This is a genomic window from Arthrobacter sp. P1_C12_2 (genome assembly GCF_056406415.1).
Window position 1 is genome coordinate 1 of record NZ_JBFUAF010000024.1, and the last position, 57671, is coordinate 57671.

41 protein-coding genes and 5 pseudogenes are annotated in these 57671 nt (G+C 63.2%); 27 read left to right on the plus strand and 19 right to left on the minus strand.

The window, feature by feature from the left end; translation table 11 throughout:
* The 7 genes from AC1DZQ_RS20015 to AC1DZQ_RS20045 form a co-directional block, all read right to left on the minus strand.
* Nucleotides 1-454 (minus strand): sugar phosphate isomerase/epimerase family protein (locus AC1DZQ_RS20015; protein WP_476965145.1); only part of this gene is annotated, 454 nt, incomplete at its 3' end.
* 222 nt (nt 455-676) lie between these two features.
* On the minus strand, nt 677-1537 hold the full coding sequence (locus AC1DZQ_RS20020) for a sugar phosphate isomerase/epimerase family protein (protein WP_476965146.1): 861 nt from the start codon (nt 1535-1537) through the stop codon (nt 677-679).
* Between the two features lie 31 nt (nt 1538-1568).
* Nucleotides 1569-2597, minus strand: a complete 1029-nt coding sequence (locus tag AC1DZQ_RS20025) for a zinc-binding dehydrogenase (protein WP_476965147.1) — start codon at nt 2595-2597, stop codon at nt 1569-1571.
* Between the two features lie 21 nt (nt 2598-2618).
* Nucleotides 2619-3479, minus strand: coding sequence for a carbohydrate ABC transporter permease (locus AC1DZQ_RS20030; RefSeq protein WP_476965148.1), 861 nt, complete (start codon nt 3477-3479; stop codon nt 2619-2621).
* Complete coding sequence (locus AC1DZQ_RS20035) at nt 3479-4459, minus strand: carbohydrate ABC transporter permease (RefSeq protein ID WP_476965149.1); 981 nt, start codon at nt 4457-4459, stop codon at nt 3479-3481. Before AC1DZQ_RS20035 ends, AC1DZQ_RS20030 begins: the two co-directional genes overlap by 1 nt.
* Before the next feature lie 39 nt (nt 4460-4498).
* The gene (locus tag AC1DZQ_RS20040; protein ID WP_476965150.1) at nt 4499-5926 is read right to left on the minus strand and encodes an ABC transporter substrate-binding protein; all 1428 of its coding nucleotides are present in this window, start codon (nt 5924-5926) and stop codon (nt 4499-4501) included.
* A gap of 61 nt (nt 5927-5987) precedes the next feature.
* Nucleotides 5988-7121, minus strand: a complete 1134-nt coding sequence (locus tag AC1DZQ_RS20045) for a Gfo/Idh/MocA family protein (protein ID WP_476965151.1) — start codon at nt 7119-7121, stop codon at nt 5988-5990.
* A 250-nt stretch (nt 7122-7371) separates the two neighbouring features.
* Here AC1DZQ_RS20045 and AC1DZQ_RS20050 point away from each other — a divergent pair, with 250 nt between their 5' ends.
* Nucleotides 7372-8616, plus strand: coding sequence for an ROK family protein (locus AC1DZQ_RS20050; RefSeq protein ID WP_476965152.1), 1245 nt, complete (start codon nt 7372-7374; stop codon nt 8614-8616).
* 321 nt (nt 8617-8937) lie between these two features.
* Nucleotides 8938-9978, plus strand: a complete 1041-nt coding sequence (locus AC1DZQ_RS20055; RefSeq protein WP_476965153.1) for a helix-turn-helix domain-containing protein — start codon at nt 8938-8940, stop codon at nt 9976-9978.
* Nucleotides 9979-10284: 306 nt separating this feature from the next.
* On the opposite strand, the gene AC1DZQ_RS20060 is transcribed toward AC1DZQ_RS20055, so the two are convergent.
* The 4 genes from AC1DZQ_RS20060 to AC1DZQ_RS20075 form a co-directional block, all read right to left on the minus strand.
* The gene (locus tag AC1DZQ_RS20060) at nt 10285-11394 is read right to left on the minus strand and encodes a hypothetical protein (RefSeq protein ID WP_476965154.1); all 1110 of its coding nucleotides are present in this window, start codon (nt 11392-11394) and stop codon (nt 10285-10287) included.
* A gap of 297 nt (nt 11395-11691) precedes the next feature.
* Nucleotides 11692-12918, minus strand: coding sequence for a PucR family transcriptional regulator (locus AC1DZQ_RS20065; protein WP_476965155.1), 1227 nt, complete (start codon nt 12916-12918; stop codon nt 11692-11694).
* Nucleotides 12919-13651: 733 nt separating this feature from the next.
* Nucleotides 13652-15421 carry an FAD-dependent oxidoreductase gene (locus AC1DZQ_RS20070; protein WP_476965156.1) on the minus strand — a complete coding sequence of 590 codons (1770 nt, stop codon included), beginning with the start codon at nt 15419-15421 and terminating at the stop codon, nt 13652-13654.
* Nucleotides 15422-15445: 24 nt separating this feature from the next.
* Nucleotides 15446-15709, minus strand: a complete 264-nt coding sequence (locus tag AC1DZQ_RS20075) for a UBP-type zinc finger domain-containing protein (RefSeq protein ID WP_476965157.1) — start codon at nt 15707-15709, stop codon at nt 15446-15448.
* Between the two features lie 471 nt (nt 15710-16180).
* Here AC1DZQ_RS20075 and dnaK point away from each other — a divergent pair, with 471 nt between their 5' ends.
* Genes dnaK through trxA form a run of 6 tightly spaced genes read left to right on the plus strand, consistent with a single transcriptional unit; the run spans nt 16181 to nt 22933 of the window.
* The gene (gene dnaK / locus AC1DZQ_RS20080) at nt 16181-18079 is read left to right on the plus strand and encodes a molecular chaperone DnaK (protein WP_476965158.1); all 1899 of its coding nucleotides are present in this window, start codon (nt 16181-16183) and stop codon (nt 18077-18079) included.
* A gap of 8 nt (nt 18080-18087) precedes the next feature.
* The gene (locus tag AC1DZQ_RS20085; RefSeq protein ID WP_476965159.1) at nt 18088-18630 is read left to right on the plus strand and encodes a nucleotide exchange factor GrpE; all 543 of its coding nucleotides are present in this window, start codon (nt 18088-18090) and stop codon (nt 18628-18630) included.
* On the plus strand, nt 18623-19564 hold the full coding sequence (locus AC1DZQ_RS20090; RefSeq protein ID WP_476965160.1) for a DnaJ C-terminal domain-containing protein: 942 nt from the start codon (nt 18623-18625) through the stop codon (nt 19562-19564). The genes AC1DZQ_RS20085 and AC1DZQ_RS20090 overlap by 8 nt, the downstream gene beginning before the upstream one ends.
* On the plus strand, nt 19561-19875 hold the full coding sequence (locus AC1DZQ_RS20095) for a chaperone modulator CbpM (protein WP_079555685.1): 315 nt from the start codon (nt 19561-19563) through the stop codon (nt 19873-19875). The genes AC1DZQ_RS20090 and AC1DZQ_RS20095 overlap by 4 nt, the downstream gene beginning before the upstream one ends.
* Nucleotides 19872-22508 (plus strand): ATP-dependent chaperone ClpB, encoded by a 2637-nt coding sequence (gene clpB / locus AC1DZQ_RS20100; RefSeq protein WP_476965161.1) that lies wholly within the window; start codon nt 19872-19874, stop codon nt 22506-22508. Before AC1DZQ_RS20095 ends, clpB begins: the two co-directional genes overlap by 4 nt.
* Entirely contained in the window at nt 22505-22933 is a 429-nt protein-coding gene (gene trxA / locus AC1DZQ_RS20105) for a thioredoxin (RefSeq protein ID WP_476965162.1), read from the plus strand. The genes clpB and trxA overlap by 4 nt, the downstream gene beginning before the upstream one ends.
* Before the next feature lie 98 nt (nt 22934-23031).
* Here the strand turns inward: trxA and AC1DZQ_RS20110 are convergent, their stop codons facing one another.
* Nucleotides 23032-23994: a LysR family transcriptional regulator gene (locus AC1DZQ_RS20110; protein ID WP_476965163.1), complete on the minus strand. Its 963-nt coding sequence runs from the start codon at nt 23992-23994 to the stop codon at nt 23032-23034.
* 217 nt (nt 23995-24211) lie between these two features.
* Between AC1DZQ_RS20110 and AC1DZQ_RS20115 the strand changes: the two genes are divergently transcribed.
* The 5 genes from AC1DZQ_RS20115 (at nt 24212) to AC1DZQ_RS20135 (ending at nt 28845) form a co-directional block, all read left to right on the plus strand.
* Nucleotides 24212-24619, plus strand: a complete 408-nt coding sequence (locus tag AC1DZQ_RS20115) for a hypothetical protein (RefSeq protein WP_091254755.1) — start codon at nt 24212-24214, stop codon at nt 24617-24619.
* A gap of 18 nt (nt 24620-24637) precedes the next feature.
* Nucleotides 24638-25498: an alpha/beta fold hydrolase gene (locus AC1DZQ_RS20120; RefSeq protein ID WP_476965164.1), complete on the plus strand. Its 861-nt coding sequence runs from the start codon at nt 24638-24640 to the stop codon at nt 25496-25498.
* Between the two features lie 189 nt (nt 25499-25687).
* Nucleotides 25688-27169, plus strand: coding sequence for an NAD-dependent succinate-semialdehyde dehydrogenase (locus AC1DZQ_RS20125; RefSeq protein WP_476965165.1), 1482 nt, complete (start codon nt 25688-25690; stop codon nt 27167-27169).
* 375 nt (nt 27170-27544) lie between these two features.
* Nucleotides 27545-27691 (plus strand): hypothetical protein, encoded by a 147-nt coding sequence (locus AC1DZQ_RS20130; RefSeq protein ID WP_476965166.1) that lies wholly within the window; start codon nt 27545-27547, stop codon nt 27689-27691.
* 107 nt (nt 27692-27798) lie between these two features.
* The gene (locus AC1DZQ_RS20135) at nt 27799-28845 is read left to right on the plus strand and encodes an FUSC family protein (protein ID WP_476965190.1); all 1047 of its coding nucleotides are present in this window, start codon (nt 27799-27801) and stop codon (nt 28843-28845) included.
* A gap of 175 nt (nt 28846-29020) precedes the next feature.
* On the opposite strand, the gene AC1DZQ_RS20140 is transcribed toward AC1DZQ_RS20135, so the two are convergent.
* The 4 genes and pseudogenes from AC1DZQ_RS20140 to AC1DZQ_RS20155 form a co-directional block, all read right to left on the minus strand.
* On the minus strand, nt 29021-29923 hold the full coding sequence (locus tag AC1DZQ_RS20140) for an amidohydrolase family protein (protein ID WP_476965167.1): 903 nt from the start codon (nt 29921-29923) through the stop codon (nt 29021-29023).
* A 261-nt stretch (nt 29924-30184) separates the two neighbouring features.
* Nucleotides 30185-31372, minus strand: coding sequence for a low temperature requirement protein A (locus tag AC1DZQ_RS20145; RefSeq protein WP_476965168.1), 1188 nt, complete (start codon nt 31370-31372; stop codon nt 30185-30187).
* A 162-nt stretch (nt 31373-31534) separates the two neighbouring features.
* Nucleotides 31535-31705, minus strand: a pseudogene (locus AC1DZQ_RS20150) (IS256 family transposase); the annotation flags it as partial.
* 1 nt (nt 31706) lies between these two features.
* Nucleotides 31707-31931: pseudogene (locus AC1DZQ_RS20155) on the minus strand (transposase); the annotation flags it as partial.
* A gap of 744 nt (nt 31932-32675) precedes the next feature.
* On the opposite strand from AC1DZQ_RS20155, the gene AC1DZQ_RS20160 reads away from it, so the two are divergent.
* The 3 genes from AC1DZQ_RS20160 (at nt 32676) to AC1DZQ_RS20170 (ending at nt 41083) form a co-directional block, all read left to right on the plus strand.
* Nucleotides 32676-37727, plus strand: coding sequence for a hypothetical protein (locus AC1DZQ_RS20160; RefSeq protein ID WP_476965169.1), 5052 nt, complete (start codon nt 32676-32678; stop codon nt 37725-37727).
* A 1723-nt stretch (nt 37728-39450) separates the two neighbouring features.
* Entirely contained in the window at nt 39451-39603 is a 153-nt protein-coding gene (locus AC1DZQ_RS20165; protein WP_476965170.1) for a hypothetical protein, read from the plus strand.
* Between the two features lie 337 nt (nt 39604-39940).
* Nucleotides 39941-41083: an endonuclease/exonuclease/phosphatase family protein gene (locus tag AC1DZQ_RS20170; RefSeq protein ID WP_476965171.1), complete on the plus strand. Its 1143-nt coding sequence runs from the start codon at nt 39941-39943 to the stop codon at nt 41081-41083.
* 217 nt (nt 41084-41300) lie between these two features.
* Here AC1DZQ_RS20170 and AC1DZQ_RS20175 read toward each other — a convergent pair.
* Nucleotides 41301-41540, minus strand: a pseudogene (locus AC1DZQ_RS20175) (transposase); the annotation flags it as partial.
* Between the two features lie 143 nt (nt 41541-41683).
* Between AC1DZQ_RS20175 and AC1DZQ_RS20180 the strand changes: the two are divergent.
* From AC1DZQ_RS20180 to AC1DZQ_RS20205, 6 genes and pseudogenes are all read left to right on the plus strand, one after another.
* Nucleotides 41684-41908 (plus strand): annotated as a pseudogene (locus tag AC1DZQ_RS20180) (AAA family ATPase); the annotation flags it as partial.
* A 174-nt stretch (nt 41909-42082) separates the two neighbouring features.
* A complete protein-coding gene (locus tag AC1DZQ_RS20185) occupies nt 42083-42322 on the plus strand; it encodes a hypothetical protein (protein ID WP_476965172.1) in 240 nt (79 codons plus the stop codon).
* Nucleotides 42319-42687, plus strand: coding sequence for a hypothetical protein (locus tag AC1DZQ_RS20190; RefSeq protein WP_476965173.1), 369 nt, complete (start codon nt 42319-42321; stop codon nt 42685-42687). Before AC1DZQ_RS20185 ends, AC1DZQ_RS20190 begins: the two co-directional genes overlap by 4 nt.
* A 257-nt stretch (nt 42688-42944) precedes the next feature.
* Nucleotides 42945-43322 carry a trypco2 family protein gene (locus AC1DZQ_RS20195; RefSeq protein ID WP_476965174.1) on the plus strand — a complete coding sequence of 126 codons (378 nt, stop codon included), beginning with the start codon at nt 42945-42947 and terminating at the stop codon, nt 43320-43322.
* 34 nt (nt 43323-43356) lie between these two features.
* Complete coding sequence (locus AC1DZQ_RS20200) at nt 43357-48387, plus strand: P-loop domain-containing protein (RefSeq protein ID WP_476965175.1); 5031 nt, start codon at nt 43357-43359, stop codon at nt 48385-48387.
* 910 nt (nt 48388-49297) lie between these two features.
* Nucleotides 49298-49669 (plus strand): annotated as a pseudogene (locus AC1DZQ_RS20205) (IS630 family transposase); the annotation flags it as partial.
* Between the two features lie 1085 nt (nt 49670-50754).
* On the opposite strand, the gene AC1DZQ_RS20210 reads toward AC1DZQ_RS20205, so the two are convergent.
* Together AC1DZQ_RS20210 and AC1DZQ_RS20215 are read right to left on the minus strand one after the other, a co-directional pair.
* On the minus strand, nt 50755-51780 hold the full coding sequence (locus AC1DZQ_RS20210; protein WP_476965176.1) for a hypothetical protein: 1026 nt from the start codon (nt 51778-51780) through the stop codon (nt 50755-50757).
* A 153-nt stretch (nt 51781-51933) separates the two neighbouring features.
* Nucleotides 51934-52365 (minus strand): rhodanese-like domain-containing protein, encoded by a 432-nt coding sequence (locus AC1DZQ_RS20215; RefSeq protein WP_476965177.1) that lies wholly within the window; start codon nt 52363-52365, stop codon nt 51934-51936.
* Between the two features lie 250 nt (nt 52366-52615).
* On the opposite strand from AC1DZQ_RS20215, the gene AC1DZQ_RS20220 reads away from it, so the two are divergent.
* The 5 genes from AC1DZQ_RS20220 (at nt 52616) to AC1DZQ_RS20240 (ending at nt 57174) form a co-directional block, all read left to right on the plus strand.
* Complete coding sequence (locus AC1DZQ_RS20220; RefSeq protein WP_476965178.1) at nt 52616-52834, plus strand: type II toxin-antitoxin system death-on-curing family toxin; 219 nt, start codon at nt 52616-52618, stop codon at nt 52832-52834.
* 1080 nt (nt 52835-53914) lie between these two features.
* Entirely contained in the window at nt 53915-54040 is a 126-nt protein-coding gene (locus AC1DZQ_RS20225) for a hypothetical protein (RefSeq protein WP_476965179.1), read from the plus strand.
* A gap of 394 nt (nt 54041-54434) precedes the next feature.
* A complete protein-coding gene (locus AC1DZQ_RS20230) occupies nt 54435-54833 on the plus strand; it encodes a hypothetical protein (RefSeq protein WP_476965180.1) in 399 nt (132 codons plus the stop codon).
* 477 nt (nt 54834-55310) lie between these two features.
* Entirely contained in the window at nt 55311-55778 is a 468-nt protein-coding gene (locus tag AC1DZQ_RS20235) for a hypothetical protein (RefSeq protein ID WP_476965181.1), read from the plus strand.
* A gap of 103 nt (nt 55779-55881) precedes the next feature.
* Nucleotides 55882-57174, plus strand: a complete 1293-nt coding sequence (locus AC1DZQ_RS20240; protein ID WP_476965182.1) for an IS256 family transposase — start codon at nt 55882-55884, stop codon at nt 57172-57174.
* The last annotated feature ends 497 nt before the right edge of the window (nt 57175-57671 follow it).

Here is a 57671-nt window from a genome sequence, read left to right on the forward strand (position 1 = left end):
ACCTTCTCACCTTCTCCGGCACGGGCGGGAACATCGCGACGTACTGCCAGATGGAGGATCCGGTGAACCCGACCACGGTGTCCACGCCGAGGGCCTTGGCGAGCCGGGCGGTGTGTTTCATTTCCTCCGCGGCGCGGGTGCGGACGCCCTCCGGGTCGCCGTCGCCCCAGACCTTGGCCCCGACGATCGCCTCGTGCCGGAAGTCGATCGGGTCGTCGCACACGGCCTGGCCTTTGAGGTGGTTGGAGATGGCCCAGACCTTGAGGTTGTACTTCTGAAGCACGGCGAGCTTGGATTCGACGTAGCCGGGCTCGTCCCAGCGCCAGGCGTCCAGGTGGTCGCCGGAGACGGCGATTTCCAGGCCGTCGTAGCCCCAGCCGGAGGCCAGGCGCGCGACTTCCTCGAAGGGCAGGTCGGCCCACTGGCCGGTGAACAGGGTGTACGGGCGGGGCATGTCAGGCTCCTTGGCTTTACTGGATTGTCCGGTTTTGGTCGGATCGTCGGTTTCGGGTCGACTTGTCCGGATCACAGGTTCTCGGTCCGGCTATATATTGCAATGCGTGCTGCCTTTTTCGGATTCCGTTCTTGAGGTCCGGGGACTGCAGATCGGGTACGGCCGGGAAAATACCGGGTATTGCCGCTGCAGCCCCCGGATTATGTGGTGAGTCCGGGATTCTCAGATGGCTTGGGCTTTCTTCATGCAGTCCCTGACGTAGGCGTCGGACGCGCGAAGGTGTCCACCGATTTTTTCGAAGCTCCATCCCTGCGTTCCGTGGCATTTGAGGCTGGCGACGCCTTCATACCCGACACGGCGCAGCGTTTCCAGCATTACGGAGTGATCCAGTGTTCCGTCTGGGCGGGGGAGTTGCTGGTCGGCGGGACCGAAGTTCAGCCCGTCTGTGCCGTGGCGGTAGGCGCGGTCGATGTCCCAGATGTAGTAATAGAAGAGCCGTTTGCGTTCGGCGAGGAACGTGATCGCTTCGCTGATCGTGTCCTGCATCACCCACAGGTGCGGGGGAGCGATGCAGACGCCGAGGTAGGGGTCGTCGATGTCGCGGATGAGCCGTTTCATCTGGGCGAGGGTGTCAACGCCTTCGTCCCAGCGCTGGTCTTCGTTGGCACCGGATTCGAAATCGGCGGCGAAAGGTACGGTGAGATGGTTTTCGACCGCGATCCGGACTCCGCGGCGCGCGCCTGCTTCGACGATGGGTGGCAGGAAGGTAGAGACGAAGTCCGGATAGTTGGCTTCGCAGTCGAAGATGAGGGTGTCGATTCCGAGGTCAGCGGCGAAATCAACGCGTTCAAGGATCTCGTCCTGGGTCTTTCCGTAGACGGTGAGGCCGCAGGGTTTGATCCCGTATTTGTCCAGCACCCCAAGGATCTTGCCGGGGTCATCTCCCGGGTTGACGTGGTGGGCCAGCGGTGCGGCGGAGGACCAGAGGTTGACTTCTTTGAAGCCGATATCGGCAAGGTCGCGGATCGAGTCTTCGAAGCCGTGGTCGTGGTAGGGGACGAGTTCGGCGGCGTATCTGAACATGGGTTCTCTCCTTCGGAGGGTCTGACGGGGTTTACCAGACGAAGACGGCTTTTTCGGTTTCGCGTTGGTCGAAGGCGCGGAAGGCTTCCTCAGCCTGATCGATGGAAAAGTCGTGGCTAATGAGCTTTTCGACCGGAATTTTCTGGTCGATGACCAGGCGCACGATTTCTTCCCAATCGCTGATGGGGAAGTACCAGCCGCCCACGACGGTGAGCAGTTTTCTGAGCATCTGGTCGCTGGGATTGATCTGCGTGGCCCGCGACTCACCGACGAAAGCGACGGCGCCGAGCTTGGCGGCGGCGTCCAGGGCAGAGTTCTGCCCGGCGGGGTTGCCGGAACAATCGATGCAGACGTCCGCTCCGCGGCCTTGGGTGAGGTCCCGGATCTGCTGGACGGCGTCGGCTGTTGTGCTGTTGATGACGGCGTCCGCGCCGAGCGAGCTGGCCTGTTCGAGCCGATGGTCGATGACGTCGACGGCGATGACACGGGCGCCGAAGGCCTTGCCGATGAGTACCGCGGCCGATCCCATTGGTCCCATGCCGAAGACGGCTACGGTTTTTCCGCCGGCCACGCCGAGCTGCTTCTGCACGTGGTACTGGCTGCCGACCATGTCCGTCATGACCGCGCCGGCGCGGAAGCTGAGTTCGTCTGGGAGCTGAAGACAGTTGCGTTCGGGGAGCACGAAGTAGTCGGCGTCACCGCCGTGGACGTCGAAACCGAAACACTTCCACTCGTCACACAGCATCATATAGCCGCTGAGGCAGTACTCGCAGAATCCGCAGCCCAGGGCAAGGTAGCCGGCGACACGGTCGCCTTCTTTGACGTGGGTCACGGCGTTCCCTACCTTGACGACTTCGCCGGCTGCCTCGTGCCCGGGTATCACCGAACCGTGGCCGGCGCCTTCGCCGCCGACGATCGGGGTGCCGTAGTAGATGCTCATGTCGCTGCGGCAGATCGCGGACGCACGGGTCCTCACCAGCACCTCATGCGGTCCCGGCTCCGGGACGTCGCGTTCGACGACGTTGACTCTTTTGTCACCGGGGAGGATGACTGCTTTCATCTTTTCTTCTCCAATACTCATTTACTTGACTGCACCGAAGGTGAGGCCGGCCACCATCTGGCGGCGCAGCACGACCATGAGCACCAGGATGGGCGCGACGATCAGGGTCGCGGCCGCGGTGATGCTGCCCCAGTCCGTGCCGTACATACCGGTGAACTGTTGCAGGCCGACCGGAGCGGTCTTCGCTCCGCTGCGGGTCAGGGACAGGGCGAACAGGAATTCGTTCCAGGACAGGACGATGGTCAGTACGGCGGCCGTCGCGACGGACGGCACGAGCAGGGGCCAGATGATCCGGCGGAGAACCTCCCATGTAGAGGCGCCGTCGACCATGGCGGCTTCCTGGATCTCATAGGGCAGCTGCAGGATCGAGCTGCGCAGGATCCAGACCACGATGGGCAGGTTGAAGGCAGCGTACGGGATGATCAGGGCGGGGTAGGTGTCCATGAGCCCGAGCTTCCCGGCGAAGACGAAGACCGGGATGACGGCGACGATGGGCGGGAACATGTAGGTCGACAGGATCCAGGATGAGAGCCCCTTGCGGGCCCGGAAATCCCTCATGGTCAGGGCGTATGCAGCCGGGACCCCCACGACGATGGCAAGGGCGGTGGCACCGAGACTGACGATTGCACTGTTGGTGAGCAGCTGACCGAAGCTTTCGGATTTGCCGTCGCCGGCTGACAGTACGGAGGCGTAGTTGTCCAGGGTGGGCTGGAAGATCCATGCCGGGGGGATCTGGTTGGCGATCCCGGCCGGCTTGATGGAGGTGATGAACATGAACAGCAGCGGCACAAGGCCGATCAGGAGCCATGTCCACAGGAAGGTACGTCCGATGATGACGCGTGCCACGGTACCCCCGCGGCTGGTTGATGATGTTGTTGACATTACATTTCCTCAGGGTCTGCTCGGCGGCCGATGATACGCAGCATGAAGGGGATAAGGAGCGAAAGGATGATCAGGAAGACCACGCCCAGGGCGCAGGCGAGACCGACGTTGAAGCTTTGAAGGCCGACGCGGTAAATGCCCAGGTTGATGATTTCGGTGGATTCACCGGGGCCGCCACCGGTGAGGATCTTGAATGAATCGAAGGTCTTGAAGGCCTGGATGGTACGCAGCACGGCTGCGATGGCAATGAACGGCACCATGGCCGGAAAGGTGATGTGCCGGAACATCTGCCATGGGGTTGCACCGTCGACCATGGCTGCTTCCCTGGGTTCCCCCGGCAGGGACTGAAGGCCGGCCATCAGGATGAGGGCGATGAAGGGGGTCCACTGCCACATGTCGAGAATGACCAGTACGATCCATGCCGACGTCGGATCACCGAGCAGGTCGATGCCTTTGGGGAATCCGAAGACGCCGAGGTAGTAGCCTACCCACCCGTAGTTGGGGTTCAGCAGCTGCTTGAAGACCATTGCCGCGACCGCCGGGGTGACGGCGAAGGGCAGCAGCATGAGGGCGGCCCCGACCTTGTTGGCGCGGGTCTGGGCCGCTAGCGGGAGTGCCAGGGCGAAGCCCAGGATCATCTCCAGGATCACCGCGATCGCAACGAAGCCGAACGTTATCAGGAACGCGTGCTGGACCGAGGCGTTGGTGACCGCCGTGATGAAGTTATCCAGTCCGACGAATTTGCCCACGCCCCCGAGGATCTTGTCGTTGCGGAAGGCTGAGTAGAAGATAAAAATGGCCGGGGCCACCGTCATTAGCAGCAGGACAAACATGGCCGGGGCCATGTAGACCCACGGGGTCGAACGTTTTTTCCAGGTCAGCGGCTTCCTGTCCCGCGGGCCTGCCGTGGCAAGGCCGTCCGCGGGGCGGGAAGCGTCAACCGTCAAGGTCGCATCCAGTGGTGCGGCGGTTGTTTTCATAATCGATACTCCTTGGGCGACCATGAACGGTCCGATGGATTAGTAGCCGGCCGAGTTAAGGAGGGCCGAGACCTTGTCTGACGCGGACTTGAGGGCATCCGATGGCGAGGAAGCGCCGGTTGCTGCGTTGTTCACCGCGACAGCCACCTCGTGGCTGACTTCGGTGTAGTTGGTCAACCGTGCTCGGCCGACGCCTTCTGCGAGGGATTTTCCGAGGGTGTCGTAGAAGGGCGCGAGGGGGTTATCTCTCTTGATGCTGGCAAAGACGGAGGTCCGGCTGGGGTGCAGGGACTTGGCGGTCATCGTTGTTTGCTGCTCGGCGGCGGTCAGCCAGCTGATCCCCTGGTAGGCCCATTCCTTGTTCTTGGAATTCTTGTTGACACTCAGCATCCAGGTCCCGAAGTGGGGTCCGGCGGCCTTCGCGGTGGGCACCGGGGCATAACCGATGGTGCCGCCCTTGACGTTGTCACCGAGCTTGAGGTCGTGGTAATTGATCGTCATGGCGGTCAGCCCGCTGCCGAACGATTCGGCGGTTGTACCCCAGTCCGCTGACGTGCTGCCCGGGGGAACATGTCCGCTTTGCGCCAGCTTGGCGTAGTAATTCAGCGCTTGGACTCCTTCGGGCGTGTCGAATGCGGGCTTGCCGTTCTGGTCTGCCAAGGTCCCGTCCCCGCCCTGGGATGCGAGCAGGGTCTTGAAGTCATCGGTGGCCCAGTCGCCGACACCTGCCATGACCGTGGTGCCATAGAGCTTCTTGTCCGGCTGGGTGAAGAACTCCGCCGCCTGGGCGTAGTCGTCCCAGGTCTTTGGGACTGTGAGGTCCTTACCGTATTTGGCCTTGAAATTCGCCTTCTGGGCCGGGTCGTTGAACAGGTCGCTGCGGTAGGCCATGACGGCCACGTTCGACTGGATCGGCATCCCGTACACGTCGAATCCTGCATTCCTTATCGCGGATGCGTCGGGCTTTGCCGTGGGATCCGGGTAGCGTTTGATCGGGGAATCRGCGTTGTAGACGGCTGTGTCGTAGAACACCTTGGGGATGAAGTCGCCCACGTTGGACTGCGGGCCGTCGGGGTTCAGGGCCCCGTTCTCGAGGTACTGGTTCAGGGGTTCGAGGTTCTGTACCAGGGCCGGTGCCCACGGAGTGTCGACGACGACAATGTCGTAGTAGCTGCTGCTGGAAGCGAACTCGGAGAAGACCTTCTGCTGCAACGCGTCGTACGGCTGGTTGTCGATCTTCAGATCGATGCCGAACTTTTCTTTGAACTGCGGCACCAGCGACGCGACGGCGGCGCTGTTGGCTTCATCGGTGGTGTAGAGCATCCGCAGCTCCGCCGGTTTGGCCGCCGCCGTGCTGGGTGTTGATGACCCGCCCGTGCATGCGGTTGCCAACAGGGTTACGGTGAGCGCGGCTCCCAAGCCCGCTACGATGCGTGACCGCTTGACGCGATCGAGAGATCGGATCATGCTACTGCCTTCCTTAAGCCATGGGCGCCCCATGCGTCGAGCCCTACCTGGATGATTTTCATTACTGCACTCCTTCTAGTTCTTTTACGGATGGGACGTCGACCCACTCGCCGCACTTGCTGGATTCGATGATGCTTTCGGTGAGGACGGCTGACCTGAGGCCGTCACGGAAGGTGGGCAGGCCATCGCGGTTGTCTCCGCCGATGGCGGCGTAGGTATCGGCGACAAATGCATTGAACGCATCCTGATAACCCTGGGGATGCCCTGCCGGCAGGACACTGAGCCGTGCCGCTTCGGGGCTAAGCGCGTCCGGGTCGCGGACAAGCAGTTGGGAACCGGCCCGTTTACCAAGCCACAACGTCTCGGGCGCTTCCTGGTCGAACTGGACCGTGCTCTCAGATCCCGAAATCTCGATCATCAGGCGGTTCTTCCGCCCTGGCGCGACCTGGCTGACCAGAAGGTTTCCCACGGTGCCGTTCTCAGTCGCGAATACAGCCGCGACGAGGTCCTCGGTCTGGACGTTCTTGTGGTGTGCCCGGCCCGAGAAGAGAGTGCGGCTCAGTGCACCGACTCGTGTTATCCGTTCCCCGCTCACGAATTCGAGGAGATCGCACAGGTGGGACCCGATGTCGGCGAACGCCCGCGAAGGGCCCCCGAGACCGGCGTCCACCCGCCAGTTGTCGTCGTTCCGGGACAAAAGCCAGTCCTGAAGATAGGACCCCTGGATGGTGGAGATCCGTCCCGTTTGGCCAGACGCGATACGTGCCCGGGCTTCCCGGACCATTGGGTGGAACCGGTAGACGAAGGGAACGGTCGCGACCGTCTCGGCCGTAGCGGCCAGCTCCACCAGATGGGTGGCATCCTGCACGGTAGTAGCCAGCGGCTTCTCGCAGACAACATGCTTGCCTGCTTTCAGCGCTGCCTCGGCCAGTGCGACGTGGGTGGCGTTGGGGGTGCAGACGTGGATGACGTCGATCCTGTCATCGTGAATGAGGTCCTGGACGGAGGCGTAAGCCTGCTCGACGCCCAGGCGGTCTTTGGCGCGGGCGGCACTGGCAGGGTTCGAGGACGCGATGCCTGCGATTTCCGCCCCTGCGGCACGGGCGGCTCGGCTATGCACCTCAGCCATGAACCCGGCGCCGACGAACCCGGCCCGTAACCGGGAGGGAGCTGTCGTGGTTCTGTCGTTTTCCATGCCGAAACAGTGACACGCACGGAGCGGCTTTGGTTGCCCGTCAGCAAAAGTCTGCACCTTTTGACGCTGTTGCCGATGGGATGCGCATGGAAGTTGCACTTTTTGATGCTGTGGGCATCGACGAGTGGACGGGAGCGAGTGGGCGCCGTGACACTGAGTGGAGATGAGGTCCCCTCGGGGTCCTGTGAGCGTGATATGTCAAGACCTCACGCTCCCCATTCACTCTTTTTGACCCCAGAAACGGAGAGACATGAACAACGGCGGCGCCGGCGAACTATTGCGTATCCTGCGGGACGGACGCCCGCGAACCAGGGCCGACCTGGCCGGGATAACGGGCTTGGGGCGAGCTGCCATCAGTTCTCGCCTCGAGGCGCTCCTGGAACTCGGACTAGTTGCACCGGTGTCGGATGCGCCTTCCACTGGAGGCCGCCCCTCGGCGCGACTAGCCTTCAACCCCGGTGCAAGGCTGGCCGCTGCCGCCGACGTCGGCGCCACACACGCGACTGTGGCGCTCACGGACCTGTCGGGAAGGATTCTCCTGGAAACCACTGAACGGCTTGAGATTTCCTGCGGACCGGAAGCTGTTCTGGACTGGCTAGCGATGACGCTGCAGGGTCATTTGAAAACTATGAAGCGTCCGGCAACGGACATCATCGCTGTCGGCATCGGGCTGCCCGGTCCTGTTGAACACTCCACCGGAAAGCCGACCAGCCCCCCGATCATGCCCGGATGGGACGGATTCGATGTCCCCGCTTACGTTCAGCGGACCTTTGATGTTCCCGTACTCGTCGACAACGATGTCAACATTATGGCCCTCGGCGAGCGGGCGACGCGCTGGCCCACTGAGGACAACATGATCTTCCTTAAAGTGGCCACCGGCATCGGCTCGGGCGTTATTAGTGGAGGAATATTGCAGCGAGGCGCGGCAGGAGTGGCAGGAGACGTCGGTCACATTGCCGTTTCCAAGGCGGCAGGAATCCAATGCCGCTGCGGCAAGACTGCCTGCCTCGAAGCGATCGCGGGAGCTCCGGCCGTCGCCGCCCAGCTTCGCGAAAACGGACTCGAAGCAACGACCGCGAACGACGTGGTCTCACTCGTCCGTTCCGGCGATTTGGCTGCTATTCAAGCCGTCCGGCAGGCTGGCCGCGACATCGGAGAAATGCTCAACATGTGTGTGAGCCTCATCAACCCTTCCCTGATTGTCGTCGGTGGATCGCTTGCACAATCCGGAGAACATCTGATCGCCGGAATCCGTGAAACCGTTTATGCACGCTCAACGCCGTTGGCGACCCAGCATCTGAATATCACCCAATCCGAAACCGGCCCCGAAGCTGGAGTCGTTGGGGCCAGCATCTTGGCTGTCGAACATGCCCTCGCCCCTGAGCGAGTCAATGATCTCGCAGCCACGCTGGATCCCGGCGGACATCAAAATACCGATCGGCAGAATGTGGAACACGTCGCCCAAGCATCACTCCGTGACTCCGTGGCCATTTAATTGCACCGCGCATTTCCTTGGCCACGTCTCCAAACGAAGATGTGGAGTGCACAGGTGCCGTGGTGAAGAGCTGCTCGTGTGGATTGGAGCATATCGCCCGAGCAGGTGCCCTGCCAACGGCATGCTCACCCCAGCCAGAGCGGCGACAAAACTGGTCGTGTTGGGGCGCCGGAACTGAAACCATTCAACGCCCCAATTGAAGATTTACCGAAGTAAAATAGGCCTTACAGTTGAGGTTTTTCTCGCGGGCCTGGTGTGCCCCGCAACCGCTGCCTCAAGACGTCGTGTCCATTCCAGGGAACGCCATGAAGGTTCACGCTTGTGAATAAGGAGGACGGCATGCCTCAATCTGCTTCCGAGAGCAGCGGTCATCTGCGACGATATGCAGTGCCGGAGGGGCTTACTCCCGAACAAAGGTTTGAACATTGGCGAACGTGGTACGGCAGTGCTGTCGAAACTCCGATGCGGTTGGAAAAGTCGGCACATGCCGCTCCCGTGCCTTTCACTTCTTCGGCTATTAGTCTTACCGGCCCAGGTTTCAGCCTCATAGAGATCTATAATGCCCCCGCACTGGGCTCGTGGGCGCCGAATCCCGACACTAGGGATCTGCGCCTGGCCTACTTCAGAAAAGCGCCGGCCCTAACCCTCTCTCTCAACGGCGTGCCTGAGCCAGTATCACCGGGCTCCGTCAGGTTCATCGATACCTCGTTGGGCGGCAGTTTCGATGCGCCCGAGGGCTTTCACGCCTTGCAGATCAACATTGACCGCAGCAGCCTGGGTATAAGCGACGCCGGACTAGGCTCCCTGCTTCGACTGCCTGACCTCGCAAAGCATCCGATCGTGGGCACTTTCGTGATTCCTGCGCTGTTGAGTTGGAAGCGGCCCGGCATCGACCGGGAGGCATCGGGAACCGCAGACATCCTCCGATCCGTGATGGCAACCCTGGTGGGCTCCCTGCTTGAAACGCCGGTCGACGATGAGGCGCAGAAACCGGCCCTAAGTCGTGCGGTAAAGAAATACCTTGATGCCAGCTATGACAACCCCAATCTGGACGTGGCAATGGTCGCCGAAAGGTTCAATCTCTCCCGTCGCTCTCTGTTCTATTTTTTCGAGAATGAAGAGCTCCACTTGGGCGAGCGTATACGCGCCTTGAGAACGCGCAGAGCGCTGGAGCTCCTCCTTCAGGCCGACGCCCAAAGGGTAACCTACTCAGAAATTGCGGCATCGTGCGGATTCTCCAACGTGCAAAGCATGCGCCGCGCGGTGAAAGAGTTTACCGGGATGAATGTGAGGGAGATCCACCGATCCGAGACCGTCGTTCGTGTTGCGCTGCAACAGTTGCGGGAGTCGCTGATCCCCTAGCACCTGACCGAGTTGGCGGAGGAGCTAAAGAACTCCCGCGCCATCGTCTCAAATGAGTCATTTCTCCGGCTGGACCAAAACCTGCACTCACCCGCGCCTTGCGCAGATCGTTGACCGCCTCACGGATGGCGCAACATCATCTAAACCGCCGCCGACCGACTCCTACCGCCTCGCACACACCCGCATCCGACTCGGGGGGAGGCTCGGGAGACCGCGCCGGCAGCGAAACACCACGGGCGCCGCCGTGAAGGCGACGGTGGCAGAAACGAAACAAGGATAGGCTGGGCCGCCTCGGGCAATGCCGCATTACTCGTCTTCGTCGACCGACTGGCGACGATGGCGTTCCCGTTGGCCGTACGCCGCCCGAAGAATGTCGTCCTTTGACTCGAATCCGGAGCCCAACGCACCACCGATGAGCGCCGCCGATGTCGTCATCCAGGCGACTTCCACAAAGTCCCAAACATTCACCGGATGTTGCAGGGTCTGCTCCAATAAGGAACCGTCGATAGTGAACGCCGCAGCCAACAGCACGGCCACGAACAGCAGGATGTAGCTGATCACGACGCCGATCATCAACGACCACACTGTAGAAGTGTTATACAACGAAGCCTTGAATCGTTCGAGGCTATCGTCGCGCCGGGGGCTCTCCCACAGATCGTGTTGGGTGATGATCCAAAACACCATCGAACTGATCGAAAGAACCATCAGCAACGTCAGTCTCGGCGCCCCCAGCAGGTCTGCGAGTTGCCAGATTGTGTTCGTGACAAGCGCGAAGGCGCCTGTGGCGATAGCGGCGGCCATTGCGCTTCTCAATCCGAGGGCCAGCCGCCACGGACGGTTCGCCCGCAGCATGCCCGCCAGTAACCGTCCGCGGCCGAGGCGGGTTGCTGAGACGTAGCGGAACCCAATCGGCCCGTCGTCGAGAACAGCAGTCTCGATGTGCCGCGATTGGTGCAGCGAGGGCGGACCGAATTCCCCGGCGTCATCCTCGGGATCGAAGTGGCGGTGCATCGCCCAGCCGAGGTCGGCGACGGCAGTGCGGACCCGGCGGTCGATGTTGACGGCACCGAGCGCGGGCAAGGAAACCAGGGAGATCGGCTCCCCGAGCGCTACTTCCGCGACCACAGTCCGGCCCTCGAAACGAATCGGAAGATCGGTCAGGCAGACCATGACATCCCATGCGCGGCGGATCCGGTGCTTCGCCATGGAGTCCAGCATCGGCGCCAACCCATTGCCAGCCGTAAAATCCTGGTACTCGATCACCACGGACCAGTCGTGGCGCTCATCGGCAAGGTTGAGCAGATGGACGACTTCGCGGCCGTTGCGCTCGGCAAACTCGGCCGTGACCTCCGGTTCGGCGAGCACGCCCAGGGTACGGGCACTGATGCGGCTTACGTCGCCCGAACTGTCCGGCACGCCCGGCCTCCTATGGTTCAGTGTCTCTGACCAGCGAACTGGATGTCACCGTAGACCTGGTCACAGGTTCCCGATGCCTGACTCCGTCGGGTGTGCTCCGGTCCGCCGCGGTTCGGGGTGCAGCCGGCTTCCCGTGCTCGCTCGGTCGGGGTCTACCGGCCGCGGCCTCAGCTGAGAGTTCCTCTGCCCGCCATGGATGCCGCATTGCCCCGCCTTGTCCGGGAGATGCCCACATCCCAATCCGGCGGGTCAACCGGCGCCGCGCTGACCGCGGCTATTCGGCCGGTTGAGGCCTGGCTATGGGACGTGAAAAGGGGCGCCGTGCGGACGAAGGCGCCATGCGCGCGTTGCGACGTGCAGGTTTAGTCGGGTCTCGGGATCGGCAAGGTCGAAGCCGGTGATCTGCCGGATGGACTTCAAGCGGTAACGCAGAGTGCTTCGATGGATGGTCAGACTCTGGGCTGTACTGTCATAGTTGCCGCCGTGGTCCAGGTACTGGGCCAGGGTCTGCACCAGGTCAGACCCCCGGCTGTCGTCGGCGCGTTGAAGGGTACCGAGCCACTCGTCGATATAGCCGGCCAGATCCGGTTTGCCCCCAGCTGGGTCCAAGATGCGGTAGATCCCGAGTTGATCAAAGCGGGTGACACCGTAGCGATCGATTGAACCGGCCCTGATGTGCAGCGCGTGCAGGGCTTCCGAGAAGGAACGCGGAATCTGGGCGACATCCAGGCTTGGACCCCCGATGCCGACGGCCCCGGTGGCACTTCGCAGGGTCTTGGCGACAACGGAAAAGACCTCGGCACCCAACGGATCTCCACGTACCACGGCAACAGCCATGTCCCCGCGCCGTGAAACGAGCGCAGATGAACGGAGATCCCGGAACGTCCTGCGCAGTGCGACCACGACAGTATCGTCCGTTCGTGGCGGCTGCCACTGCGCCACAATGACGTGCTGCAGGCCACTGATGTCATATCCCAGTGCCTCCGTACGAACGCCTGCGGTTGCGCCATCCGTTCCGGACACGAGTTCGTCCACGAGGTCGCGGCCCAGCCTCAGTTCCAGCTGGGCCAAGCTGCGGCGGTGCGACAACTCGACTTCCAAGAGCCGAGTTGCGTACTTCAAAGCGAAGACGTTGCCGGCTGTGACCGGCCTGTCGGATGCCAGCATGCAAATGGCCCCCAACACCTCGCCGTGCGACAGGGCAAGGGCAACGAGCCTTCGCGGTTCGGGGACTGGTGAGCCGGAGGCGAGCCAGAGCTGCGCAGTCCGCGCCCTGGCCGCCGCGCCAAGCCTGGGGTAGGGGCGTTTGGACCCGGTCCCCGCTGCCGCGTTGATATGCCCGAACGCATCCTCAATACAGATGGGCCGCCCCGTCAGTTGTGAAAGGACCTCCGCCAGGAGTCCCTCCCGGGATTCGCTGTCCCCGAGGTCGGGAGCCGCGCCCTGGTCCAGGGCTTCCCGGATCCTGGCGTGTTCTTCAAGCTCAAGTACCGTCGCAGAGAGGGACAGGAGACGCTGGTTCATGTCGTCACGGCGGAGCAGCTGACCGGGAGAGCGGAATCCCTGCCGCGGAGGCGCCGGACGTCTCGATCCTGAGGCAACGCCGCGCGTTTGGGCACCGGCTTCAACTGGCCATTCACCCGTAGGTAACGGTCCTTGACCGCACAGAACGACATGTCCGACACCGCCTGCGCGGCCGTGTTGAGGATTTCCTCTGCCACACGTCGATCGAACATATTGATCCTCGTCTCTGTCCGAAGCAAAGGGGATCTTACAGGGGATACAACCCTGGGCAGACCGGAATCCGTTGCCCTCTTTGCTCGAGACTCGGCTCAAGCCGCTTGTCCCGATCACGGAATTTAGAATCGGCCACTTTCGGGTCCCATGGTATGACGCCCTGAAAATGAACCTCGGCGCAGGCTATCCAACGCCGTACTTGGCCGGGATACCGGCGAGCCGTCTCCGGCCGGACCGGCCAACTCAGCGGCCGATGCCGCAAGGCCGGGATCGGCATACCAACACCATCAAAACTACGCCCGTATGTCGCCGTTGTTAAGCTCTTGTCATGTCCCTGCGGATTGCCATCAGCGCTGGTCGCTCAACGGTATTTCGGGATGTTATCGGCGCTGCCGCGGCATGGTCAGGTTCCGCGGCCGCCAGCCGGATCTGCGTTTCGGTCGTCCATATCAACGAGGCACAACTTAGTGGCCGCGGTGACTTGACTGAACATCGCGAAATTTGTGCCGGGCGTCTTCCGTCACAGCCTGGGGGATCCTCCGGCTGGACTTTCACTGTCCCACACTCCAACGCGCCCCGGTCCATTCTGGAGGAGGCGCAGGTGCTCGTGGATCATTGCCACTGCTGTTGAGCCTTCACCGGCGGCGGCCGTTACGCGCTTCACCGATCCATGCCGAACATCGCCTGCCGCGAACATCCCGGGAACGCTGGTTTCCAGGGGCAGTCGTCTGCGTCCCAGATGGCTGAACTCAGGAGGAAGATCCTCGAGGTCAGCCCCGGTGAGCACAAAGCCGTGATCATCCAGGGCGACGGTACCCTGCAGCCATTCTGTGTGCGGCGTGGCACCGATGAAAATGAAGAGGTATCGGGAGTCGAAGATGCGTTGTTCGCCTGTGTCTCGCAGATCGACGATGATCCGTTCGAGGGCGCCTGAACCGTCTACGCCCACGATGTTGGCCCCCAGCAGTACCTCTATGCCCGCGTGCTCTTTGATCCGTTCCGCGAGGTATCTCGACATGTCCGCGAGGAGGTCCGCCCCGCGGACCACCAGGCGCACTGGTGATCCCGTGCCAGCCAGGAAAAGCGCGGCCTGTCCCGCGGAGTTTCCACCGCCGACGACGGTCACTGGCTGCAATCCGCAGAGCCTGGCTTCATGGACTGTGGCGGCGTAGAAGACACTGATTCCCTCGAACTCCTCCAGCCCGGGGACCGGCAGCCGACGGTAGCGCACCCCGGTTGCTAGCAGCGCGGCCCGTGAGGATGCAGGGCCGCTCTCGTTGAACTCGGCGCGGAACTCGCCGTCCCTCAACTCGATGGTGCGTGCCCGGCAGGCGACGTTGATCTGGACTCTGAACTTGCGGGCCTGAAGGATCGCGCTTTCAGTGAGTTCCCCGCCGGAGATTCCGGCGGGAAAGCCGAGAAAGTTCTCGATCCGCGGCGACGTGCCGGCCTGCCCACCTAAACCGAATTCTTCCTTGAGGACGACCGACAACCCGTCGGATGCTGCGTAGACGGCGGCCGCCAGGCCGGCCGGACCGGCCCCGATCACCATGAGATCGTACGTGGCTGAATGCTCTTTCACTGCCCGCAGGCCCATGGCGAGGGCCAGTTCTGCGTTGGATGGGTTTCTGAGGATCTGCGAAGCGTTGAGCACCACTGCGGGCAGGTCACTTTCGAGGATCCCGGCCCGGTCCAGGATGGCCTGCGCCTGCTCGTCATCCTCCAGATCGACCAGCCGGTGAGGCAAGCGGTTGGCGGCTGAAAATTCCAGAAGGCGAAGGGTGTCACGGCTGAAGCGGGATCCAACGATGCGGATGCCCGCGCCTGCGCTGATCAGCAGGAGTCGGCGCTGAAGATATGCCCGCAGGACGGTCTCGCCCACCGCGGCGTCCGTCAGAACCACACGGCGCAGATCGTCCCCGCTGACCTGGAGCACTTCACACGCCTCGGCGGACACAGTGCTGACAAAGGCAGGCTGCCCCTCGACCAGGCCCAATTCCCCGAGGAACCGTCCCGGACCGTGAACTTCGAGGATCCGCGTGCCGGGGCCCAGCTCAGCAGTCTGTCTGCTACCGGCGTCATGCAGCCCCTCCACGACCACTACCGTGCCCTGCAGTATGACGAAGAAGTCACTGTCGAAGTCTCCCTCCTGTATGAGGACTTCGCCGGCGGAGGTAGCCCGGCTGGTGCCGGCACGGCCCAACAACTCGATCTGGGCTTGGCCAAGCCGTGGATAGGCGCCGGAGACATCCGGCGTTTCGATCAGCGTCGAGTCTGCGATAGGTTCCATCAGTTGGTTGCCCCCGCCAATACCCTAGACAAATGCCTCATGGGGATAGCACCAGCGCCAGTCCTCGCCGGGCTCTAAGGAACGAACGATTGGATGCGACTCGGTGGCGTGGGCTCGGGCGTGCCGCATGGGGGAGGAATCACAACACCCGACATGGCCGCAGGAGAGACACAAACGCAAATGAACCCACGGAGTGCCCAAAGCCAGACACTCCTCGCAGCCCTGCGGCGTGCGTACCCGCACCGGACGAATCTGCGCGAGATGCGGATCAGGAATTCCAGGAATCATGTTGGCTCCTATGGCGGTCCGGCCATGAAGCCGGCCTCGCCGCGACAGGCGGCATTAGGGGTTGCGTCGGAACTGACCGGCGGCATGGGCACCATCATGGGGCGGGGCGATTGGGTGCACGGGTTAAAGCACATTAGTAGACCCGGCTCATTGGCCTGTCAAGTGCTGCATCCGGGAAATCCGCGTCGAGCAGGGAAGCGACGACGGCGGGACCCTTCCGCCGTCGTCGTGCCTTGTGTACGGGAATTGCACCTGTGGACCCTTGTCCTGGCAGGTCAATTCACTGGAGCATATTTGACCCTGGAGGGTCATGCCGTCGCTCCCCTCAAGGGGGCAGACTCAACCCTATAAGGCCCCACGACAACGCCCTTGAGCCTGGTGGCCCAGCAGGACAAGGCGTGCGTCATGCGGTGCAACCTCGGGCGGACGTCGCCACAGGACCGGTCGCGCCCTCTAGGACCGGAGTGAGTCATGGCCAAAGCAGTAGGAATTGATCTCGGAACAACCAACTCGGTGATCGCCGTCTGGGAAGGCGGAGAAGCCCGCGTCATACCCAACGCGGAAGGCGCCCGGACCACTCCGTCCGTTGTGGCTTACACGGACACCGGGGAACGGCTTGTGGGGCAACTGGCCCGCCGGCAGGCGATTCTCAACCCCAAGGGGACCATTACGTCGGCCAAGCGGTTTATCGGCCGACACTATGACGAGATCACGGATGAGGCCAAGGCTGTGAGTTTCGACGTCGTAGGGGACGACAACGGCGTGGCGCGTTTTCAAGTTCAGGGAAAGAAAGTCGCGCCCGAAGAGGTGAGTGCGCTCGTTCTCCGCAAGCTGGTGGACGACGCCGCGAAGCAGCTGGGCGAAAAGGTGACGGAGGCCGTCATTACGGTGCCCGCGTACTTTAACGACGCACAGCGAACCGCGACCAAGGACGCGGGCAGGATTGCCGGGCTGGAAGTCCTGCGCATCATCAACGAACCAACTGCAGCGGCCCTGGCCTACGGCATAGACAAACGCCAGCACGAGACGGTGTTGGTTTTCGACCTTGGCGGCGGAACTTTTGATGTGAGTTTGTTGGACGTGGGGGACGGGGTTGTGGAGGTCCGCTCCACGGCGGGTGACACGCACCTCGGCGGAGACGATTTTGACCGCCGGCTTGTCGATTACTTGGCTGACGACTTCCAGAAGGAGGCGGGCATCGACCTCCGGTCGGACCCCCAGGCGTTGCAACGCCTGTTCGAGGCGGCCGAGAAAGCGAAGGTCGAGCTGAGTTCTGTGACCCAGACCCAAGTCAACCTTCCCTTTATCACTGCCGACGCCACGGGACCCAAGCATCTGACGACCACCGTTCGGCGCTCCGTTTTTGAAGACATCACCCACGACCTGGTGGAACGCACCATGGGTCCGGTCAAGCAGGCGATGACGGACGCCAAGGTTACCGCCAACGACATCGATGAAGTGATTTTGGTCGGCGGCTCCACCCGCATTCCCGCGGTACAGAACGTCGTTCGGCGTCTGACCGGCGGCAAAGATCCCAACATGAGCGTCAATCCAGACGAAGTCGTGGCTATCGGTGCGGCGATCCAGGCCGGTGTGCTCAAGGGAGAGGTCTCGGACGTCCTGCTGCTCGACGTTGTGCCGCTTTCCCTGGGTGTGGAAACTCGCGGCGGCGTGATGACAAAGATTATCGAGCGCAACACGACCATCCCCGCAAGGCGCAGCGAAGTGTTCTCCACCGCCGATGACAACCAGCCCGCCGTTGACGTGGTGGTCCTGCAGGGGGAGCGGGAACTGGCGGCGGACAATCGGGTGCTGGGCCGGTTCCAGCTGAGCGATATCCGGCCAGCGCCCCGCGGAGAACCGCAGGTCGAGGTCACGTTCGACGTGGACGCAAACGGCATTCTGAACGTCACCGCTCGCGACAAGGACACGGGTAAGGAACAGGGCATCACCATCAGCGAAGGCTCCAACCTCGACGCCAAGGAAGTCGAGCGCATGATTGCCGAGGCTGAGTCCCACCGAAGCGAGGACGTGCAGAACCGGGAGCGGATTGACACCCTCAACGAACTCGATGCGGTGGCCTACCGCGTTGAGCGGGCCGTCAATGAGCTTGGTAGCGCAGTCCCGGTGCATGACAAGGCCCGCGCGGAACTTCTGGTTGGCCAGGCGCGCGACGCCGTCAGCAACCAGGCGGACGTTGGCGCCGCGAGGGAACTGATTTCCGAGCTTCAGCAGCTGCAGTCGGCGCTGAGCGCCTCGGCTGCCAACGCGGCCACCGCAGGGGCGGGCCAGGGATCCGCATCTGGGCCCGGAGCGTCCGAGGACGCAAATGACGATGACATCGTCGATGCAGAATTCGATCGGGGCTAGGAACGGCCATGAGCGACCCGGCAGGGCCGGCTGGACGGGCCCAACCAGGAAGTGACGAGGCAGCGGCCGCCGCACCCGATGAAAGGGAAACCGAAGCGGCGGCACAGGCGGACGAGCTGGCCAAAATGGAGGATCTGTGGCGCCGTGCGCTGGCTGACGCGGATAACGTCCGAAAGCGCGCCGCCCGGGACGGCGCCCAGCTAAGGGCACAGGAACGCGCAGCGGTCTCTTTGGCGTGGCTCCCCGTCCTGGACAACCTGGAACTGGCCTTGGCTCACGCCCCGTCTGCGGGGGATCCGCTCGTCGATGGAATAGCCGCTATCCGATCCCAGGCCATCGACACCCTGGCCCGTCTGGGCTACCCGCGGATCGACGCCGAGAACGTCCCCTTCGACCCGCGGATTCACGAGGTGGTCAGTGTGTCGGAAACGGACGAAGCTCCCCCCGGGACTGTGCTGACCGTTCTGCGCCCGGGCTACGGCGGCACGGACACCGTTCTCAGGCCAGCCGCCGTCGTTGTGAGCCGGGCGGTGAACGCTGACCGTGGCTAAGGACCCATATGCCGTTCTCGGCGTCTCCCGGACGGCGGACGCCGACGAGATCCAGCGCGCTTACCGCAAGCTGGCGCGAAAACATCATCCGGACGTCAGCCGCGATCCGGACGCCGCTGACCGGTTCAAGGAAATCGGCGAGGCCTACAGCACTCTTTCGGATGCCGAGACGAAGGCGCGCTATGACCGCTTCGGCGCCGATTTCCGGCAGCACGCCGGCAGCGGTGCCGGTCCGGCTGGAGGCACTCCGCGATGGGGGTCCGGCGGCCCTCGGCCAGGTCCGCGGCCGGGGCGCGGCGTGTACGGCGACGTCGGTGTCAATAGCGGTGGCGACGTCGATTGGGAGGACCTGCTCGGTGGCTGGTTCCGACAGCAGGGAGCAGGCCAGGCCCAGGGGGCGGACCACGAAGCTGAGCTTCGGCTGACCCTCGAAGAAGCGATCCGTGGCGGACGGCGCACGGTCCGCCTGACCCAGCCGGGTGGCGAAACCCGGAACTATGACGTTGACGTGCCCGCCGGGGTGCTGGACGGTCAGCGCATCCGCCTCGCGGGGGAGGGCGCCGAGGGCCGCGACGGGGGTCCCCCCGGGGACCTCTTCCTGACCGTACGCATCCAGCCGGACCCCCGATACCGGCTCAAGGGCCGGGACATTCACTTCGACCTTCCCGTCACGCCGTCGGAAGCCGCTCTCGGGGCCAAGATCAAGGTCAACGCGCCAGCGGGCCCGGTCGCCATCACCGTACCCGAGGGGTCTTCCAGCGGGCGCAGACTTCGGCTTCGCGGGCAGGGCCTGCCCGATCCGAAGGGCCAGGCGGGGAACCTCTACGCGGAAATCCGCGTCATGGTGCCGCCGCGGCTGAGCAGTCAGGTGCGCAAGCTATACGAGGAGCTTGCCGCTGTGTCCGACTTTCACCCGAGGGAGGGGCTTCTATGAGCCGAGAATATCCGCTCGCCTACCCGTGGCGCCTGAACCTCGAGGCGGTGGCCCGGAGCAGCGGCGTCCACCCCGACGTCGTCATGCGGTTCGTAGATCTGGATCTGATCCGGCCGCTGGGCGATGCGCCGGGCGGGCCCTGGTTCAGTCCGCGGGCCCCGGAACTCATAGCGCGCGTCATGAGGCTCCATTCGGAGCTGTCGCTGAACTACGCGGCAATCCCGTTGGTACTCGATCTGCTGGTGCGGGTTGACTCGCTGGAACGACGACTGGTTGAAATCACCCAGGTGGAAGGGACTGCTTCACGATGAACATGGAGAGTTTGACGCAAAAGTCGCAGGAGGCGTTGGCAGAGGCTCAACGGATAGCCCAACGCAATGGGCACACTGAGACCGACGGCGAACACCTGCTGCTGGCCCTGCTGGAGCAGGAAAGTGGCCTTGTCCCGCGCCTGCTCGTGGGCATGCAGGTGGATGTGGATGAGTTGCGGGGTGCCGTCGAAGCCGAGCTGCGGCGCAAGCCAAAAGTCACGGGCCCGGGAGCGGCACCGGGCCAGGTGTATGTGAGCCGCAGGCTGGGCGCGCTCTTGGACGCCGCGGAACGTGAAGCCAAGCGGCTCAAAGACGAGTATGTCTCGGTGGAGCACCTGCTGGTGGCCTTGGCAGAGGAGGGACGGTCCACTGCGGCCGGAAGGGTGCTGGCTGATCACCGGGTCACCCGTGAATCATTCCTGTCGGTCCTGACCCAGGTGCGCGGAAATCAGCGCGTCACCTCGGCAACACCGGAGCAGACCTACGAGGCGCTGGAGAAGTACGGCCGCGACCTGGTGGCGGACGCCCGCACTGGAAAGCTGGATCCGGTCATTGGCCGCGACTCGGAAATCCGGCGGGTCGTCCAGATACTTTCACGCAAGACCAAAAACAATCCGGTGCTGATCGGCGAGCCTGGAGTCGGCAAGACCGCCATCGTGGAGGGACTGGCCCAGCGGATCGTCCGGCAGGATGTGCCGGAAGGGCTGAAGAACAAGACCATCTTCTCGCTCGACATGAGCTCGCTCGTGGCCGGTGCCAAATACCGCGGCGAGTTCGAGGAGCGGCTGAAAGCGGTGCTGGCCGAGGTGCTGGCGGCAGAAGGCAGGATCCTGCTCTTCGTAGACGAGCTGCACACCGTCGTCGGGGCAGGCGCGTCCGAGGGGTCGATGGACGCCGGGAACATGTTGAAGCCAATGCTGGCCCGCGGGGAGCTGCACATGATCGGCGCCACCACCCTCGACGAATACCGCAAACACATTGAGTCGGATGCAGCGTTGGAACGCCGATTCCAGCCGGTCCTGGTTGAGGAACCCGACGTCGAGGACGCCATTTCCATTCTTCGCGGCCTGCGGGAGCGGCTTGAGGTCTTCCACGGCGTGCGGATCCAGGACAGTGCTCTGGTGGCTGCGGCCACCCTTTCCCACCGGTACATCACTGACCGGTTCCTTCCGGACAAGGCCATTGACCTCGTGGATGAGGCGTGCGCCCGGCTGCGGACGGAAATTGATTCGATGCCAGCGGAACTGGATGAGCTCACGCGGAAGGTCACGCGGCTCGAAATAGAAGAGGCGGCACTCTCCAAGGAGACCGATCCGGCCAGCAAGACCCGGCTCGAGGAGCTGAGGCGGGAATTGGCAGACCTGCGCGCCGAGGCCGACGCGAAGAGGGCCCAATGGGAAGCCGAGCGCCAGGCGATCCACAAACTGCAGGAAATCCGCAGTGAGCTGGAGCGGGTGCGGCAGGAGGCTGAGGAAGCCGAGCGGAACTACGACCTCAACCGGGCGGCGGAGCTACGCTATGGCAGACTTGCCGACCTCGAACGGCGGCTGGCCGCCGAGGAGGAACGGCTGACCGCGAAACAGGGTGAAAAACGCCTGCTCCGCGAGGTGGTGACGGACGACGAGATCGCCGACATCGTCGCGGCCTGGACAGGCATACCGGTCGCACGGCTGAAGCAGGGCGAACGTGAGAAAGTCCTGCACCTGGACGAAATCCTGCGCGCCCGCGTCGTGGGGCAGGAAGAAGCGATTAGTGCTGTGTCGGACGCCATCATCCGCGCACGCTCCGGTATCCGGGATCCCCGCCGGCCCATCGGCTCCTTCATCTTCCTCGGCCCGACCGGCGTAGGGAAGACCGAGCTTGCAAAGGCTCTGGCCGCGGCGCTCTTCGACAGCGAGAACGCCATGATCCGGCTGGATATGAGCGAGTACCAGGAGCGCCACACCGTGAGCCGCCTGCTGGGGGCGCCTCCTGGCTACATCGGTTACGACGAAGGAGGACAACTCACTGAAGCGGTACGCCGGAAGACGTACTCGGTGGTGCTGTTCGATGAGGTGGAAAAGGCCCATCCGGACATTTTCAACACCTTGCTGCAGGTGCTCGACGACGGACGGATTACGGACTCGCAGGGCCGAACCATCGATTTCCGCAATACCGTCATCATCATGACCTCCAATATCGGCTCCCAGTATCTTCTGGAGGGTTCGGCCGAAGGCGGGGCGATCACCGAGGAGGCGCGCAGCATGGTGATGGGCGAGCTCCGGGCGCATTTCCGCCCCGAGTTCCTCAACCGCGTGGACGATACGGTCCTGTTCGCACCCCTGGGGCTGCCGCAAATCGAGCGCATCGTTGATCTGCAGTTCCAACAGCTGCGGCAGCGGCTGGCCGAGCAGCAAATAGAGCTGCACCTGACCGAGGAGGCGCGCCTTCTGATAGCTGAACGCGGCTTCGATCCGGTCTACGGAGCCCGCCCCCTCCGCCGTTACATTTCCCATGTGGTGGAAACGCAAGTGGGCCGGGCCCTGCTGCGTGGCAGCATCGCGGAAGGTGGAGTGGTCACGGTGACCGCATCCGGAGGGGAATTAGTGGTTGACTACAGCATGATGGAGCTGGAAGAGGCCGGAACGGCATGAACAAGGCCATCATCAAGTGTCCCCATTGCGGCAAATCCAACCGCGTTCCGGCTGTCGCCGACGGCAGGCCACGCTGCGGAAGTTGCCACCGGGAGCTTCCCTGGGTGGTGGAAGCGGGCGACGATGACTTCGGCGAGATCGCCGAACGGTCGGCCGTTCCGGTACTGGTGGACTTTTGGGCGGTGTGGTGCGGACCCTGCCGGATGGTGAGCCCCGTGCTGGACCAGTTGGCACACGAACGCGCGGGGCAGATCAAACTTGTGAAGGTCGATGTGGACCACTCGCCGCAGCTCTCCGCCAGATTTGCCATTCAGGCAGTGCCAACGTTGCTGGTCATCGTCGACGGCAAAGTCGTCGCGAGGCAGGCCGGCGCAGCTCCCGCGCCGGTGCTGAGGACCTGGTTGGAGGGGGCACTCACGAAGTAGCTCAAGGACAGCGGACGACGGCGGGCGGACCTCAGCCGACGCCCCGCGGCCAACCCGTACACCAGGCGCAATATCGTGCACTGCGATAGTCAGTGGCGCTAATTGGGCTGGAGCGAAGAGGATAGCGAGGCGCCGCGACAGGAGTCGACGAGGTTTGGCACGCCACCGAAGGAGGCCAGGGTCCGAGCGGTCTCCACGAACTCGCGTGCCAGCTCGTCATTGACGTCAGTGCGCCATGCAATCGACAGCGGAGAGGGCGGGACGTCTCTGACCGGGATGAAAGACAGCCCCGGCCGGTCATAGAAACGCTGGGTGGAGGCTTGGGTGAACGCAATTCCCCGCTCACCCATGATGGCTTCGAAACACTCGTCGACGGTGGCTACTTGAGTGCCCAGACGGACCGGCTGCCCGCCGCGGGCCTGGGTTGCGAGCCAGAAATCCCGCCATTTATCCGGAGCCTTGCGGGCGACGAAGGGCTCATCAACGACCTGTTCCACCGAGACCTCAGACAGCCCGGCAAAGCGGGAACTGCTGGCAACTACGAGGACCCGCGGTTCAATGAACAGTGTCTCCATGGCGAGCCAGTCAGCCGCCGGCAGCGGAGGCCGCACAAATGCCACGTCAGCGCTTCCGTCGGCTAGCCCGGCGGTAGGGTCTGCGAAATCGAAGGACCTCATCTGGACGTGGATTTCCGGATGGTTGTTCTTGAACGCGGCAAGGATCCGCGGCGTCAGTTCAGCAGCCGCGTTGGCCTGAAAGCCCACTATCAGGGTGCCCCTCACACCGCTGGCAGCCTCCCGGGTCAACGAAACGGCGCGCTGCGCAGCGGATATGAGGCGTTTTGCTTCACCCAGCAGGACATCCCCCGCGTTGGTCAGGGAGACGCTGCGGCTGGTCCGGATCAGCAGGGGAGTGCCCAGAGAGTGTTCAAGCTTCCGTATTTGGACACTGAGGGATGGCTGGGCGATGTGAAGCCGGGCAGCGGCTCGCCCGAAATGCAGCTCTTCCGCAACGGCGACGAAGTACTGCAGGACGCGCAGGTCAAGCTGTGGCTGCTGCATCGTTCAACTCTAAGCTCCGACACAATCGGGGTCCAATAGTTTCGGGCTATCGGTGGATAGGGGACAGGTATTGGACCGTTCGGGGCAACGGAGGCTGCAATGGAAACAGCGAAGGGTTGCCAACGGAGACAGCCGCAAAGGCACTCCGGAAACCCCGCTTTCGAGGCTCGGGCAGAGAAGCCCGACCCTCCGCGAGACCAATGAGAGGAACAACGAAATGACGGTCGCAACACGTGCCCCTTCTGTAGAATCCTGGGTTCAGAGCTTCACCGAGGCCAACAACCAGGACCCGGAGATTCAGGCCCACGGCAAGTACTTCACCTGCTCCTACCTGCTGGACATGGAGGCGCACACCTTTGTTGTCCGGGTGGTGTCGGGCACCATCGCCCAGATTTCCGTGGACCCGGGGCCCATCGAGGTGCCCTACCAGTTCGCCATCCGGGCCAGCGCCCACACTTGGGGTGAATTCGGCAAGCCCGTCCCGGCTCCCATGTACCACGGCATCTGGGCCGCCACTTTCCAGCGCGACATGAAGCTGGAGGGCGACGTCCTGGTCCTGATGCAGAACCTGCGCTGCATCACCCGCCAGATCGAACTGCTGCGCTCCACCGGCGCACCCGTCTAGACCATAGGAGTTCCTGACATGAGCAAAATTTCCCCCGTCACCGGCCACTACGTCACCGTCGACGTGGACGGCCTCGAATACAAGGTTTTCTACCTCGAAAACGGCCAGGGCCAGCCTCTGGTCTGCCAGCACACCGCAGGAGCCCACAACCACCAATGGCGCGGCCTGCTGGAGGACCCGGAGATCACCGCCAACTACCGCGTCATCGCCTACGACCTGCCCCGCCACGGCAAATCAGACCCGCCGGAAAACACCGAGTGGTGGACCGAGGAGTACCAGCTCAGCGCGGACCACTACGCCAACTTCATCGTCGCCCTCGTCGATGCTCTGGAACTGGTTGACCCCATCTTCATGGGGTCCTCGTTCGGCGGCAACATAGCGCTGCAGCTCGCGCACCGCTTCCCGGAGAGGTTCGACGCCGTCATCCCCGTGGAGGGAGCGGACTACTCACCGGGGTTCTACCTCGACTGGTGGCAGCACCCCCACGCCAACGCCGCGCAGGTGTGCGGCAGCGGCACCTGGGACCTCATGGCCCCGCAATCGCCTGAGGCGGACCGCTGGAAAACGTGGTTCTACTACACCCAGGGTTCCGAGGCGTTCAAGGGTGACCTGTACTTCTACTCGGTGGACCACGATCTGCGCGGCAAACTCGGCGAAATCCAGACCGATAAATGCGCGGTAGTCCTGATGACCGGCGAGTACGACTACCTCACCACCCCTGAAGACGGAGCCCGAACCGCCAGCCAGATCCCGGATGCCGAGTTCATCGAGATGAAGGCTATCGGGCACTTTCCAATGAGCGAGAACTACCCGGTCTTCAAGGGATACCTCGTTCAGGCTCTGGACCTGATCCGCGTCAAGACAAGCGTCCGAGCCTAGCGGGCTCTCACCTAAGGCGTCGGTGCCGACCCAAGAGGGTCGGCACCGGCCCTGCCACCTCAATGGTGGAAAAACACAGAAGATCTATCGTCCTCATGTCCAGCCTCTGAAAGGTCGGACCGCACCAAAACTGCAGAAGGTCGGGCTGCACGCCGCAACGACTTCCTTCAAACCCTTGGAGATAGAACGATGTCAATAAACGCCCAGTCTGAAGCCGCGCTGCTGGCCTCGGTCCCGACGGGCCTGCTGATCAACGGCGAGTGGCGTCCGGCCGCGTCCGGGAAGACCTTCGACGTCGAGGATCCCGCGACCGGGAAGGTCCTGCTCAGCATTGCCGACGCCGGTCCCGAAGACGGCAAGGCGGCCCTGGACGCGGCCGCTGCCGCGCAGGAGTCCTGGGCCAAGGTCCCGGCCCGGGAACGCGGGGAGATCCTGCGCCGCGCCTTCGAGCTGGTCACCGAACGGGCCGAGGACTTCGCGCTCCTGATGACCCTGGAGATGGGCAAACCGCTGGCCGAGGCCCGCGGCGAGGTCACCTACGGCGCCGAGTTCCTGCGCTGGTTCTCGGAAGAGGCCGTCCGCGCGTTCGGCCGCTACTCGGTTTCCCCGGACGGGAAGTCCCGGCTGCTGGTGACCAAGAAGCCGGTGGGCCCGTGCCTTTTGATCACGCCGTGGAACTTCCCGCTGGCGATGGCCACCCGCAAGATCGCCCCCGCCGTCGCCGCGGGCTGCACGATGGTGCTCAAGTCCGCGAACCTGACCCCACTGACCTCCCAGCTGTTCGCCGCCGTGATGGTCGAGGCCGGCCTGCCCGCCGGTGTCCTGAACGTCATCCCGACCTCCACGGCCGGCGCCACCACGGGCCCGCTGATCAAGGATCAGCGCCTGCGCAAGCTGTCCTTCACCGGTTCCACCGAGGTCGGCCGCCGGCTGCTCGCGGACGCGTCCGAGACGGTGCTGCGGACCTCGATGGAACTCGGCGGGAACGCCCCGTTCGTCGTCTTCGGGGACGCCGACATCGACGCCGCCGTCGCCGGGGCGATGCTGGCGAAGCTGCGGAACATGGGCGAGGCCTGCACCGCGGCGAACCGGTTCATCGTCCACGAGTCCGTCGCCCAGGAGTTCGCGAAGAAGTTCGCCGCGAAGATGGCGGACATGACCACCGCCCGGGGCACCGAGGCCGAGTCCAAGGTCGGTCCGCTGATCGATGCGAAGAGCCGGGACAAGGTCCACGAGCTCGTCACCGACGCCGTGAGCGATGGCGCTGTCCTCATCATGGGCGGGGCGCCGGTGGACGGTCCGGGATACTTCTACGAACCCACCCTTCTCCTCGACGTGCGCGATGGCGCCCGGATCCTGTCCGAGGAGATCTTCGGCCCCGTCGCGCCGATCATCACGTTCGGCACCGAGGACGAGGCCGTCCGGCTGGCGAACAACACCGAGTACGGCCTGGTGGCCTACGTCTTCACCCGGGACCTGAACCGGGGCATCCGGATGGGCGAGCGCCTGGAAACCGGCATGCTCGGCCTGAACGCCGGCGTGGTCTCCAACGCTGCCGCCCCGTTCGGCGGTATCAAGCAGTCCGGCCTGGGCCGCGAAGGCGGACTCGAGGGCATCGAGGAATACCTCTACACCCAGTACATCGGCATCGCCGACCCCTACGCCGGCTAACCATCGAGTCACCCCCGCCAGCCGGTGCGGGGCCAAGCCTCCGACGGAGGCGTTTCAGCAAGCTAGCAAGGCCGCTCCCGCACGGGACGGGCTGTACGCTCCTTTGTGCACAGAATGGCCGATTTATCACGCACGTCTGCACGAAATCGACCTCTACCCCGTCGTCCCTCAACGTGGGCAGCCGTAAAATTTTGAATTCAGGCTGGACCCAGCATCTGCTGATTCTCATCGGCCACTTCCGGGCAACACCGTCCCGGATACGGAGAGCCTTCGAAACCACCCGGAATTGTTGGAACCTCACATCGAAGCCCTGATCCAACCGAGAGTGAGGCATGTCGACTGGATCCCGACGCACACAGAGAACAGGAACGGCGAATGATCATGATCACCGAGACCGGGCGTATTTATCGCGTCACGGGCGACAGTCCACATATCGTTGGCGCCGACCTGAATGCGGCGGTCGAGTTGGCCCAGCAACACCGCAGCCGAGTGTCACGACTTAACAACTGTGGACTGGAATGAAAGGAATTAAGGCTGGGAATGTTCCCCGCACCACGTCAGAGAATCTTTTTAGGGGCGGGTCTCCGGTCCCGAACAGCCGAAAAGCGGCCGTGAAGATGCTCCGGGGGATGTTCACCATGGCACCCAGCCAGAATGACCATCACGTAGCGCTCCGTTGCGCCGTCGGCGTCTTCGTTCCCCTGATTACACTCCTGCTGCTGGGCCGCCTGGACGTGGCCGTCTTCGCCTCCTTCGGTGCCTTCACCGGGATCTACGGCCGGAACGAGCCGCACGCCCGGCGGTTCGTCATCCAGCTGCGGGCCGGCCTGCTCATGATGCTCGTGCTGTTCTTGGCCGCCCTGATGGCCCGCGCCCACGAGGATTTCGCGCTCAGCGCCGCGGACACCACGTGGCTCCAGGTCCTGGCCACCACCGTGGTGGCAGGCGTCTGTTCGTTGATCGTTGCGTGGTGGCGCCTCCGCCCGGCAGGCTCGCTCATCCACATCTTTGCCTTCGCGGCCATCGCGTCCATCCCGAACCAGCCGCCGCTGTGGCAAGGCATGCTCGTGGCGGCGCTCACCGTCGCACTCTCGCTGCTGATCGGAATATCCTCCCGCGTAACCCGAAGCCACCGGACGCCGTGGGTCAGGCCGAAGCTCCCGCGGCTGGCGCCGGACGAAAAACGGGCTGCCCGGCTTGAGGCCGTCGGCTACATCGTTGTGGCCGGCGTGGCTGGGACCCTGGGGACCCTGGCCGGTAAATGGCTCGGCTTCGGCCACAATTACTGGGCCATGGTAGCGGCGGTTGTCCCGCTGGCAGGACATTCCACCCGGCACCGGGTCAGCCGGGGGGTGCAGCGCATCATGGGCACGTCCCTGGGACTGGTGCTGCTGGCCGGGATCTTGTGGCTGCGGCCTGCCCCGTGGCAGACCGTGCTGGTGATTGCGGCCTGCCAGTTCGGCGCCGAAATGTTCTTCGTGCGCCAGTACATGCTGGCGCAGGTCTTCGTCACGCCGCTGGCGCTAGCCTCCACGCTGCTGGTGGCGCCCTCCTCGCCCGCATTCCTGCTGCGGGACCGGATCGTGGAGACCGTCATCGGTGCCGCCGTCGGCGTCGCCGGCGTGCTGGCCCCGACAGCGGGGCGCCGCCTGCGTGCCCGGCAGCCTACGTTTTAGTCGAACCGGGCTTGGAACGGCCCCTCCGGTTTGCACCTGCCGGCCCCGTTGTAGCCCAGGGCCGTCTTGTGGTCGGTCGCGTTTGACGCGTTCGGCCGCCATGCGACGAGGGTGCGGATCAGCTGCATCGGTGTTGGGTGGCGGACTTGCCCAAAGCACTTTGTTCAGCGCACTCCTAGAGCATCCGGTCCAGCCTTAGGAGTGTCTGCGGCGTGTGCCAGAGGACATTTTTCATCCACTGGCTTCCGAGTCCCCAGCCTTCGAGTACCTGAATCTGGTGGCTGTAGGAGTAGGGAATCGAAGGAAAATCCGTGCCGAAGACGACTTTGTGTGACAGCCCGGCAAGGGTGTCCTGGTATCCGGACGGGATTGGGGCGACCTGTTCCATATAGGAGGTCCCGACCATGGTGGTGTCGAGGTAGACGTGAGGATTGTTTGCGGCAAGGTCGGCGTACTCCTGGTACTCCGGCAGCCCTGCGTGCGCGATGATGAGCACCAACGAGGGGTACCTTTTGACGAGTTCGCGTATGGGTTCGGGTCCGGTGTATTCCCCGGGGTGCGGACCGTTGCCGCAGTGGATGACGACCGGTGTACCGGAGTTCTGGATGAGCTCCCAGGCGGGTGCAAGCTGACGGTCCAAGGGTGAAAATCCTCCCACCTGGATGTGCACCTTGAAGATTCGGGCGCCTTGATTCAAGCTGTCCGCGACGACGGTTTCCACGCCTGGCTCTGGGTAGAAAGTGGCAGAGTGGATGGCGTCAGCATGGCGCGAGGCGAACGCTGCTGAGTAGTCGTTGAGCCACTGCGCCATGCCGGGGCGGTGCGCATAGTTCAGCGTGGAGAATGCCTTCACTCCGATATCCCGCAGCGTTCGCACCCGTTCCTCTTCGGAGTGCCGGTAGGTGATGGGCCACGGGGCAGCGCCGCTGTCCGCAACGCGGTCAAAGAACGCCCACACCTTCTCGAGCACCTGGGAAGGCATGAAATGCACATGCAGATCAATGATTCCCGGCAAACCCAGCGAGTCGAGGTACGGGCGGACCTCCGCGTCTGAACGCGGTACAGGTGCTACAGCCAAGACGAACCTCCTGCGCAGGCGTGACAGAGCCATTGCCCTGCTAACTATATGTAGAGAGCCACCGCTATTTTGGGCGACATGCTGAGATTCTGCTTATCGGAGTCAGCTGCTCCTGGCCGGCCGGCCCCTATGCGTAACGCTTCATAACCGTAGCCGTTCGGGGTCCTAGGGAAGTTAAAGCTAAGCAGTGGGCGCAGTCGCCTGCTCGTTTGATGGCACGGTAGACGGTTGAACGCGCTACCGTGAAGAGTTCGGCAAGTTTCACCGTGGTGTGCGTCCCTGCCCGGTGGACGGAGACCAGATGTGTCGGCGGCGGCGGTTCACGGCGTCGGAAACTGCCACGCCGATGAGGGGAAGAACGGCCCCCATAGCGGCAACGAAGGCCGGAAGGAGAAAGCCCAAGTTTGCCAGGACCGCCAAGGCTCCGATGCCGGCGAGATCAGATGGTTGGCGGTGGCCCAGTACCCGTCGAATAAAAAAGCCCCGGCCGGCAAGGAAAAGAGCCGGCCCACCAAAAAGAAACAGGACCGTGGCCAGATCGGGGCGGGCGGTCGGATCAGTGATCACGAGCTGATCACCAACCGCCACCAGGATCAGGCCCGCCAGTAACACCACCAAGGTGTTGCCCGCCAAAATACCGGGCCGGAACTGATCGTCGACAGAAGCAAGCTTCTCCAGAACCTCCTCCTCGAGGCCGTGGAAGTAGCACCACCAGATCGCGACGCTTCCGGCCAAACTTACGGTCCCGGTCAGAAGTATCAAGGGGTCCTCCAGATTGCCCGCTATCGCCAGGCCGGTTGAAAAGATTGTCTCGCCGAGCGCGATCAGGTAGAACAACCCGAACCGCTCAAAGATCCTCTCTCCCGGGAGCGGGACCCGGCTTCCTTCGGTCTTCCGGCCCGGCAACCGGTGCGCCAGCATGTGGCCGCCCAGATCGATCGCGGCAGCGACACCCCAGAGCATCAACCGGGGCCCCGGACCGACGAAGGCGCCGGCAATCCAAAACGGCGCGCTCATACACCCCCAGATCAGCGTGCGCACGAAATGGTTGTGGGTGGTCCGGTCAAGTCCGACAGTGAGGATCCACGCACCTCGGCCCAGTTGGACCAGGAGATAGGTCGCAGCAAAGAGCCAGCCGAAGGCGCCAAACGCCGAGCCGATTGAGGCGTTCATGAACAGTGTGACAAGCATGACGACCAGCAGCATCCACTGCACCTCAAGCCGCGAAGTGTCCAGCAACGTCGCCGTCCAGGTGGTGTACACCCACACCTTATAGACCGCAAGAAGAAGCACAAATGTCTCTCCGGCTCCCACCCATGAGGGATTCTCCAGCAAATAATGGGACAGCTGCGATAGCGCGAAGACAAAGACCAGATCGAAGAATAGCTCAAGGCCCGTAACCCGGTCTCCAGAGGTCGCGGAACGCATCAGCGACCTGGCACGGAACATCACTATCCTCCACTGGACTAGGAGCGGACGGACGCCCCTTCCTGTTGTCGAAAAGACTGTCGACGGTCAGCAGAGAAGTCAAGGGGGAACTCGCCGGAGAGGTGGAGTCGGACCTCTGAACGCTCGGGAGTGTCCGTTTAACGGTGGACCCGGGGTTGGCATTTAGTTGATTCTTCCTTCGAAGGTGATGGCGAAGGCGTTCAGTGCCGGCTTCCACTGTGAGGCCCATTGTGCCCTGCCTTGGCCGGTCGGGTCCGGTGCACGGGTCGCCAGGTCGAGGCATTTGAGGGCTGCCTGCTCGGTGGGGAAATGGCCCCTGGCCCTGACCGCGCGCACGGGAGTTCCCGCTCCCGCGACCGGACACCTCGTGTTTGCCGTAGCCGAGGTGCTCGTCCATCTCCGCTTCCAGGGCGGTCTCCAGGACGTTTTTCGTGAGCCGGTTCAACAGCCCGCCCGGGCCGACGAGCTCGATTCCCTGCTCCCTGGCCTGTGCCAGGAGCTGCTGCGCCAACTCTTGCTGATCCATTTCAGTCGCCATGGGTTCCATGGTTTCGCTCATGATCAGTCCTCCCCGCCAGGCATCCCCCGGAGTGTCAGGCCAACCCCGAATCCACAGTTATTCAGACACTCCCTCCTCGCCCAGGTCGTCGTGCTGGATGCTACGAAAGGCGCGATGGAGGAAGAATGTGGACAAAAGTAGGTGTTGACGATGTCAACACTTTTGGCTGCGGATTGGGTGGTAGAGCCTGCGGATTGCCTCCGTTTCCGTATGTTTTCGCGGGTTCCCAGTGTTTGTAAGGGCTGGAATGCAGTTCGAGTCCCACCTCGGGCACAGTGTTTCCGCAGGTCAGAGGCTTTTTGTCTTTTTACTGTTGACAAAGCTTGACAGTTCCGATTAATTGTTCCTTCGCCAGCCCGCCTTGGAAACTAGTCGGGTCGCAGTTTGGCGCACAGTTCTGCGCCTCCAGCCGGGAGCAAGCTGGTGCCGTATACGCCGTGCTGTCCGTCGAGGGTGATATCAGCGGTGTGCAAAGATAATTCTCGTCCCCACCTCAGCCTTCGTTCTCAAGTCCCACAGCAAGGTCGTGTTTGCAGCACCAAGACGACGACCGGCTGCGTAGCAATCGTCATCGCGCTTGGCCATCAAGCAGTCTGGGTGTCCAGGCTGGAGATAGTCGTAGGCGAGGTAACTCCACGGGACAATTATTGGAAACATTAGTGAGTCGAGTTGTGAGGAGGGGCAGTGGCGGCTGAAGATTCAGGCGGCGCCCGGGGCGCGTCCGTATCTGGCGATGTTGGAAAAGTGTCTGATGCTGTCCTTGCCGTGGATGGGGTTGATGGCAGCGCCGTGAGCGCAGGTCAGACCGCGGCAGGAGCCAAGTCAGGGTCAAGTACCTACGCCACTGGGGGCGGAGGAGTGTCCCTCGCGCACCGCATCGCAGCCATCTACCTCGCCAGCATCCTGACCGGCGAACGTAGAACGGAAGCATCAGAGCTTCCTGTCTCCCGAGTCTCGTTTCAGACTGGACCGGCTCACCCCGTTGATGACCTCCTTCTCGAGTGCTCCGACGGCACAACCGAGGCCACCGTGGCGGTCGCCTGCCGAGCGACCCCGAACTTCGTTCAAAGCGACGACCAGACGGTGAAGCTCGTCGGCTCCCTCCTCGACGAGCTAGCGAAGTTCGATACAGACACCCACCAAGTCGCGGTGGCAGTCGCAGGCTGGACCAACCAGTGGCAGCACCTCGCCGCCGTATGTGACATCGCGCGCAGCAACGCCGACGCGGCCGCGTTCAAAGCATCCCTTGACGTCGACAAGCGATGGCTGAAGAAGGTACGCGACCGCTTCGACCAGTTCCTCCTGATGGTCAACCTCGCCACTGGGGAGTCAAAGAGCGAAGCCGATGTCCTCCAACTCTCTTTCAAACTCCTGTCTCGCCTCCACATCCTCGGATTCGCGGTGCAAAGCCCCGACGAGAGCGACCGCACGGCCGTCGCAACCGCACTCGACCCTGTGGCAGCAGCCGGAGTCAATGGCATCGCTATCAGGAATCGACTCGAAGTCGAAGCTACCCGCTACGACGCTACCGGGGCCGTCGTTGACTTGAACCTCCTCCGGCGAGACCTTCATGCGCTCCTCAAAGCCGCAGTGACCCGCAGTACGCAAGCTTGGGAAGTGCTCGCCGAGCACCGCAAAGTCGCCGCCGCCAGCGTCCGGACCACCCTTGGAGGAGAATCCACGACCTCCCTGCCACTCGAAATCACGTTCGCCGACCGCCGCGACAACCTCACCACTGCAATTCGCAAGGCCGGCACCGAGACCGCAGCGCTCATCGTGTCCGGCGAATCTGGCACTGGCAAGAGCGCACTAACCCTCTCCGCCATCGCACAACTTGAGGCGGATGACCCCACCGGGTTTGAGGCTCTCGTCGTTAACTTCCGCGCTCTTCCGCAAACGACCATGGAGTTCCGCGCAGCCGTAGGCGCATCCATGGCCAACGTGCTTGCCGAACTTTCCGCCCCTGCCCGGGTGCTCGTCATCGACGGGGCCGATGCCGCGTTCGAACGCTCAGCGAGTCTCCTCATCGACCTCGTCCTCGCAGCAGAACAGGCGGGCGTTGGCGTTATCGCGGTCACTGCAGACACCGCACGGGAGTTCGTCAGCGAACAGATGCGTCTTGGGTTCGACAAGGCGGTCTCGTCCTTCACGATGCAGCCGCTCGGCAACGCCGACATCGAAGTGGTTGCAGAACACTTCCCTCTGCTCCGCACCATCTTGCGTGACCTGCCCACGGCGTCGCTGCTACGACGCCTGGTCGTACTCGACCTCTTGGCCCGCACCGGCATCGAACTCAAGGGTTCCATGAACGAGTGGGACTGCCTCGACCTCATCTGGCACAAAGTCGTCCGCGGAGAAGGTAACCCAGGAGCGGGCTCCTCCGAGGCACGCGAGCAGACCCTCCTTTCCGTCGCAGCCGCAACGCTCAATCTGCCGACCGACCGGCAACCAGTCGCCGTTCTCGACTACACAGCAGTTGATGCATTGCGCCGCGACCACCTCCTAACCCCGGCCAACCCGTACCTGAGCCGTCCCGAGTTCGCCCACGACGAAGTGCGTCGCTATGCCACCGCGATACTCTTGGTTCGCGCCCAGAACCTGACCGACACCCTTCGGGCTGCTGGGAGTCCCCGATGGGCGCTCTCGGCCGCCACGCTCGCCTGCAAGGGTCAACTCCTCGCATCGGGAGCCAGTGCGCCCCAAGTGTTCGCCCGCATGGTCCAAGAGTTCGACACCTTCGCCAGCCAGTACGGACCACGCTGGTCGGATCTGTCCGTCGAAGCTCTCCTCGATACCCCCAACGCTTACGAGTGCCTGAAGGCCGAACTGGACAACCAGTCGTCACTCGTTCACCTCGACGACGTCGTTCGTATCGTCGAACAACGCCACCGCACCAACGGCTTGCCAGACCCCGTCATCTCCACACCAGTCGTCCAAATCCTTCTCGACAGCCCCGAACCCTGGCAGATATCAAAGTCATCGTTCGAACTCCTCGCCGGCTGGCTACAATCACTCGCACTGCTCAACGTGCCCGCCGGCAATCAACTCCGCATTAGGCTGCGGGACCGCCTCATCACCTACTGGAACTCGTTCCTGCCACACGAGTCGGCCGGGAACGATGACACGGATGACCGGTTCGCAGAGCTGGGTTTCGGGCCGCGCCGCAGACGGCGGCATGAGCTCCCATATGAGGTCACTAATGATGAATACATCGAGTGCCTGGCACTTCTCGGGCCAGACATCGACGCCCGGGTCGAGCAATGCATGCTCACGATCGCCGATGACGCCCCTGCCTTCCTTGCACCCGCCGCAGACTCGCCCGTGAGCGCACGGGCGATCGCCCTGCACGACCCTGACCTACTGGCCAAACTGATGGAGGCTTACTACATCGACGACGAGGACAACGGCTGGCATCTCGAAGAGGGCGTACGCGACCACCAAGGCCGATGGAAAGGCTTCCCCCCACCGTTCTGCGAGTACTACTACGGCGGCTTTTGGGCCCTGTTCAACCTCGGGTCATACAAGACCTCGGCCCGAGTCCTTAACAACATCCTCAACCATGGCGCCCGCATCCGTGTCCGTACCCTCGCCGACCTGAACGTGGACCCATTCGACGTAGCCCTAGACCACGGCCCCGAGGATGAACGCGAGACAGGAGCGGAACTCAACCTTGACGGCACCCCCCGCCTCTTCATGGGCGACACCCACGTGTGGAGTTGGTATCGCGGAACCTCCGTAGGGCCGTATTCCGGGATGAGCGCACTCCTCGCCATGGAACGCGTCGCCGAAGGATGGCTCGCCGCCGGAGTCACGCCAGCGCGCGTCGTCAACGTCCTCCTTGAAGGCTGCGAGAACCTCTCCGTTCCCGGCATGTTGTTCGGCCTCCTTACCCGCCACATCGATAAGGTCACCAACGAACTCGACCCATTCCTCGCCGAACCAATCGTGTGGAACCTCGAGTTCGCACGAGTAACCGGCGAGTACAGCGGCCTCCGTGCTCGCACCGACGACCTCAAACACCAAGAACGACGCAACTGGTCACCGCGCGAAGTGTGCGCCACGCTCATGACCAGCGGAGACGAGGACCGCGCCCGCGCGCTCAAAGCCGTCGGTGACCTCCTCATCGCTAACGGAGATCGTCTCGGCGTCCCCGAAGAGCTCACGAAGAACTGGGCCGCGAGTCTCGACGCCGACCAATACGAGGTCACCCAGGAAGGCGACCAGCTATACCTTCAGGTCAATCCGCCGGAGGAGCTAGAGGCCGCGCAGGCCTTGCACACGGTCTATCAGGAGCAGATCAACACCGGCATGCGGCTCCAGAACCGCTACTGGGGTTCGGCAAAACACGACGCCGACTACATGCCACCCACCTCAGCAGAGATCGCCGCCGACCTCGCCGCAGCGCGCGAACTCCTCGATGCAGACAACGACATCATGCCGACACAGCCGCTCAACGCCGTCGCACACGTCATCCGGGTCGCTGTTCAACGTGCCGCCGCCGGCGAACTCGAAGCCCTCGGCAACGAAACCGAGTTCGTAGCCCAACTCGTGCTCGACATAGCTCTCTCCTTCAAAGCCTCGAGCGACCAGCGAGGCGAAGGTCAATACTTCGATCTTGGTGCCGACCGCGCGGTTGCCAACGCCCTGCCGGCATTCCTGACGCCCGCTCTGGCTGACCTTCTCCCTCCCATTGGAGCAACCAGAGCCGATGTCGGCGAAGCCGGAATGGCCATCGCCTGCAAAGCACCACTCGAAACCAGGCTTTATCTAGCCCGTGGGTGCGATATCGTCTGGGCCACGCCCTGCCACGACGACCCATGCATTCATGAGACCGTCCTCGGCTGGCTTGTAGAAACAGTCCGTGGAGCCGAAATCGGTGAATGGGATATGCACGCTCAGCGCCGCTCGCATGTCTACATCGACGGTGACATCCCGACACGCCTTCAAGAGCTCGACGCCACCTCAATCGACCTCAGCATGCTGGACGCGTCAATAAGAGGCCTCGGTGCAGCAGCGGCAACTAGGCACTGCTGCACCTCCAAAGCCGCGCAGCTTCTCGCTCTCTTCCTCGACGTCCAACGCCGTACGGTGGTAACTCATAGGGACAAAGGATGGAGCGCCGACCACCGCGGGACTCACGCCATGGTCGCAGCCCGCGCACTCCTCGACGACTTCGCCACCAGCCAAGACGTTCAGCCCGTCCTCAAGCATCTCGATGTCCTCAGCTCAGAAGCAAGCCTCTTGTCGGGATTCCTCCACGGCCTCGCGGCAGTTGGTGCTGAGAACCACGGGCGAGCCCAAGCAGCGCGTGACCTCTGGCCCGCAGTCCTTGACCACGCCCTCACATACGCGAATCATGATCCTAGTCCCTACCGCGATAACCACTGGGGTGCTTGGGCAGCCGCCGCGCTCCTGCCCGAACCGCTCTCCTGGACCCAAGGCCTGTACAACGAACTCGCTGGGCCACCCATCGAATGGGTCAAGGCCGAAGACCTTCTCGGTTTCATCGACCAGTGGGTCTCGCTGGGCCGCGGCGAAACCAAGTGCGTTGACGCACTCATCCGCATCCTTCGCAAACTCCCGTTGGCCGAACAGGTCACCCGCGGCCTCACCTGGATCACCGAACTCTGTACCCGGGACGGCGAGGTTGTCGTCAACCAGACCTGGTTCTCGAACGACTGGCTCAAGGAAATTCGCAGCACAGCCGAAGAACTCAACGGACTTGAGGAGTGGCAGAAGCTCGTCGACGCCATGGTGGTAGCCGGAAACGAAGGTCTGGCCCCTTACAGTCGATAGAAAACGCTGGCACAAAGTAGTTGCTCGACTCTGTAACTTGGGTTCCGAGGCCTTTCCTGAAGTCAGTGTCCAACGCTCCCGCGTAGCTGCATCCCAGGAGTATGGGGCCATGCAACCGGCCTGCAGCTCATCTGCATGGAAGGGATCTCCAGCCTCATGCTGATCACATGCGCCGAGTGCTAGGGACTCCTCGGGATTCGGAACGGTCGGTTGGTTCGTTGCGGACCTTGCAACCATTGAACGGGTGGTCGGGCTCTACGCAAGGGAAAATGTTGCTTGGCTTTTTCTCGAAGAGGAGGCCGTGGCCGACTTGCTAGGCACCGACCTCTTGGCGGCAAACGCTCGTGAATAGGGCAGATGACCTTGAAACAGTAGGTGCGCCGTCGAGGATCTCAGCCCCGACGCCAGCAGTCGACTGCGTCGACAAGTTTTCACCTGACGGGTCCGCGGACGTCCTCGGGAGAGCACTCGGAGCAACCTGCCATATCGTCACAGTCGGTGCCCTAGTGCAAATGAAAGCGACGACCGCGAACTCCAGAACCCTTGGTCATGGCATTGTGCCCCGGCGACGCGCTCACCTCGTTGCATAAGCACATTACAGTGCGGTGATTGCGGCGGCGCTATGAAGGGGACAGTCAGCAGCAGTCGGCTGACTTCCCTCCGTACGGAGCAGTGGTCGAACTCTGCTTTTCCCGTCTGATCGGTGGTGCAACAAGACAAAGGGGCGTAGCCGGGCCGTAATGCAGGAAAACGGGCAAGAAGGAAGGTGTTGACGACGTCAACACCTTTCGCCCCAGACAGTCTCGTACAGCACCCGAACTGCTCCGGATTCCATATGTTTCCGGGTGTCCCCAGTGTTTTCAAGGCCGGGAATGCAGTTCGAGTCCCACCTCGGGCATAGCATTCCCCCTCGTCAGAGGGGGTTTTTGCTTTAACGTGTGTACATTGACCCTGCTCGGGTCCCTCTGACGCTTGTGCGGCGCTGGTGCCTGGCTGCCGCGGTGGCCTGTTCGGTTGTGTGGGTGGCGGGGTCAGAGCCCCTGGCTAGTGGGCCCTCCGCCTGCTGGGGTGTGGGGTCATTCGGGTCTACTTTCTGGCTGGTCCTGGTGGACGTGGTTGGCCTTGTACCTATTCATGCGCTGCGGTTGTGGTGATGACATGATCTACGGGGATTTTCTTGAAGATTTTTGTCCGGATTCCTTGTTTGCTGGAGTCTGGGGGAGAGGTGGGTGCCGCTTTGTCGGGCCAAAGGCGGTGTGTACATTGTCCACACCCGTACACGGGCCCCGAGCCGTCCTCGGTTGGGCCAGCGCAGCGGACCTGTTTGCTGCCCAGCAGGCCGGCGCAGCGTTCCCATGACCGCTGTGCAATAGCACTCATTGCGGGTTCCTGTTTGAGCCCGTTACAGCCCCCCCGCGCACCAGCCGCACCCGCAATCCATTGCCCAAAACCCACATTGAATGTCAAGAGCTCAACGGGGGTTGTTCTATTTGGGTATACGTCAACCGGACGCCAGGTGGGGGCCAGGAATCACGTCAGGCTAGGGTTGCATACCGTATTTGTTGACGCCCGCAATTGGGGATACCAGAGCTCAACCTGACACGCGACAGATGCGCTGTTATCGTCGTTCGGTCTCCATGTGCACTGCTGCTCGCCCTGCTAACCCGTGAAACCCCGGGCTAACGGACGGCGGACTGGCTACGACTCACGCAAAGGTGACCGGGTGACCATCTACAAGACCCCGATCGGATGGGGCGACGCCGATCACGCTGCCGGCAGGCCGCTCGATCCGCAGGGTCGGTTCATCTTGACCGAGGTCGATGACACATACGTTCGCGTCAAGTGGGTAGCGAGCAGTCCGGCCCTGGCGATATGAAGGTCAAGGGCAGCGACATTGAGATGGACGCGGGCGATATTTCCGACCACGAGTACAGTTCTCCGACTGATCGCCTATCGGACGTCGCGCTAAATACTGGCGAGTCGGAGTGACATTGCCCTGTCGATCTCTGCGACTTTCTGAATTTTCTCGGCAGTTGTTGCTTCGTATTGAATGGCGGCGTCACCTGTCCGCGTTGTTGTGAGGTCCACCAGCGGTGCGGCGGGCGCTGTGTGTGACAGCGGATATCTTTCGCTGCAGCTCAATCCGCGAGTACTCTGTTTCCAACCGAGGGCAATGGTCGCGCTCATGCGCGGCTTAGCGGACGGAGTGGGGGATGGCACGGATGCGAATCGCGTCGCTGAACGTGGAGAACCTCTTCGAGCGACCGAAAGCGATGGCGGGTCAAATGCAACCCGGCGGCAACCCAATTCTCGCTGCTCACGCGAGGATCAACGCGCTTTTCCAAGAGGACGGCTACACGTCGGCGGTCAAAATTGAGATCCTCCAGCTTCTGGACTTACTCGGTCTGACGGCCTCCGATTCCGCGTCTTTCGCCGTCCTCCGACAAATACGCGACCGGCTTGTTACGCGTCACCGCGCCACAGCCAATCATCCGGCGAGCATCGAGGTCGTCGCGGATGGCCGAGGCGACTGGATTGGCTGGGTTGACCTGGTCAAGGAAAGAGTGGACGAGCTCGCCATGACCCACACCGCGAAGGTGATCGAGGACGTGGATGCTGACATCATCGCGGTCGTCGAGGCAGAGAGCCGGATCGCTTTGAAGCATTTCACGGATGCGGGCGTGGTCACCAGTCAGGGTGGACCCGCCTACCCGCACGTCATGGTCATCGACGGCAACGACGACCGCGGGATCGACGTCGGGTTCATGACGAAACCGACGCACTCGATCCTTGCGGTTCATCCGCATGTCGATGACCAGGATGCCGGTGGTCGCCTGATCTTCGGGCGCGACTGCCCTGAATACACGGTGCAGCTCGCGTCCGGCACGAGAATTGTCGTGCTCGTCAACCATTTCAAAAGCAAAGGGTATGGACTGCAATCGGACAATGACGCGAAGCGGCGTCGACAGGCAACTAGGGTCGCGGAGATCTACGGTGCACTCCGTGCAAGGGGCGAGGAGAACGTCGTGGTCCTCGGGGATCTCAACGACACCCCTCCCAGTGATCCGCTGAAGCCGCTCCTGCAGGACACAGATCTGCGCGACATCGCGACCCACCCTACGTTTTCCAGCGACGGTCGGCCGGGGACCTATGCGAATGGAACGGCCAGCCAGAAGATCGACTATGTGCTGTTGTCACCGGCGCTGTACTCCCGCGTCACGGGACGCGCGATCTTCCGGAAAGGCGTCTGGGGTGGAAAGAACGGCACGCTTTTCCCGCATTACCCGACTATGACCTCGTCGGTCCATGCGGGATCGGATCATGCGGCGATCTACGCGGACGTTGAACTCGACTGAGCGGAGCAGATTGCAACACGCATCCATCGCCTCATTGCAGACCCACACCGCAGCGGATATCTTCCTCTGAGGCAATGAATGGTGCTACGCGGAGGTTTTCTATGACCCTTTTATGATGCCTGTAAGCAAGGAGGGTCTGCAGCTCGCGGACGATGGCGCGGGCTGTGTAGCGTTTCAGGACACGTTTGATTTCCCGATAGGTGCGGGCTTCACCGATCCGGCGTGCTGCGTAGAGTCTGGTTGTCTCGTCGTGGACCACGAGGATTTTCACGATGATGTCCAGGGCCATGATTGGCTGCCGGTCACCGTGGCGGTTCAGCCGGTGCCTCACGGTGTTTCCGGAGGATGCGGACAGCGGGGAAACGCCGGCAAGGGCTGCGAAGGCGGCTTCGGAGAGTATCCGGCCGTGGTGCGAGTACGCGCAGGGGATGACCGCCGCGGTGACCGGCCCAATGCCCGGGCGCGTCAGGAATCCCGGAAGGAAACGCCGAGGATCTCGGCTACGCCGACCAGGGTGACGGCGGCAGGAGTCTGGCGGCTTCGCTATGTTTCGGGGGAGAAACCGACCTGCTGACCGGCGTCCGACCCAACCTTGATGTCATTGCCGGCGGACCCCATCTCGACGATGCCGCGGCATTCCTTCGAGCCAAAGCCCAGAAGGATCGTGACGCTGCGCAGCTGGCCCTGGCCAAACTGCTTGCCAGCGTTGCGGGGGAGTACGATCTGGTTCTGCTGGACTGCCCTCCGGGAAATGAACCGCTGCAGGCAGCCGCGGTCGCTGCCGCCCGTTACGCGCTGGTACCGCTGAAGACAGATATGTCCAGCCGTAAGGGTGTAGCCGCCGTCGCGGCACGCATGGATAGCGTCGTCGGCCTCAATCCATCTCTGGACCTGCTGGGCGTCGTTCTCGTCGGTACCGGCACGAATTCCAAGCAGGTTCACAAGGTCACGCGCGACCACCTCACCGCCGATTTTGGCACAGATGAAGCGGTGTTCCCGATGAGCATCCGCCATGCGGAGGCCACGGCCCAGGCGTGCCGTGAGCGTGGATTGTTGGCCCACGAGCTCGAGCGGGAGCTCAGCAAGGGACCGAAATGGTGGGAGGTCCTGCGTGGTGAAGCGAAGGCCGGCAATGCCGGGCCGAAGTCGGCTTCCAGCGTGGCCGAAGACCTCCACGCAGTCGCCATGGAAGTGACCCGTCGCATCGCCGTCGCTGAATCCCAGGAGGTCAACGCGTGAGCGCCGAACCGACACCCGGCCGCCCCGCACTCGGGTTGCCCCCGCGGCGCACGGCAGTGCCGGCCGCCGAGGCGCCGCTGGCACGGATGCTCCCCGGACACCGGCCGGAGACACCAAAGAAGGCAGAACCCAAAGAAACCGATACAGCGAATATGACGGTCAGTATCCCCGCCGCGCTGCGGAACCGGGCGCGGGCCGCGTACCGGGCGACTAGCTACGCCGAAGGGGATAACACTTGGAGTCACTTCGTTGCGAAAGCGATCGAGGTAGAGACGGCCCCCCGCGAAGCCGAACACAACGAGGGCGTGATGTACCCGTCTTGGGGCGAGAAACTCCCCGGTGGCCGGCGGCTCAAGGACAGTTGAAGGGCAGCCTCGGCGCCCCGGTGGATCGGAAAGCAAGCGGCTTTGACCGACGCCTTAGCCGCTCACAGTTCCGTGCTCTGCAATAAGGAACGCTGTTGCTGCCCCCGCCATCCGCACCACCTGTCCTCCGCAAGTGGTCCTCGCGACCAGGCGCGTCAGGGCGGGGTAGCTGCGGGGTAGCTATGGACTGGTCCGCAGGCGGCTGCTTTGATGAGGTTGTCATTGATTGAGGATGGATTGGTGTTTGGAGGCCTTCTGTGGATGCCCATCGGATTGAGCTGAGTGACTTGGTGTCGTCCTTGCGGTCGGAGATCACTAAGGCGTGGCAGGAGGGCCAGTACGACACGGTGGGTTTCGAGGCCGGGGCGATTGAGGTGGAGCTGACAACCGAGATTGAGGTCGTAGAGATCCACGGAAAGGTCTCGGCGAAGTTCTGGGTCCTGAACTCTGAGGCAGAGGCAGGGCGGACAAGGACCAGCACGCAGCGGATCACTTTTTCCTTGACGCCCAGGGACCGGCGGGATCCCTCCAAGCCGCTGGTGATCGCAGGTCAGACGGCTGCGGGAGAACACCGGCCCGTGATTTCCTGGGATGAGGGCCGGCCGGCGGGGTCGGCCCAGCAGCCCACTGGCTGATACGGCCTGTGATGTTCGAGGGTGAAGGGTGGGCATGGATGTTCGCCGGGTAGTCCAGGTGTGGGTCAGGGACCCCGGCGGGCCGGATCGGATCGGAACAGGCTATCTGCTGACCGATTCGGTGGTGTTGACTGCGGCGCATGTCCTGGGCTCGCTGCTTGCCGGTCACGACGACGGCATGCTGGCGGACGATGACGTGGCGGTGCAATCGCGCTGGGGCCCCGGGCAAAGCGTCCCGGCGGTCCGGCTGGTGCTGCTGGGCGGGGACATGGCGGTGGTGATCCTCGGCTGGCCGTTCGTAGGCCCGCTGGGACCGGCACCGGTGCGCGGCACGCTCGGCTCCAAGGCTGTCGTGCGGGACACCGTGATCGCCGGATACCCGGTCCTTGGGCTGCAGCCGGAACCGGCCGCCGGCCCGACGGCGCCGGAGCGGGATACTGTTCCTGCCGACGCCGGGCAGTACCGGCGGGACACGCAACTGGACGGGGAGGTCAGCTGCGGGACAGGGTTCGGTGACGGCACGGTCACGGTGCACCTGGCGCCGCGCCACATCCCGGAACCTGGTGCAGTGGAGCCGGGCCACTCGGCGTTTGGGGGTCTGTCGGGGGCCGGGATCTTCATCGATGACCATTTGGTCGGGGTGGTTAGGGAGGATCCACATCCGGATCATCCGACCGTTGTGGTGGGCCAGCGCCTGGATCAGGTCCCGGCACCAGTGTGGGAATCACTCCGGTCCTTGGCAGGTGATGTGCTCGACGGGCCGGTGGTCGATGTCTCGGTCACGCCCGGGGCCCGCGCGGTCCGCGATGCGCACCTGTGGCAGGCCCGCACCATCCTGGAGAACATCCCGGGAGGCAGGTTGCTGGACCGGGGGCCGGAGCTTTCGCGGATGGCACGCTTCTGTGCCGACCCGGCAACCGGCTACCTGGTGTGGCACGCCAATGAATGGTCCGGCAAGAGCGCATTGTTGGCGACCTTCGTTCTTGAACACCCGGCCAGCGTCGATGTCCTCGCGTTCTTCATCAACCGCAATGACGCCGGAGCCCGAACGGCCGAACACTTCCTTGCCTCGCTGATCAATCAACTCGAGGCCTACCTGGACAGCCCCCATGAACCAGCCAATCTGGCAGTGCCCGGGGCAGCCCAGGGCCGCTACCGTGACCTGCTGGCCCGCGCCGCAGCGGCCGCCCGCGACAACAAACAGCACCTGGTCCTCACAATCGATGCCCTCGACGAGGATGAAGCATTCACCCCCCACCACGGTTCCACCACCTCGATCACGAAGCTGCTCCCCGCTGGCGTCCCTGGCCTGCATGTCATCGTGGCAACCAGGCCCTACGAGCACGTCCTGACTGCCACACCGGGCCATCACCCCTTCCGCGCCACCGCGCCGGTACCGCTGTCGGCGTCGCCACACGCCGCGAGCATCCGTGATGAAGCCGCACGCGAAATCATGAACGCAGCCCACGGAACGGACCCACTGCCACGGTTCATCCTGGCGTTCCTGTACGCCGCAGAGGACGACCTCACCCCGGTGGAGTTCGTCGGCTTGCTCGGCCAATTGACGGGTAGCGACCAGGTCACCACCGGGGCCGTTCGAACGCAGCTGCAGACCGTGCTGCATCGGACCGCCCGGCGGCGTGTCCGTGCCGCTGGTGTCACCGGGTCCGGCGCTGCGAGGCCGGACGAGGAACGTTACGAGTGGGCGCACTCAACCTTGCCTGAAATGGTCCTCGACCAGTTCGGGCCCGCAGTGCTCGCCAGTCATGCCGAAGCCCTTCACCAGTGGGCAGCCGGGTATCAGGGCCGCGGCTGGGACAGTGACACGCCCGGCTACTTGGAGAGCGGTTACCCTAGGCTGCTGGCTTCGTCCGGGCGTGTCACCGAGCTCGCCGCCTACGCCCTCGACCGGGCACGCCACCGATGGCTGCATACCCGCCGTGGCGCCAATGACCAAGCGCTCAGCGAGATCCGGCAGGCTGCAACACATCTTGTCGGGCGCGTTCCCCGTGACCTTGGCACGCTACTGCTTCTGGCCTTGGAACGGGACCGGCTGCAACAGCAGTACAGGAATCTCCCGACCAGCATCCCCGCAGTATGGGCGATGCTGGACAACATCCACCGCGCTGAGGCACTCGCGCGCAGCATGCCCACCGATAAACAGCCGGAGGCGCTGGAAGGGATCGTCCGAGCCCTGGCCAAGGCCGGGAACACCGCCGAAGCCGAACGGATCGCCGATGCCGTCACCGACGAGTACCGGCGGGTACAAGCGCTGGCCGGGATCGCCCGGACCCTGGCCCAGGCCGGGAACACTACCGATGCCGAGCGCATCGCCAACAAGGCCGAACAGGCCGCCGGCGCCATCAGCGCCAAGTACCAGCGGGCGCAAAGCTTGGCCGGGGTCGTCCAGGCCCTGGTCGCGGCCGGGAACAYCGCCGCCGCCGAACGCGTCTCCGACACCATCACCGACGACTACCAGCGGGCGCAGAGCTTGGCCGGGATCGTCCAGGSCCTGGTCGCGGCCGGGAACACCGCCGCCGCCGAACGCGTCTCCGACACCATCACCGACGACTACCAGCGGGCGCAGAGCTTGGCCGGGATCGYCCAGGCCCTGGTCGCGGCCGGGAACACCGCCGCCGCCGAACGCGTCGCCGCCAAGGCCGAACAGGTCGCCGACACCATCACCGACGACTACCGGCGGGCGGGGGCGCTGGCCGGGATCGCCCAGACCCTGGCCGAGGCCGGGAATACCGCCGACGTTGAACGCGTCGCCGCCAAGGCCGAACAGGCCGCCGACACCATCACCGACGAGGACCCGCGGGCGCAGGTGCTGGCCGGGATCGCCCGGCCCCTGGCCGAGGCCGGGAATACCGCCGACGTTGAACGCATCACCGCCAAGGCCGAACAGGCCGCCGGCACCATCACCGACGAGTTCCGGCGGGGGTGGGCGCTGGACGGGATCGCCCGGACCCTGGCCGAGGCCGGGAACACCATCGGCGCCGAACGCATCGCCGACACTATCCCCGACGAGACCCGGCGGGTGCAGGCGCTGGCCGCAATGGCCCAGACCCTGGCCAAGGCTGGGAACACCGCTGAAGCCGAACGCATCGCCGCCAAGGCCGAACAAGTCGACAACACCATCATCTACGAGGGCTGGCGGGCGCGGGCGCTGGACGGGATCGCCTGGGTCCTGGCCGAGGCCGGGAACACCGCCGGCGCCGAACGCATCGCCGGCGCCATCACCGACGAGACCCGACGGGTGCAGGTGCTGGACGGGATCGCCCGGGCTCTGGCCGAGGCCGGGAACACCGCCGACGCCGAACGGATCGCCGACGTCATTACCGACGATTACCTGCGGGCGTGGGCGCTGGACGGGATCGCCCGGGCCCTGGTCGAGGCCGGGAACACCGCCGACGCCGAACGCATCGCCGCCAAAGCCGAAGGGGCCGCCGGCACCATCACCGACGAGACCCAGCAGGTGCAGATGCTGGCCGAGATCGCCCAGACCCTGGCCGAGGCCGGGAACACCACCGAGGCCGAACGCATCGCAGCCAAGGCCGAACGGGCCGCCGACATAATCACCTACGAGACCCGGCGGGGGCAGATGCTGGCCGGGATCGCCCGGGCCCTGGCCGAGGCCGGGAACACCGTCGCCGCCGAACGCATCGCCGCCAAGGCCGAACAGGTCGCCGACACCATCACCGACGAGAACCGGCGGGTGCGGGCGCTGGCCGAGATCGCCCGGACCCTGGCCAAGGCCGGGAACACTGTCGCCGCCGAACGCATCGCCGCCAAGGCCGAACAGGCCGCCGCCGCCATCACCGACGAGACCCAGCAGGTGCAAGTGCTGGCCGAGATCGCCCAGACCCTGGCCGAGGCCGGGAACACCACCGAGGCCGAACGCATCGCAGCCAAGGCCGAACAGGCCGCCGGCACCATCACCGACGAGACCGATCGGGGGTGGGCGCTGTCCGACATCGCCTGGGTCCTGGCTGAGGCCGGGAATACCGTCGACGTCGAACGGATCGCCGGCTCCATCACCGACGAGGACCTTCGGGCGCGGACGCTGGTCAGAATCGCCCGGGGCCTGGCCGCGGCCGGGAACACCGCCGACGCCGAACGCATCGCCGACACCATCGCCTACAAGGACGAAAGGGTGCGGGCGCTGGCCGGGATGGCCCGGGCCCTGGCCAAGGCCGGGAACACCACCGCCGCCGAAGGCATCGCCGCCAAGGCCGAACAGGCCGCCGCCGCCATCACCTACACGGACGAGCGGGCGCAGGTGCTGGCCGGGATCGCCCAGACTCTGGTCGCGGCCGGGAACACCGCCGAAGCCGAACGGATCGCCGACACCATCACCGACGACTACCAGCGGGTGGAGAGCTTGGCCGGGATCGTCCGGGCCCTGGCCGCGGCCGGGAACACTGCCGACGTTGAACGCATCGCCGCCAAGGCCGAACAGGCCGCCGACGCCATCACCGACGAGAACCGGCGGCCGCGGGTGCTGGCCGGGATGGCCCGGGCCCTGGCCGCGGCCGGGAACACCGTCGCCGTTGAACGCATCGCCGCCAAGGCCGAACAGGCCGCCGACGCCATCACCGACGAGAACCGGCGGGCGCAGGTGCTGGCCGGGATGGCCCGGGCCCTGGCCGCGGCCGGGAATACCGTCGCCGTTGAACGCATYGCCGCCAAGGCCGAACAGGCCGCCGCCGCCATCACCTACACGGACGAGCGGGCGCAGGTGCTGGCCGGGATCGCCCAGGCCCTGGCCGAGGCCGGGAACACCGCCGAAGCCGAACGGATCGCCGGCACCATCACCGACACGGACCAGCGGGCGTGGGCGCTGTCCGGGATCGCCCAGGCCCTGACCGAAGCCGGGAACACCGCCGACGCCGAACGCATCGCGTGCCAGATGCTATCGACAGACATCTGGCACGTCGCCATCACGTTGTTGCTTGATCATCGGCTATTCGACACCGCAGTCAACCCCATAGACGGCTGGCTGAGCACGGATTTGATTAGCAAGCTCGTCAACGATGGACCCGTCCTACCTGACTCCGCATGAAGAGACGGCGAGCGTCCCCGCAACCGACACACGTCAAACACGGCATTGATCGTCCTCGAGTCGAGGTGCTTTGGACCCAAATCGGCCACATAGCCATTCTCGCCCGCGTCCATTACCCCGCTGGGGGGCATCAACGAGCAATCACCACCGACCGTCATGAAAAATCGAGGCTAAGGCAGGCTAAGGCCCTTGCTGGGCGAGCAAAGTCGGAACGGAGGTAGACCGGAACTGTACCCGGGCAGGGTTGCAATGTCGCGAGTCATGTGCCCAAAAACTGATCTTTTCCGAGAATGGCATTCAGGCTGCAGCATGATGCCCGGGGCACGTGCGGCCACGCATCGGCACCCCCAGCTGTACCTGAAAAGATCAAGGGGCCGGCTCGCCGCTGGGTTTGTGCGGTGCTGTTTGTCGGGCGCCCTGACGAGCCCGTACAGTCCGATACTGGCGGATGCGATCGCTCCCGGGTCCTCGAACGGAACGTCAAAACCGCCAAACCGAGCTGTGAAAAAGCCGCCATTCTGAACTAACAGTCATTTGCTGTTTTGCTGCGTTCCTGTGTCTCGACAAGCCATCCCATTCTCGCTTGGTAGGGGAGTGGTCGACTTGGGTCGGTTCGCCCTTGATGTTCGGACACGCGGTTGGCAGTTAACGGGACAGCAGCTTGGCTCCGTCCGGGCGGAGCTCGGGGCTTGGGGACCAACTCGCGGAAGAGTAGCGCCCAAGCCATTGTCGGTTGGCGTACGGCTGTAAAGCCTGCCATGTCCGGGCCCAACGCAACGCCAACGGACGTTTGGGTGACAGCTCAGGCTGAACAAGGCGAACTTCCCATCGCGGTAAGGGAAAGCCGCTCCAACTTGGTCATTTTGATGCTTAGCGCTACTTTTCCGCGCAGTGGTCCTCGACCCCCAACGCGGTCGTGGTCAGCGTCGATGAGAAGTCACAAATCCAGGCGTTGGATCGCACCCGCCCGGACCAACCGTTAGAGAAAGGCAGGCCGGCGGCGCGAACCCATGACTACAAGCGGAACGGGACGACGACACTGCTCGCCGCGTTGGAGATCGCGACAGGGAAACTCTCCGCGGACAAGTGCTACCAGAAGCACACGAACGCGGAGTTCGTCGGCTTCCTCGGCCTCGTCGCCGACGCCCACCCGGACGTGGAACTGCACGTCGTCTGCGACAACTACGCCACCCACAAACACGCGAACGTGAAGGCGTGGCTAGCCGCGAATCCCCGGGTCACCCTGCATTTCACGCCCACGAGTTGCTCGTGGTTGAACATTCGAGGGCGCGCGAAGGGTCCGCGTCGCTTCAGGCATCCGCATTCGTAGTTGCTTAGGCTGGGGCCATGACAGCGAGTTGTTTTTCTGCGATTCCGCGACGTCAGAGCGGACTTCGTCGTAATTGAGATGACCGAGTACGCGTCAGCCCGGACTACATTAGGAGCGAGATTTCTTTCCCGCGGGGTGAAAGACTTCTATTGTGGGGGCTTGTCGATGCCGAACGCATGTCAGGCGTCTGGTTCCCCTGGCCCGAGGTCGTCGGCCGATCGGCAACTCCAGCTGGGCTGTTTAGCTGATTTGGTCTCAACCCCGCGTTCCCGGACTTTACGCTGCCAGCGGGTAGGAGTGCTGGCCCTCCCGAACGCCACCGGGTCCAATCCTCAGATTGGACGTTGAGGACGGCTGTCCGAATTTAAACTACTGCTGGTGTCCTTCGACGCATCAGGGAACCGGGGAAGAGCTTCTGGGGGAAGAAGGCAAAGTAGGACTGGGCGTTGCCTTGGGGGGCGAAGCGGGTGGCGAAGAAGCAGGTGGTGAAGAAGAGAGGGTCGCTACGGGTTCTGCAGAGAGTTCAAGTACTTGGTAGGTGTTGTGAGCGGGCATATGGAGGATGAGCTGGCCAGTGTAAGCTACCGATCGCCCGGGGGGCGTCGGCGGTTCTAATTGCACCCTCACAACGCAGACTGATTCTTTTGAGAGGGTGCGGCCTGAGCACCCATCAATCCCGAGCGAGAAGGCCGCGCCGGTGACATTCACGACCTCGACATTTCTGATAGTGATTGGTTCGTCCTTTGGGTTTTTAAAGCCGATTTGTGATTCATAATCGAATGCCGTAAAGGCTCCATCATGATTTGGCGGTCCCTCCGCTGCGGGAAAATCTACCAATATAAGGTCGTTAGTGGCGACGGGGTCCGCAGCGCTGCCAGCGCTAGTGGGTCCAGACGAAGGGGAGCGGGATGCACCTTCGCTCGTGATGGTGCCACTTTGATCGGGGTGCTGCCCAGGATCAGTGGAGGGGCCGTTGCAGGCGGCGACGGAAATGATGACTGCCAGCAGGCCGCAGCCTGAGAGTAGGCGAGGAGTAATCATGGCAGTGGCTCTCCTGGCCGGAATTCGAGACGGATATTAGAGGTATCTTCGAGGAGGATTGCCGTTCCCGTGCTCCGAGACCAACCGTCGGGGAGCAGGAAATACTTTTCGTTTGATCTGATGACTAGCCGTAGGTTGGTGTATCGGAATCGATATTCAGATTCAGGTGCGCCGATAGGAGTTTCGATAACGGGAGGCGGCAGAGCAAGGGATGTCTTGCTGAATACGGTGACTGAGGGGCGCGTTGATAAGGTATCTACAAATGCGATGGCACGCCCGCGGCCCAAAGCACCGGCATGAAGTGTGGTTCCCCAGAACAGGCTTATCAGCACCAAAACCAAAAGAATTCCTTGGATTCTGTCCTGGTGTGACGGAGTTCCATTGTTTCCTGAGAGGAAAGCAGACCCCCTCCGACGGGCGTGTAGACCTTTTACCCCATAAGCTACACAGACGCTACCCATGCCCAACAATAAAGGTGGGACGAGATACGCTTCCGGCAGCACTTTGCGCCAATCATTCAAGATCCGGCCCAAGGCGCTGACGAGCAGAAGGCTGAGCACCAGGGCCGTCACACCCAAAAGTGCCAAGGCTATGAGTCCGTAACGAACGCGCTTTTTCCCGCAATGGCCGAGGATTCTTGGCCAAACCACGGTATGAACCCCCAGGAGCGAGAGCCACACAACCAAGAGTGTGATGGCTGGCAAAATGAGTGCATCAATGCTCCGCAACAGATAGTCAGTGGGGGTGAAACCGAGCGTGCTGACATCGATTCCCAGATAGCTATTTCGCGCGGTCGTCAGCGCGTATCCAAACCAGAATGCCAGGGCTGTTGCCAAGGTGGTCGGCGGAAGCGCTACACGGATCCATTCTAAGAGAGAGCTGGAAGCGACGGAGGCGGCTTTTTCGGCGCTGGTCGAGTCCACGCTTTGCTGGTTGGACTGCTGATCAGGATGCGTTTCACGAGGCGCGTGGGAGTGGATCGCCTCCTGAATGCGTTGATCTCGTAATCGGCGCTTCCACACGATGTTTCCCCGGCCTTGGCAGTAAGTGGTGTTCTTATCGTTCCACTAACTCAGCACGGGGGATACACAATTTTTCGCCCACACAAGCTGCTCACTTGGCGCAAATGATGGTAGCGATGATAGCGGGCCGTCATGCCAAAGTTCGGGAAAGCGTCACGAGAGAGTAGGCGCCCTCTTGTGGAGATCCTCTCGTCCAGCACACGATCGAAACAGCTCCACGCTCATGGAGCCCGAACCGGTGAACTCGCAAACGCCGCCACCGGTCCCTGGCTGGCTGGCTCGGAGGGAGCCGTGCTCTTCCGGGCCGCAAGCGGGTACACCATCGATTCCGGCTTCCCGCATCCCTTGGGCAAACACTTCGGGATCGGGCATGGGGTTCCTCCCGGTTTCCTTCGAGGCTGGCCCGGAAAGCGACTCGTCCAGGTCGATGAAGACGGCGGCGGGGATATGGCCACCATTGTAGGCGTCCCTTCCCGAGGACCCGTCGAGATACCAGCGGGTATCCACCAGCACGAATCGTCCCCAGTTGCCGACGCACCAGGCCCGGTCGACAAAAGGCTGCAAGATCGAATCCCTATTGCTCATGGATGGAGTCTAAGGCGGAATTTCACATGTTGAGATGTCAATCTCATAAAATGAGACATGTAAGGTCCTCCGGAATATGTCTTGACCTCCAGTGCGCCATCCAAACAAGGTAGGAGCACCCTCCCCCTGCGGCGACTTTCGGGTCAGGCGCGTTGCGAGATTCGTCAGAAACCACCCCGTCGGCCAGTCCCGTCTGAGCGCCGGGCTTCACGTATTCAGCTGTATCAGTTGTTGGCAGAGGCGAGTGAAGGTGCGCCGGCCTCTGGAGTCGTTGGCGCGGTTCCACCCGCTGATCGATGGCAACAAGCGCACGGCGTGGACTCTGATGGCCCTGATGCTCTGGATCAATGGCTACCGGCATGACTTCACCACGGATGTGGCATTTGACCTCGTCGTGGGTGTGGCCGCCGGCGATGTCCCGCTTGAAGTCAGCGCCGGGCTGATTGCCACGCATCTCGTCAGGCGCTAGCTAGACGCGGGGCCCGTGGGCTTTGCCGGTTGGCTGCTGCCTGACCCGTCAGGTGAGTCTGGGCCGGCCTGATCATGAGGTGTCTGAAGGAGGTGACAGCGACAATGAAGTTCCGGGAAGCTGGCCAAGACGCTGGGCAAGCGTCTGGCTCTTTTGCGGCGTACCGTCGGTCTCGGGCAGTGAAACCGCAGAACTTCCTCAAGCTGAGCAAAATCTGTCAGGACAAAGAAGGACCGCATCCCTTTGTTGCGGGGTGCGGTCGTTGGACTGAGAGCTTTGAAGCGGCCAAATTGGGGTGTGTACAAAGTACACACTTTGGGCTGCGGATCGGGTCGTACCGGGGCCGGACTGGCCCGGATTCCGCACGTTTCCGCGGGAGTCCAGTGTTGGCGGGGGAGGGAATGCAGTTCGAGTCCCACCTTGGGCACGCATTCCCCCTCGTCAGAGGGGGTTTTTGCTTTAATGTGTGTACAAAGCTGGTGGTGGCGTCCTCTGACGCTGGGTGCGCGGGCTGTGGCCTGGCCGCCGCGGGGCCTGTTCAGGTGTGTGGGGTGGCGGGTTGAGGGCCCTGGCTAGTGGGGCTTCCGCCTGCTGAGGTGGGGTTATTCGATTCCCCTTTCCGGTTTGGTCGCGTGGGACTGGGGTGGCCTGCACCTATTCATGGGCCGGGGGAGTAGGGACGACATGACTACAGCGACGTCGACGGATGGCTTCCAGGTGAGGGTTCGGGGGACTGTTCGAGAAGCCATGTGCTTGTGTTTGTCCTGCCAAAGAGGGTGTGGACATTGTCCGCACTTATATCTGCTTTATTGAGGGTGGCGGGGGCGGCGTCCGGTGTGAGGTTTGGACCTCGGAGTTCCTTGCGGCTGTGTCAGAAAAGAACGAAACCGACCCAAATGTGACGAGCTCTCACCACAGCCCGTCGTCAGCTTAGGGTGTAGCTTAGCCGGGCAACTGAGTACAGAAGCTACTGGTGCTTGACCGGCAACCGACTAACGTCAGTGGGCGTGACACGAACGGCAAATGCAACGTCATGTTGGGAGGGACTGCCCGGCTTGTGCTCGTGGAAGGATGACGACCATGCCCAGGGCCTATGGGGCGGAGTTCCGCCAGGATGTTATTGCTGTGGCCCGCAAGGGCGAGCAAGCTATGGACGAAGTGCACGTCGCACAGTTCGCTGGCCTCGTCCGCCTCCTCTCGAAATAGAACCGGCGGCAAGTCATCATCGCCGTCCACGAACGCGAACTGTTCGATTACCTAGCCCTCGAGCTCAGCCCCGCCTACGAAGGCGACCAACTCATCACGATTGAACTAGGCGAACGCGCATCCGCGGAAGGCCAAGGCATCACCCGCTACCTCTGGACGCCGGATCTCGCAATAGCGCCAGTTGAGCACACCTGTGGATGTCCTTGCTGCGGCGATTGACATCCCTGCATGCGAAGTCCTTAATTTCCCCTTGAGAAGGACACAGCGGATAGCCGCGTTCTTCTATTCGGTAAGACAAGGGCTCTTCGATCGCTCAGCTGTGGACGATCGGAAGTCCCTCGAGCAGCGGAGCGGGCAGTCAGACGATCTGGTCATGACGAGTGGAGGTTCCCCGATGGATGAGGTTGTACTGGAAGCGGCCCGGGCGGTCCGGCCCTACCTAGTGAAGCTGGTCGGTATCAAGGCGGCGGCAACGGTCGATGCTCAGTTGGCCCGATTGTTGGCAGACGCCGCGGGCAGGGACGTCGAGGCGGACTTGCGGGGGGTGTTGGAGGCTCACGAAGGCACGAAGGTCTTCGTGGAACGGGTGCTGGAGGATCCCGAGCATCGGCCCCCGGACGTGGTCTCCGCTGCATCGCGCTATGCCGGTCTCAGTGGACAACCGTTGTTGATCCCGCGGCCCAAGTTCCAATGCCCTCACGGGGACTACGTGTACTACCGCCAGGAGAAGGGGGAAAGCATACCGAACTGTCCGACGGACAACTGCCCCCTTGAGCCGGTGCCGGCGAGGTAGTGCGTGTTGGACAAATTCTGGGATGCGGTCGCCGGGAAGCTGGCCGACCGGTGGGCGGGGGCTGCAGCGCCGACTTTGCTGTTCTGGGCAGGAGGAGTCCTCGCTTGGGCGTTCGCCGGAGCCGGATGGTCAGGTCTGGGCGAAATCGCCACGTGGCTTGGCGGCCAAAACCTAATAGCACAGATTGCTGTGGTGCTCGGTGCCCTGACGATAGTGGCAGCCTCCGGCATTGTGGTGCACCGGTTGACGAACCCTGCGCTGCGATTGTTGGAAGGTTACTGGCCGAGGTGGCTGCACGCACTGACAGACCTCAGGCGCGGCAGGGTTTATGAGCGCCGAAGAGCGGACGATGAGGCACGGCAGCAGTGGTCTGCCGAGACGGAGGGGAAGAAACGACAGGAATTATCCGCGAGCCAGCTCGCCGAGGGGGCCCGATTGGAAGATCTCCGTCGACATCGTCCGCTCCTCGCCGGCGAGATGTTGCCAACCCGAATCGGCAACATCCTGCGGGCTGCCGAGACGAGGCCCTACCACCGCTACGGCTTGGACGCGATCTCGCTGTGGCCCCGCCTGTGGCTCGTGCTCCCGGAGCTGGCCCGTCAGGAACTCACCACCGCCAGGGCGTCCCTGGATACTTCCGTCGCCGCGATGATCTGGGGACTGGCGTTCCTGTCCTTTACGCCACTGGCCTGGTGGGCCGCGCCCGTCGGAACCGCCGTGGCTATCTCCTCCGTCCTGTGGTGGGTCCCTGCCCGGGCCGAAGTGTTCGCCGACCTTGTCGAAGCAGTGTTCGACCTGTACCGGAACGCGCTCTACAGGCAGCTGCGGTGGCCCCTGCCGGAAACGCCAGCCGACGAAGTCAGGTCCGGACTCGAGCTGACCGAGTACCTGATCATGGGTTCCGAGGAAGGTTCCCTGAAATTCACCTCCCCAAAGGAATCTTAGGAGCACGCCCCATGCGTGACGAACTGCTGGCCGGGGACTGTGTAAATAACGGTGTATCTGGCTCGACACGCCGGGCGCTGAGCCTGGCGGGGAGGAGCCCGATATGGCCGCAACACTTGAGGCTGTGCCGAGTACCAAGACCGTTGAAAAACTGACAGAGACTTCTGAGCTCGATGCCGCCCGTGAGCTGGTGAGGATGGCCAGGGAACAGGGCCTGGCGCTGACCGGCCCTGATGGGCTGCTCAAGCAGTTGACCAAGACCGTCATCGAGACCGCCCTCGATGAGGAAATGACCGAGCACCTCGGTTATGAAAGGCACGCCGCGGCAGCCAAGGACACCGCCAACTCGCGCAACGGCACACGGTCCAAGACCGTGCTGACGGAGACGACGGGCCCGGTGCAGATCGACGTTCCGCGGGACCGGGAGGGCACGTTCGAGCCGAAGATCGTCGCCAAGCGCCAGCGGCGGCTGACCGGGGTCGATGAGATGGTCCTCTCGCTCTACGCCAAAGGCCTGACGACCGGGGAGATCAGCGCCCATTTCGCAGAGATCTACGGCGCCTCGGTCTCGAAGGAGACGGTCTCACGGATTACCGACCGGGTGCTTGAAGAGATGGCTGCCTGGCAGAACCGGCCGTTGGACGAGGTCTACGCTGCGATCTTCATCGACGCCATTGTCGTCAAGGTACGGGACGGGCAGGTCGCCAACCGGCCCGTCTACGCCGCCATCGGGGTCACCCTGGCCGGGGAGAAGGACATCCTGGGCCTGTGGGCCGGGACCGGCGGGGAGGGCGCGAAGTTCTGGATGAGCGTGCTCACCGACATCAAGAACCGGGGCGTGAAGGACAGAATTTTCCTGGTCTGCGACGGGCTCAAGGGTTTGCCCGAGGTCGTGGCGAATGTCTGGCCGCTGACGACCGTGCAGACCTGCATCATCCACTTGATCCGCAACACCTTCCGTCTGGCCTCGAAGCAGGACTGGGACGCCCTCAAACGGGATGTGAAACCGATCTACACAGCCGTGAACGCCACGGCGGCCCGGGCAGCGTTCGAAGAGCTTACGGAGCGCTGGGGCAGGAAATACGCGGCGATCGTGCGGCTCTGGGAGAACGCGTGGGAGGAGTTCATCCCCTTCCTGGACTACGACGTGGAAATCCGGCGCGTGATCTGCTCCACCAACGCCATCGAATCGCTGAACGCCAGGTACCGGCGCGCCGTGAAGGCCCGGGGTCATTTCCCGACCGAGCAGGCCGCGCTAAAGTGCCTCTATCTGGTCACCCGATCCCTAGATCCGACCTGTGCCGGCAGGACCCGATGGACAACGCGCTGGAAGCCCGCTTTGAACGCCTTCGCCATCACTTTCAGCGACCGATTCCCGGCAGCTGAAAACTACTAAACAAACCGCCGGATACACCGTTAATGAGATAGTCCCAACCAAGTTCACAAAGTGAGGGGACTGTCCGATCAACGGTGTGCAGGCTCCGACCGGTTCTCATTAGTCATGATTCTTTCGAACTCCGGCCTTCGTGCTCTTATTTCGGAGTTAATTTCCCTATTTCCGGGTGCTTTTGGAACGCCGATAGTTGCGATTTCGCCAGCTAACTGCGGTTGCCAGGAGTCGCACGGCCCCAGAGCGCCGATTGGGCTGGCTCGGCACAAGGGTAAACCCGGTTCATCTTGCTGACACCCGCATGTAGGGACTACCCGAGTGGAGATCTGTCGTGAAAGGGACGCGACGCCCACTGCTGGACACCGCGCCCATTCGTAAGGCTACTTACTATTGCGGCCAGAGGTAAAGAAGTGGCATCTAGCAAGGTTGGGATCGAAAGCCGACAACGGTGATTTCGTAAACGTGGGCCCTGTGTGGACGGTAAAGACCGAAGCGACCCCGCA

What these genes read in the sequence shown, in the direction of transcription:
- AC1DZQ_RS20020 (WP_476965146.1), bottom strand. Translation starts at nt 1,537, where the DNA reads ATGTTCAGATACGCCGCCGAACTCGTCCCCTACCACGACCACGGCTTC.
- AC1DZQ_RS20025 (WP_476965147.1), bottom strand. Translation starts at nt 2,597, where the DNA reads ATGAAAGCAGTCATCCTCCCCGGTGACAAAAGAGTCAACGTCGTCGAA.
- AC1DZQ_RS20030 (WP_476965148.1), bottom strand. Translation starts at nt 3,479, where the DNA reads ATGTCAACAACATCATCAACCAGCCGCGGGGGTACCGTGGCACGCGTC.
- AC1DZQ_RS20035 (WP_476965149.1), bottom strand. Translation starts at nt 4,459, where the DNA reads ATGAAAACAACCGCCGCACCACTGGATGCGACCTTGACGGTTGACGCT.
- AC1DZQ_RS20045 (WP_476965151.1), bottom strand. Translation starts at nt 7,121, where the DNA reads ATGGAAAACGACAGAACCACGACAGCTCCCTCCCGGTTACGGGCCGGG.
- AC1DZQ_RS20050 (WP_476965152.1), top strand. Translation starts at nt 7,372, where the DNA reads ATGAACAACGGCGGCGCCGGCGAACTATTGCGTATCCTGCGGGACGGA.
- AC1DZQ_RS20065 (WP_476965155.1), bottom strand. Translation starts at nt 12,918, where the DNA reads ATGAACCAGCGTCTCCTGTCCCTCTCTGCGACGGTACTTGAGCTTGAA.
- AC1DZQ_RS20070 (WP_476965156.1), bottom strand. Translation starts at nt 15,421, where the DNA reads ATGGAACCTATCGCAGACTCGACGCTGATCGAAACGCCGGATGTCTCC.
- AC1DZQ_RS20075 (WP_476965157.1), bottom strand. Translation starts at nt 15,709, where the DNA reads ATGATTCCTGGAATTCCTGATCCGCATCTCGCGCAGATTCGTCCGGTG.
- dnaK (WP_476965158.1), top strand. Translation starts at nt 16,181, where the DNA reads ATGGCCAAAGCAGTAGGAATTGATCTCGGAACAACCAACTCGGTGATC.
- AC1DZQ_RS20085 (WP_476965159.1), top strand. Translation starts at nt 18,088, where the DNA reads ATGAGCGACCCGGCAGGGCCGGCTGGACGGGCCCAACCAGGAAGTGAC.
- AC1DZQ_RS20095 (WP_079555685.1), top strand. Translation starts at nt 19,561, where the DNA reads ATGAGCCGAGAATATCCGCTCGCCTACCCGTGGCGCCTGAACCTCGAG.
- clpB (WP_476965161.1), top strand. Translation starts at nt 19,872, where the DNA reads ATGAACATGGAGAGTTTGACGCAAAAGTCGCAGGAGGCGTTGGCAGAG.
- trxA (WP_476965162.1), top strand. Translation starts at nt 22,505, where the DNA reads ATGAACAAGGCCATCATCAAGTGTCCCCATTGCGGCAAATCCAACCGC.
- AC1DZQ_RS20110 (WP_476965163.1), bottom strand. Translation starts at nt 23,994, where the DNA reads ATGCAGCAGCCACAGCTTGACCTGCGCGTCCTGCAGTACTTCGTCGCC.
- AC1DZQ_RS20115 (WP_091254755.1), top strand. Translation starts at nt 24,212, where the DNA reads ATGACGGTCGCAACACGTGCCCCTTCTGTAGAATCCTGGGTTCAGAGC.
- AC1DZQ_RS20120 (WP_476965164.1), top strand. Translation starts at nt 24,638, where the DNA reads ATGAGCAAAATTTCCCCCGTCACCGGCCACTACGTCACCGTCGACGTG.
- AC1DZQ_RS20125 (WP_476965165.1), top strand. Translation starts at nt 25,688, where the DNA reads ATGTCAATAAACGCCCAGTCTGAAGCCGCGCTGCTGGCCTCGGTCCCG.
- AC1DZQ_RS20130 (WP_476965166.1), top strand. Translation starts at nt 27,545, where the DNA reads ATGATCATGATCACCGAGACCGGGCGTATTTATCGCGTCACGGGCGAC.
- AC1DZQ_RS20135 (WP_476965190.1), top strand. Translation starts at nt 27,799, where the DNA reads ATGTTCACCATGGCACCCAGCCAGAATGACCATCACGTAGCGCTCCGT.
- AC1DZQ_RS20145 (WP_476965168.1), bottom strand. Translation starts at nt 31,372, where the DNA reads ATGTTCCGTGCCAGGTCGCTGATGCGTTCCGCGACCTCTGGAGACCGG.
- AC1DZQ_RS20170 (WP_476965171.1), top strand. Translation starts at nt 39,941, where the DNA reads ATGGCACGGATGCGAATCGCGTCGCTGAACGTGGAGAACCTCTTCGAG.
- AC1DZQ_RS20185 (WP_476965172.1), top strand. Translation starts at nt 42,083, where the DNA reads ATGAGCATCCGCCATGCGGAGGCCACGGCCCAGGCGTGCCGTGAGCGT.
- AC1DZQ_RS20215 (WP_476965177.1), bottom strand. Translation starts at nt 52,365, where the DNA reads ATGAGCAATAGGGATTCGATCTTGCAGCCTTTTGTCGACCGGGCCTGG.
- AC1DZQ_RS20225 (WP_476965179.1), top strand. Translation starts at nt 53,915, where the DNA reads ATGCCCAGGGCCTATGGGGCGGAGTTCCGCCAGGATGTTATTGCTGTG.
- AC1DZQ_RS20230 (WP_476965180.1), top strand. Translation starts at nt 54,435, where the DNA reads ATGGATGAGGTTGTACTGGAAGCGGCCCGGGCGGTCCGGCCCTACCTA.
- AC1DZQ_RS20235 (WP_476965181.1), top strand. Translation starts at nt 55,311, where the DNA reads ATGTTGCCAACCCGAATCGGCAACATCCTGCGGGCTGCCGAGACGAGG.
- AC1DZQ_RS20240 (WP_476965182.1), top strand. Translation starts at nt 55,882, where the DNA reads ATGGCCGCAACACTTGAGGCTGTGCCGAGTACCAAGACCGTTGAAAAA.